The sequence below is a fragment of the Micromonospora sp. NPDC049836 genome, assembly GCF_044465125.1.
In the GTDB taxonomy this organism is placed as follows: Bacteria; Actinomycetota; Actinomycetes; order Mycobacteriales; family Micromonosporaceae; genus Micromonospora.
In genome coordinates this window covers 1-57,062 of the sequence record NZ_JBITLH010000004.1, presented here as the reverse complement: position 1 = coordinate 57,062, position 57,062 = coordinate 1, and the positions used below count along the sequence as shown (strand labels likewise).

Genomic DNA, 57,062 nt, shown 5'->3' with positions numbered 1-57,062 from the left:
GTGCCGGCGGCGAGCAGACTGGCCATGAGGGCGATCCCGACCGGATCGTTCGCCCCCGACTCGCCCTCCAGGATCGTGCCGCTGCGTCCCGTGACGGTGTGCCGTCCCAGCACCGAGAAGACGGCCGCCGGGTCGGTGGGCGACAGCGCGGTGCCGACCAGCAACGCGGCGAGCCAGTCGAATCCGAACACCCAACGCAGCACCAGGGCCAGCGCACCGGCGGTGAGCAGGGTGCCGGCCACTCCCACCACCGCGACCGGGCCGAGCGACGGCCGCAGACGCCGCCAGCCCATGCTCATCCCACCGCTGAACAGCACCAGCACGAGCGCGATCTCGACCAGGTGCCGGACCGCGTACAGGGACAGCTCGTTGAGCTTGGGATAGAGGTCGGAGACGATCGCCGCGGCGAACAGGAACAGCGCCGGCGCGGGCAACCGCAGTCGGTCGGCGAGCCGGTTGGACAGCACGGCGAGGACCGCTACCGCCCCCAGCGCGGCGACGTAGAGCGCGAACTCCCGCAACCGTCACCCCGTCCGTGTTCCTGTCGCCCCGGCGGGCGGCACGCCAGCTACCGCTACCCGCTCCCGGCGGCGTTAATCAGAGCGGCGAGCGGGTAGCGGAAGCGGCCGGAGACGCCGCCAGGGTGCTGCCAGGATGGATCCGGGCGGTAGGAAGGTTCGTGATGATCGGCGGACACGCGCGGACGGCGGCGTCCGGCAGCACGGGTGGTCGGGCGCGCCAGCGGTGGGCGCGCGGCCTACGGGAGTTCGCCGGGCTCCCGCTGCTCATTGTCGCCGCCTTCCTGCTGCTGGCGGTGGCGTCCATCGTCGCCGATCAGACCCACACCCCGGGCGTGGACCGGTTCCGCTCGCTACTCGGCCAGGTGATCGGCCGGGAGTCGGCAACGACCGCGCTGCAGGCGGTCGCGACCGGCCTGGTCACCGTCACCTCGATCACCTTCTCGGTCCTGCTGCTGGCCGTCCAGCAGACCGCCGCCAGCCTCTCCCCGGTGGTCTTCGACCAGTTCGTGCGCCGCCGGATCAACCAGGCGCTGCTCGGCTTCTTCGTCGGTCTCACCATGTACGCCTACGTGGTCGTCACCGCCGTGCCCGGTGACACCGCGCCGATCATCGGCGCGGCGCTCGCCACCGGGCTGACGGCACTCGCCCTGGTCGGTCTCCTGATGCTGGTCTACACCACGATCGACCAGATGCGCCCGGTCAATGTGCTGCGGCAGATCCGCGACCGGACGCTGGAGGCCCGGCACCGGGAACTGCCGCTGATCGTGCGCACCCGGCGAACCGGAGCATCTCCGCATCCGGTGGCGGCCACCTACCGCAGCACCGCCACCGGTTACGTCACCCACATCGACCTGGACCGCTTGGACCGGGCGCTGCGGCAACTGCCCGGGGCGGAGATCCACCTGCACGTCACGCTCGGCGGTCATCTGGCCTTCGGCGACGTCGTCGCGACCGTCCGGCACGACGACCCGGGCGACGCCGATCGGGTCGCGCACGAGGTGGGGCCGGCCGTCGTCATCGGCGCCACCCCCGACCTGGACAGCGACGCCACCACCGGCATCGAGGAACTGGCCAACATCGCCTGGACGAGCGGATCGACGGCGAAGCACAACCCGGAGACGGCCCGCCGGGCCATCCACGCCCTGCAGGACGTCGCGGCCCGGTGGATCGCGGCGGGCGCGCCCGAGGCGGAGGACCGGCGCTTCGCCGTGGTGTACCCGGACGGCGACCTGGACCGCGTGCTGGACGTGTTCTACTCGTTGCTGGTCGTGGCGCACGAGTCCCAGCAGCACATGACCGCGGTGCAGGTGCTGGAGGCGTACGGCAGCCTGCTCGGCCTGGCCGGCGACGCGCTGCGCGACCGGCTGCGGGAGGATCTCGGCATGGCCGGGCCCCTGCTGGACCAGATCCCCACCTCTCCGGCCCTGCGGCGGGCCCGGCAACGGCTGGACAGCGCGCTCGGCAGTGCCGGTCGGGAGCCCGGTGCCGGCGGCAGGTAGGACGATTGCGCGAACCCGCTCAGCGTTGCAGCGTCTGCGCCGCCAGACCGTACAGCGGAACGGCGCCCGCCGCGCCGAGCAGGGCGACGGCGGCCGTCACCGCCACCGTGACGCGCGGCCCGCGCTCCGCTCCGGGCCGGAGCCGGGGACCCGGCGGGCCGGGCGGCAGGGTCAGGGCGGGCACCAACCAGCGCAGGTAGTAGAAGAGACTGGCCACGGTGTTGGCGGCCGCGACCAGCACCAACCAGGCCAGCCCGCCGTCCCAGGCCGCGGTGAAGACGGTCAGCTTGCCGGCGAGGACCGCGGTGGGTGGCGTACCGACGAGCCCCAGCAGGCAGATGGCCAGCGCCGCGGCGAGCCACGGCCGGCGGCGGGCCAACCCGCGGTAGTCGTCGAGGGTGTCGTGCGGCTCGGCGGCCAGCACCGCGAACGCGCCCAGGTTCGTCACGGCGTACGCGGCGAGGTAGACCAGCAGGGCGGGCAGCGCGCGCTCCCCGCGGCCGGCGACCGCCACGGCCATCAGCAGGTAGCCCACCTGAGCGACGGCGGAGTACGCGAGCAGCCGGCGAGGATCCGCCTGGCCGAAGGCGGCGAGATTGCCCAGCGTCATGGTGACCGCCGAGAGCACCGCGACCAGCAACGGCCAGTGCACCCGCTCGGCGGGCACCGCCACGTCGAACAACCGGTACGCCGCCAGCAGGCCCCCGACCTTGGGCACGGTGGTCAGCAACGCGCCGGCCGGGATCGAGGCGCCCTGCACGGCGTCGGGTACCCAGAAGTGCCCCGGCACCGCGCCGATCTTGAACAGCAGCCCCGCCAGCACACCGACCACTCCGACCGCGACGGCGGTGGGCGGCGCCGCGGCGAGGCCGGTGGCCAGCCGGTCGTAGTCGCTCGCCCCGCCGGCGAGCGCGGTCAGCAGGGCCGCGCCGGCCAGCAGGCCGACCCCGGCGAGCGCACCCATCAGATAGACCTTGAGCGCCGCCTCCGCCCCGCGCCGGTCGCGTCCCCAGCCGGCCAGGCCGGACAGCGGCACCGACGACAGCAGGTACGCCACGGCCAGCAGAAGCAGGTCCGAGGCACCGGCGAGCAGCACCGCGCCGAGCACGGCGAGCAGGGTCAGGACGTAGAACTCGGTCTCCCGCCGGTTGCCGGCGACCCGGCCGGCGGCGATCCCGACGACGAGCAGCCCGGCCACCGGGATCAGCAGCCGGGCCGCCGTGGTCGCGGCGTCGAGGGCGTAGGTGTGGGCGTAGACGGTGCCACCGGCGTCCAGTGCGGCGAGGGCGGCCAGCACGGTGGCGAGCAGCGCGCCGAGGGCGACCAGCCGGGCCACCCACTGCCGGCCGCGGGGCAGGAACGCGCCGGTGAGCAGGGTGGTGACCGCCCCGGTCAGCAGCAGCAGCTCCGGCAGCAGGGCGAAGGGCTGCTCGTTCACCGGCTCACCAGGTCGGTCACGGCGCGGGCGGCCGGCTCCACCACGTCCAGCAGTAGCCGGGGGAAGACCCCGATGAGCAGCGCCAGCGCCAGCAGCGGCACGACCGCGGTCGTCTCGGCGACGGTCACGTCAGCGGTTTCGGACAGCCGGTGCCGGGCGGGGCCGAGGAAGATCCGGTGCAGTGCCCAGAGGAACAGCCCGGCGGTGACCAGGATGCCCGGCAGCGCCAGCGCCACCGCCACCGGCGCCGAACCCAGGCTGCCGGCGAAGATCTGGAACTCGGCGATGAACCCGGAGAAGCCGGGCAGGCCGAGGCTGGCGAAGGCGGCCACCGCGGTCAGCGCCGCGAACCGGGGAGTGTCGCCGGCCAACCCGCCGTAGGCGTCCATGCCGTAGGTGCCACCCCGGTGGTAGAGGACGCCGGCGAGCAGGAACAGCGCGGAGGTGATCAGTCCGTGGCTGACCATCTGGGTGACCGCCCCGGTCACGGCGACCGCGCGGGCCTGCGCGTCCGAGCCGGCGACCAGGCCGGCCGCGCCGACCGCCAGCACGATGTAGCCCATGTGGTTGACCGACGTGTACGCCACCATCCGCTTGAAGTTGGTCTGCGCCAGGGCCACCAGCGCCCCGTACAGCACGCTCACCACGCCGACCACGACGATCACCCAGGCGTACCGCCGCCAGGCCTCCGGCAGCAGCGGCATGGCGATCCGGACGAAGCCGTACGTGCCCATCTTCAGCAGGATCCCGGCGAGCACCGCCGACCCGGCGGCCGGCGCGTCGGTGTGCGCCGGGGGCAGCCAGGTGTGGAACGGGAACGTCGGGGTCTTGATCGCCAGCCCGAGCAGCACGGCCAGCAGGACCAGGCCACCCACGCTGCCGGCCACCGGCGGGTCGCGGGTCAGCGCCACGATGTCGAAGGTGTGCGGCCGGGCGGCGACGTAGAGACCGATGAACCCGAGCAGCAGCGCCAGCGAGCCGAGGAAGGTGTAGAGGAAGAACTTCAGCGCCGAGCGGCGGGCGTCCGGGCCGTGCCCCCAGCCGGCGATCACCGCGTACATGCCGACGATGGACAGGTCGAAGAAGACGAAGAACAGGATCAGGTCGAGCGAGACGAACAACCCGAGGCAGGTGGTCTGCAGGGCGAGGAAGAGCGCGGCGAACTGCCGGGGCCGGTGCTGGCGGCGCAGCGAGTAGACCGCGCAGGCGGCGAAGACGACCGCGGTGAGGGCGAGCAGCGGCAGGGACAGCCCGTCCACACCGACGTGGTAGCCGGCGCCGGCGCCGGGAATCCAGGGCCGGTTCACCTCGTACGCGAGCCCCCTCCCCGGGTACGCCCACCAGGCGCCGAGCACGGCAGCCACCTCTACGCCGCTGACCGCGATCCAGATCCAGGAGACCGCCCGGTCAGGCAGGTCCCGCCAGAGCAGCAGGACCACCGCCACCGCCAGCGGTGCGAAGACGAGCAGGGAGAGCATCGGTCACCTCGCCAGCAGCAGGATCAGCACGGCGGCGCCCAGGGCGACGACCAGCTGGACGTAGTACTGGTGCACCAGCCCGGTCTGCGGCCGCCGGGCCAGCGCGCCGAACCGCCGGGCCAGCCCGGCGAGCCGGCGCACCACGCCGTCCACGCCGTGGTCGTCGACGCGGGCCAGGACGGCGGCCAGCCGCCGGGTACCGGTCGGCACGCCGGTCACGCCCCGGTCCAGCGTGGCGTCGTCGAAGCGGGCGAGACCACCGGCGAGGGCGACGCCGGCGCGTGGCACGGCGTGCACCGCCCGGTCGAGCAGCTGGTCGTCGAAGCGGGCCAGCGCCCGCGCCAGCGCGAGGGTCGGTCGGAGCACCAGCAGCCGGGCCGCCGACTCCAGCCCGAGCCAGCGGACGGCCCAGGCCGGGGCGGGCAGCCGGTCGGGCGCGGCGACGGCCACCGCCAGCCCGGTCGCGGCGAGCAGGCCGGACAGGACCAGCTCGGCGGGGCGCGTCGGTGGGGCGGGGCCCAGCCCGACGGTCTGGGCCACCCGTTCGGCCAGCGGCGGCAGGGCCAGCACGCCGAGAATGGCCGCGCCGGCCGCCAGGGGCACCAGCGGCAGCCGCTGCCCCAGGACGATCTCGCGGGTGCCACGGCGCTCGGTGTCGTATCCGGACTCGACGCCCGGCGGCGCGGGGCGCAGCACCAGGGCGAGGGCGCGGCCGGCGTACAGGGCGGCGAGCAGGGCGCCGGCCAGGCCGAGGAGGTACAGCGGCAGGGAGCGCTCCCGCGCCCCGGCGAGTACCTCGTCCTTGGTGCTCCACAGGGCCAGCGGGGGCAGCCCGGCCAACGCCACGGCGCCCGCGGCGAAGGTCAGCCCGACCAGCGGATACCGGCGCCCGGCGCCGCGCAACGCGGACAGCCGGCGGGTGCCCAGCGCGGTCAGCCACGCCCCGGCGGCGAGGAAGAGCAGCGCCTTCGTGGCGGCGTGGGCGACCAGGTGGGCGGCGGCACCGGCCGGTGCCACCGCGGCGCCGAGCACCACGTACCCGAGTTGGGCGCTGGTGGAGGCGGCCAGGAGTTGCTTGAGGTCGGCCTGGGCGAGCGCGACCGCGCCGAGGGCGAACGCCGTCGACGCACCGCCCCAGGCGGCCACGTCCACCGCCCAGCCGGCGGCGGCGAGCAGCGGGTGCAGCCGGATGAGCAGGTAACCGCCCATCGCCACCATGGCGGCGGAGTGCAGCAGGGCGCTGACCGGGCTGGGGCCGAGCATCGCGCGGGACAGCCAGAACGAGAACGGCAGCTGGGCTGCCTTGCCGAAGCCGGCGGCCAGCACGCCGGCGGCGGCCAGGTCCCGCCAGCCGGCCGGCAGCGCGGAGAGCCCGGCCAGGTCGAGCGTGCCGGCACCGGCCAACGCGGCTCCGGCGGCGAGGTACAGGCCGAGGTCGCCGACCCGGGTGGTGAGGAACGCGGTGGCACCGGCGGTCACCGCGTCGGCGCGCCGCCAGTGGAAGGCGATCAGGGCGTACGACATGGCGCCCATGACCTCCCAGGCGAGCAGCAGCACGGGCAGGGTGGTGGCCGTGGCGGTGAGCAGGACGGCGGCAAGGAAGACGAGCATCAGGCCGTGGAACCGGGACCGGTCCCGGTGGATCTCGGCGGCGGCGTACGCGAGCACGAGCAGGGCCACCGCGGCGACCGCCGGTACGACGAGCGCGGCGAGCCCGTCCACGGCGAGGCCCCAGCGGGCACCGGCCAGGAACGGGGCGTCGGCGGCCGGGCGGGTCACCGCCACCACGCCGGCCAGCGCCGCCGCCAGCGCGGCGACGGCGAGCGCGGTGGGGGCGGCGATCCGGTCGGCCCGCCGCCCAGCCAGCAGCAGCACCCCGCCGGCCAGGGCCGGCAGGGCGACCAGGGCCCAGAGCGCGGTGGTCATCCCCGCAGTTCCCCGGCCATGTCGGTCATGTCGGCGTCACTGCTGCGGAACAGCAGGGTCACCACGGCGAAGCCCATGGCCATCTCCACGGTCATCGCGGTGATCACCACCAGGACCAGGACCTGCCCGTCGGGCTGCTGCGGGGCCAGGAACCACCAGAGCGCGGCGGCGGCCACGATCACCCCATTGATCATGAGTTCGAGGCCCATCATCACCATCACCACGGCCTGCTGGCTGAGCGCGCCGTAGAGGCCGACGCTGATCAGCGCGGAGGCGAGCAGCAGGAACATCGGCAGCGTCACGACGCCTCCTCCCCCTCGGGACGGGCCGGCGACTCCGGGCGGTCGTAGCGGCCGCGGGCGGTGGCGAGCACCAGCGCGGAGATCATGGTGGCGAAGAGGACCGCGGACACGGCCATCATGACCAGCATCTTCGACCCCATGATCGCCTCGCCCAGGGTGCGGGTCGGATCAGCGGATGGCCCGCCGGGACGGGTGGGCCAGGGCACGAGCAGCGACCCGGCGGCGAGGACGACGAAGGTGACCACCGCGATCACGCGGGCGCCCCGGCGGTTGTGCAGCATCGACATCGGCATCAGCCCGGCCGGGTTCATCATGAACATGATCATGAACACCGCCATGATCGCCATTTCCATGACCATCATCAGGACGGTCACCGCACCGAGGTAGCCCAGGTCGAGCAGGAGCAGTTCCCCGCCGACCGCGACGAACGACAGCGCCAGCGCGAACGTCGCCCGGGCCATCGAGTTCACCCGGAACACGGCGCCGCCGGAGGCCACCGCGACCAGCGCCAGCGCGACGAAAACCACGACGGTCATCTCAGTCCCCCCGCACGGCGAGCACGGCCACGACGAGCACCTGCAGCAGCGTGGCGGGCAGCACCACCAGCCAGGCCGCCCGCATCAGCCGGTCGGCGCGCAGCACCGGGATCCGGCCCCGCAACGCGACCAGGGCGGCCAGCACCGCGAGGGTCTTGACCAGGCTCCACAGCCAGCCGGGCAGCAGCGGGCCCGCTCCGCCGCCGAGGAAGAGCGCGACCGCCATCGCGGCGCCGGCGGCCAGCAGCGCGTACCGGCCGGCCAGCAGGACGAGGCGGTCCACCCCGGACGGCTCGGCCAGCACCCCGCCCGCGAGATCCCGCCCGTTCGGGTAGGCGAACGGCCCGTTGAGGCTGAAGGCGAGCACCGCGCCGAGGAAGACCAGGAAGGCCACCGGCATCGACACCACGAACCACCGCTCCCGCTGCGCCGCCACCACCTCGGCCACCCGCAGGCTGCCGGCCGTTACCGCCGGCGCCGTCAACGCGAACATCAGCGGCAGCTCGTAGCCGAGCGCCTGGGCGAGGAAGCGGTAGCCGCCGACCAGCCCGTAGGCGCTGTTCGCGCCCCAGCCGGCGAGCCACACCGCGGCCCAGAGCAGCACGTCCATGGCGTTGAACCAGACGACGCCGGCCGGCAGGTCCGCCACCACCCGGTCGCCGAGCGGAACCACCACGACCATCAGCAGGGCCACCACCAGCGGGCCGGCCAGTCCGAGCCGCCACAGCAGCAGATCGGCTGCCACGATCCGCCGCCGGCGCTGCCGCAGCAGCCGGCCCGCCTCCCACAGTGGCCGTCCGGCCCGCTGCGGGACCGGGCCGCCGGCCGGGTCGAGGACGCCGGCCAGCACCGCCGCGGCCAGCGCGACGCAGAGCAGCACGCCGGCGGCCACCGGCACGCTCCACCACGGACCGGCGGTCACCTCGGCACCCCCAGGGCCGCCAACTCGTCCGGGTCCGGATCGAAGGAGGCCAGCACCAGTCGGGCGGCGGCCAGGTCGAGTCCGACCATGAGGCGGGTCGCGGCGGCCAGCCGGGCCGGCTCGTCCCGCGCGGGTCCATCCCCGGGCGCGGTCCGGGCGGGCTCGGCGCCGGCCAGCAGCCGGTCGGTCGCGGTCAGCCAGCACCGCCAGCGCGCCGTGACGTCACCGCCCGCCGCCGCGCCGACGCCGGCCCGGTCGGCGTCCGCCGGGGCCAGCGCCCCGAGCCCGTCGGTGGCCCAGCGCAGGGCCCGGGAGCGGCGGGCCCGCCGATCGAGGCGACGGAAGCTCCGGTACGCCTCGGCGACGGGCACCCCGTCGATCAGGTCGTCGCGCAGCCGGCGGGCGCTCGCCGCCCCTGCCGGCCAACCGGCCACCGCCCACAGCCGGCCGAGCGAGTCCAGGTGGGCGGCGGCCCGGCGGCGCCGGCGCACCTCGGGGTCGTCCGCGTTCCAGTACGGGCGCGCCACCCCGGACGCGGGAGGAAGCACCCGAGCGCTGGCCTGCTGCACCACGTCGCCCTGCAGGGTCAGCTCGACCACCAGCCCGGCCGGCCAGTCCGCCAGCACGGGGCCGAGCGCGAGGTGCAGGACGTCCAGCTTCAGCCCGTCCCGGTCGTCCGCCCGGTCGGCCATCATCAACTGGCCCGGCATGGACATCCCGCCGTGCCCGCCGCCCTGCTGGTGGTGACCCTCGTGGCCCTGGCCGTCGTCCCCGTCGTGGTGCGCGGGACCGCCGCGGCCCTGGGCCCCGCCCCCGTCGCCATGGCGCGCGCGACCGCCGTGGCCCCGGGTCCCGCCCTCGTCGTCGCCCCGGTGCGTGGCTCCGCCGTCACCGCCCGGACCGGGGTCCGCCGGCTCCCGGCCCGCCGCGCCGAGCCGGTGCGCGGCCCCCCGCAGCGCGTCGCCGGCGCTGGCCGGGTCGACCACGTCGACCCGGGCGCGGGGTCCGGGAAGCTGAGCCCACACCCGCTCGATTGCCGCCGCCAGCTCGAGGCCCGGCTCGCCCGCCACCACCAGCAGGTCCGCGTCGGCCGGGGAGGCCGCCAGCGGCCATCCGTACCGGCGGGCCCGCGCCTCCACGGCGAGACGGGCGGCGGTGGCGCCGGGGACCGCGGCCAGCAGCAGGTGCGGCCGGCGGGCCGCCCAGGCGGCGAGGCGGTTACCGATCAGGCCCACCGCAGCGCCCCCTCCCGCCAGGCGTAGACCACGCCCGCCATCAGCAGGCCGAGGAAGACGAACATCTCCACCACGGCGGGCGTGCCGACCTGCGCGACGACCACCGCCCACGGGTACATGAACAGCATCTCCACGTCGAAGGCGAGGAAGAGCAGGCTGACCGCGTACCAGCGGGCGTGGAAGCGGGACACGGCGTGCTCGCGCGGCGGCAGCCCGGAGCGGAACGCCGACACCGTCGCCGCGTCCGGGGTCACGGCGGTGCGCAGCTGCACGAGGTAGAGCGTGCCGACCAGGGCCGCCGCCATCCCGAGCATGGTGAGCACCGGCAGGTACGCCGCCACCTGTCCCGCCCCCTTCACCGCGTCGGTCTCGTCGTCCTCACCCTGCCAGCCGGTCTCGCCGGCTGCCGGGCTTCGCGGCCGATCAACGCTGTCGCTGCCGGGGCAGCGCCGCCCGGGCCCGTTCCTGCCGCAGGTCGTACGCGGGCCGCTCGGAGCGGATCCGGGGCATCCGGTCGAAGTTGCGCAGCGGCGGCGGCGAGGACGTCACCCACTCCAGGGAGAGGCCGTGGCCCCACGGGTCGGCCTCGTGCACCACCGGCCCGAACCGGTACGAGCGCCACACGTTCCACAGGAACGGCAGCACCGAGGCGCCGAGCAGGAACGATCCGAGGCTGGAGATGGTGTTCAAGGTGGTGAACCCGTCCTGGGGCAGATAGTCGGCGTAGCGGCGGGGCATGCCCTCGGCACCGAGCCAGTGCTGCACGAGGAAGGTGACGTGGAAGCCGGTCATGGTCAGCCAGAAGTGAAGCCTGCCCAGCCGCTCGTCGAGCATCCGGCCGAACATCTTCGGGAACCAGAAGTAGATGCCGCCGAAGACGGCGAACACGATCGTGCCGAAGAGCACGTAGTGGAAGTGCGCCACCACGAAGTACGAGTCGTGTACGTGGAAGTCCAGCGGCGGGCTGGCCAGCAACACACCGGTCAGACCACCGAGCAGGAAGGCCACCAGGAAGCCGAGCGCGAAGAGCATCGGCGTCTCGAAGGTGATCTGCCCCCGCCACATGGTGCCGATCCAGTTGAAGAACTTGATCCCGGTCGGCACCGCGATCAGGTAGCTCAGGAAGCTGAAGAACGGCAACAGCACCTGGCCGGTGGCGAACATGTGGTGCGCCCAGACGCTCATCGACAGGGCGGCGATTCCGAGGGTGGCCCCGACCAGGCCCCGATACCCGAAGACGGGCTTGCGGGAGAAGACCGGGACGATCTCGGTGATGATGCCGAAGAACGGCAGCGCCACGATGTAGACCTCGGGGTGCCCGAAGAACCAGAACAGGTGCTGCCACAGCAGCGGGCCGCCGGTCGCCGGGTCGTAGACGTGCGTCCCCAGCTCGCGGTCGGCGAGCGCGGCGAGCAGCGCGGCGGCCAGCAACGGGAACACCAGGATCACCAGCACCGCCGTGACCAGGATGTTCCAGGTGAGGATCGGCATCCGGAACATGGTCATGCCGGGGGCCCGCAGGGTCAGCACGGTGGTGATCAGGTTGACCGCGCCGAGGATCGTGCCGAGACCGGACACGACCAGCCCGACCAGCCACAGGTTCGCCCCCACGCCCGGCGAGTGCGCCGCCCCGGCGAGCGGCTGGTACGCCGTCCAGCCGAAGTCGGCGGCGCCGCCCGGGGTGACGAACCCGCCCAGCACCAGCAGGCCGCCGAAGAGATAGAGCCAGTAGGCGAAGGCGTTGAGTCGGGGAAAGGCCACATCCGGGGCCCCGATCTGCAGTGGCACCAGGTAGTTCGCGAAGGCGAACACGATCGGGGTGGCGAACAGCAGCAGCATGATCGTGCCGTGCATGGTGAAGAGCTGGTTGTACTGCTCCGGGGAGAGCAGCTGCATGCCCGGGCGGGCCAGCTCGGCGCGCATCACCAGGGCCAGCACGCCACCGACCAGGAAGAAGCCGAATGCCGTGGTCAGGTACATGATGCCGATCTGCTTGGCGTCGGTGGTGCGCAGCAGCCGGCCCAGGGCCGAGCCGCGTAGCGGCCGGCGCACCGGCCCGACCAGGGTGACCGTCCCCGGCGCCGTCCACAGGTCCATTCGCCCTCCGTCGCCGCTGGAATGTCCGACGGGAGAAGCGGTGTCCGCTGTCAGCGGCCGCCAAACCCGGTAGGCCGCTCAACCGGCGGGACCGCCGTGCGGCCGCGCGGGATCCGTCAGGCGAGACCTGCCCGGCAGACGGGTCCCGCTCCCGGGGCGGCGTCAGTCTCCGGTGGACGGCGTCCCCTGTCCGGGGCTGAGGCCGAGGCCGACGAGCTGGCGGACCGCGATGATGGCGGCCGCGCTGAGCAGCTGGTCCAGGGACGGCGGCAGGGCCAGGCGAAGTAGACCGGCGGCGAGCCACAGGTCGAGCGCGACCCGGAGCGCCAGCCGGCCGTCGCGGGTGGTGGCGAGGGCGATCAGCCCCGCGAGCAGCCCGGCGGCGACGCAGGCCAGGGATGCGTAGCCGACCAGCGTGCTCACCTGGACCGCCCCACCGGGTCCGCCGGCTCCCGACCGGTGCGGGGGCGAGGCGTCGCCTCGTCCACGGGGTCCCGCGCCCGGTCCTCCCGGGCCAGCTCCGCGCGCTCCCGGCTGATCTCCCGGGCGAGGAAGAAGTTCAGCGCCGTCCGGATCGCGGCCACCGCCGCCAGCTCGGCGATCTCCCGCGGCGCAGGCTGGTTCAGCGGCCGGCCACCGCCCCCCGCACGCCGGTCACCCGCCCGGACCGGTCCACCACCGGTTCGGCGACGAGACGAACCGGCCGCGTCCGGCCGTGCCGACGCAGGGTGAACACCACGTCGACCGGTTCCGCCCGCTCGGTGAGGGCGTGCAGCGCCGCCCGCAGCGCCGGCGCGTCGGCCGCCGCCGCGCAGCGGTGCAGGGCACCGAGCGCCAGCGGCCCGTCCGCCCGGTCCCGCGCCAGAATCCGGTACGCCCGCGGCGACCACTCGATCCGGCCGGTGGCGAAGTCCCACTCGGTCCAGCCCACGTCGCCGGCGCGTTCCAGCCGGGCCACCCGGTCGGCCGTCCGGCGCTGCTCGTCGTGGTAGCCCCAACTGGCCAGCAGCCCGTCGCCGAACGGGACGGCGCGGAGGCTGAACAGCACCGGGATCGGGCGGGGATCGGCGGCCTGCCACACCGGTCCCGGACCCCACCGGAACGGGAGCCCGTCGCGCAGGGCCCGGGCGCAACCGGCCACGATGCCGTCGTCGGCCGCTGACGGGTGCACGTCGAGCAGATGCCGCCCGGTCAGCGCCGCGGCGTGCCGCCCCACCGCGTCTGTCGCCTCGGGACCGCACCGGTCGAAGCGCCAGTCGACGATCTCACCGCCCCGGTCCCGCACCGGGCACCAGAGCGCGACCGGACCGGGGAGCGCGTCGAGTACGGTCTCCACCCAGTGCACCGCCGGTGCCGGCGACAGCGCGGACAGGCGGCGACCGGCCACCTCCGCGACCGCGGCCACGTACCCCCGGGTCGCGACGTCGAGCTCGCGATGCTCGCTCCAGCTGATCGCGGCCACCCCGAACGTGTGGCCGGACCGGCGCAGCGGCAGGCAGGCCCGTACGGCGGCGCCGCCGATGAAGTCGTAGCCCTGGCGGCGGGCCTCGTCCCGGGTCAGCCACAACGGCCGCCCGTCCACGGCGGCACGCAGGAACGCCATGTTGATCGAGCCGGGCGCTCGCTGCCACCGGCTGGCCACGGATCGGGGCAGCCCGTACGACCCGGCCAGCCGGACCGCGCCGTCCGGTTCGAGCACGCCGAGCAGGGTCGAGGCCGCCCCCAGGTGACCGACCCCCTCCCGACAGAGCGCCTCGGCGAGCGCGTCGGGGTCGGTCGCGGCCGCCATGGCGGCGCGGGCCAGGTGGTATCGGGCGGCGGCCGCCCCGACCAGCGGCGGTCCGGTCAGCTCTCCGTCCGGTGCCGAGGGTGGCGGACGCTCCAGGTAACGGTCCGGCCGGAACGGTTCCGGCCTGGGCGTGGGCGCCGATGGCGGCGCGGCGACGCCCAGGAGGCCGGCCGCCACCTCCACGAGCCGGGTGTTGGCCTGCTGCGACATCCGGGTGAGCTGCGCGAAGGCCTCCTCCGGTGAGCAGTTCAACCGGGCGATCAGCAGGCCGGTGGCCTGCTCCACCACCGCGTGGGAGCGCTGCGCACGCCGCAGCCCGTCCAGTTCGCGGCGGAGCCGTTGCACCGTGCCCACCAGTGGTGCGGCCGGCGTCGCCGCCCGCCGCCGTCGCGTCACGTCCCCACCTCGCCGTCTGCCCGCCAGCACCCTCGCCCGACCCTATCGCCGCCCACGCGGGCCGGCACGGCGGCGCCGCGCGCCGGGAAGCCGCTGGGCGGCCCGCTCCGGTGTCACCTCGACCGGCCGTCGGGGCGGCCGCCGGCACGCAGGTCACCAGCCGGGTCAGCCCGGCCGCCCGGAACATCGCGAACACGTGCGAGGGCAGGTTGACCACGGTGAGGCGGGCCCGCACGTGCGCGCACGCCCGCCCGATGTCGACGACCGCCCTGGCCAGGCGGGGTGATCCGGTGGACACCCGGCGCAGGTCGACCACGAGCGCGCGCGGCCGCTCGACCACGGTCAGCCGGGTGAGCCGCTCGCGCACGAGGTCCGCGCCCTCCTCGTCGACGACGCCGCACACGGTCACCACGGTGGCGTCGCCCACCCGGCGCGCCGTCACGGTCGGCACGCTGCGGACATCGTTCGGCGCGGGCTCGTCCTCGGCGGACAGGTCGCGGCGCAGCAGCGCCAGCGCACCGCGCAGGATTCGCGACACCTGCATCTGCGAGACGCCCAGCAGGCCGCCGATCTGCTCCTGGGTCTGGTTGCCGTGAAAGTACTGGATCACCACACGGCGCTCCCGCTCCGGCAACCGGCGTAGCGCTGCCCGCAGGTCCAGCCGGTCGCCGACCCCGTCGACCCGGAGGTCCCGTTCGGCCAGCAACTCCTCCCGCACGGCGGACTCTTCGCCCGCTCCGCCGGGGCGGTGCAGTGACACGCTCCCGTACGCCTGGCCGGCCACGAGCGCCTCGACGACCACGTCGGGCGGGACCGCGAGGTAGTCCGCCACCTCGTCGACCTCCGGCCGGCGTTGCAGCCGGCAGGTCAGTTCGGTACGGGCGGCGGCCACGCACAGGTAGCGTTCCTGCAGTCCACGGGGCATCCGCACCCCCCACCCGTGGTCCCGGAAGTGTCGTTTCAGCTCCCCGAGGATGGTCGGAGTGGCGTAGCCCCCGAACGGCACCCCGCGCCCGGGGTCGTAGCCGTCGACGGCCTTGATGAGGCCGTAGCAGGCCACCTGGGTCAGGTCTTCGAGCGGCTCGCCGCGGTGGCTGAAGCGGCGGGCGAGGGCCGCGGCGAGCGGTTGATGCATCTCGACCAGGCGGTGCCGGGCCTGGCTGCGCTCGGCGGGCGGGCGGCCGGGGTCGTGCAGGACGGCGAACAGGTCCTCGGCGCGGGCAGCGGACGCGAGTCCCGGCGGGGCGGTGCACGCGGACATGGTCATGACGGCCTCCCGAACGGTGGCGGGGCAGGGGCGACGGCGCACGGATCCGCTACCGGCCGCTGGGCAGGCAGGCGGGAGCCCGGGCGGTGCGCGCTGAGCCGTCAGGTGGAGCAGGTCCTGGTGCCGTTCGTCGACACCGCGGCGTCGAAGCGCGGGCTGTGGTTGATCGCTTTCCTGAACGCGGCGGGTCAAACCCCGCGGCGGAGAGCCGTTATCGACGCGAGACCCGACGGGCCGGATCGTGGCCGCCGTCGGATGCCAGCCCGCCGGTGGCGTACCAGCGCCGGCCCGGCATCGCGGTCACGCCGTGCACCAGCGTGCTCAGGGCGACGACGAGGCTGCCCGCCGTCCACAGCAGCGGGTCCCGGGCACCCTCGTCGCGCGAAAAGGTCAGATAGAACAGGGCGGACACCCCGATCGGACCGAACCAGCCGAGGAAGAGCAGGTCCCGCCAGCCCAGCCCGAGCGGCACCTTGAGGGCGAGGACCACGGGCAACCGCCGCAGGAGCAGCACCGCAACGGCGAAGAGCGGCAGCCGCCATCCGGCGTCGATCCAGTCGCGCCACGGCAGTTCGACGCCGAGCAGGAAGAACAGCGGCAGCACCAGGTAACGCGTCAGCGAGTCGTCCAACGTCTGCTCGGCGACGCGCGCCCGGTCACCGATGGCCGCGTTGTAGGCCAGCCCGGTGCTGAAGGCGGCCAGGATGCCGTCCGTGTCAACCGCGCGCGCCACGCCGAGCGCGGCGACGCCCAGCAGAACAGCGAAGATCACCAAAGAGCCCTGGTCGAGGGTTTCCCGTCGGCTGGCCGCGCGGACCGCGTGTCCGGCGAGCCAACCGAGCACGCCACCGGTGATGACCGCCCCGGCCACGCCCCACGCGGCGGACCACACCTCGTCACCCCACGGCTGGGCGCCGACCCCGGCCAACCCGAGAACGACGAGCGGGAAGGCCAGACCGTCGTTGCCACCGGACTCGCCGCTGATCACCTGACGCAGCCGCGCCGGCAGCTGCCGTTCAGCCGGGCCTCCGGAGACGATGCTGGAGGCCAGGACCGGATCGGTCGGGGTCAGGCAACTGCCCAGCAGCACTGCGACGGCCAGCGGCACGCCGAGTAGCAGGCCGGACAGGCCGGCGGTCACCAGGGCCATCCCCACCATGCCGGCGGAGAGCAGCACCAGCACTGGTCGGAGCACGGCCCGGTAGTCCGCGATCGGGAAGCGGAGAGCGACCGCCATCAGGGAGACCGCGAGCAACGCCCGGCCGACCTCTCGCATCAGCTCCGCGCCCAGTTGGTCCGCCACGTCGATCAGGCCGAGCACCGGACCCGCCAGGACCCCCAGGCAGAGGGCGAGTAGAGGCTCGGTCAGCACCGTGCGGCGGATGGCACTCGACCAGAAGGCCAGCAGGACGGCGAGCACCCCGACCAGGGCATAGCTGAGCAGAAGCGGATCCACCGCGACGCGCTACCCGCTGCGGGGGCGGTCATGCTCCGGTCCGCGCCGAACCTGGCGCGGGCAGGCGCCGCACCCGGCGGCCTCAGGCCCGGGGCCAGGCCCGGGTGGGCTGGAGCACGGCCTCCCGGAGCGCCACCGTCCGCAGCGCGGTGACCTGCTGGTAGTCCGGGTCGGCCACCATCGCACAGAACGCCTGACGGGTCGGGTAACGGACCAGCAGGACGGCGTCCCAGGCCTGGCCGTCCTCGGCCACCAACGCCGGCAGGCCGTCGCCGGCGTAGAGCACCTCGCCACCGTAGCGGGGCAGGAAGGTCTCGTGCAGCGCCGCCGCGTAGCGGGCGTACGACTCCCGGCCGCCGTCGGCGAAGCGCAGCAGGTTGAGCATGACCACCGGGGCGTCGGGATCCGCGCGCAGGAAATCCCGCAGGTCGGGCCCGATCGGATCGACCGCCATCGCACCTCCTCGCCTCGACTGTTCCCGAAGCGTACCGGCGAGGATCCGTCCCGGTGGGCCGGCGATCCGGCCGCTCAGCCTCGGCGGGCCCGGGCGGTGGCGCGGGCGTTGGCCTTCTCGATGGCCTCGACCAGGTCGTCCTTGTTCAGGTTCTGTGGATCCGAGACACCGACCTTGCGCGCGACCTCGTCGAGGTGCCCCTTGCTGGCGTTGGCGTCCACACCCTGAGCGGTGGGCCGGTCCCGGTCGCGGGAGGCCGGGGTGCCCTGGGCCGCCTGGGGATCGGAGGGCCCCTTGTGCTCCTTGGGCTCCCAGTGGTCGCCGACCTTCTCGTGGGTGTGTTTCAGCGACGCGTAAGCCGTGCGGTGCGCCCGCTCCCCGTCGCCGTAGCTCTCCTCGGCCGACTCCAGCGTCTTCTTGTAGGTGCGGACCGCCTTGTCGTCCGAGCGCGCGATGGTCGACGGCACGTCGTCGCGCATCTCCTCGGCCTGCTCGTGCTTGTCCGGCATGACGTCCTCCCGTTCCTGTCGCGGTCACCGGTTCAGTTCGTCGCGTGCCGCGTCGGTGCCGGCGGGCACGACGCGCCCGGCGGTGGCGGAGACCACGTCCCGCACCTCGTCGGCGAGCCGGGCCGAGGTGCCGCCGGCGGCGCGCAACTGTGCCAGCCCGAGCCGGCCGAGGACGACGGCGGTGGCCAGGTAGCCGGCGGTGAGACCCGCCGCGGCCAGCCGGCGGGGCAGGAACGTCTCCAGCAGGCGCAGCACCGTCGTCGACGCCGCGCCGGCGCCGAGCACCAGGCAGCCCCCGGCGGTGGCCAGTAGGGCGACGCCCAGGCCGGCCGGGCGGGCGGCCTCCGTGACCTGACCGCGAACGGCCCTGACCTCCTCGCGGACGACGTCGGCGACGTCCCGCGCCAGCCGTTCCGTTGCGCTGGGTGTCGGCCCGTGCCACTGCCGCCCGGTCGCGTCGCTCATCTCTCCTCCAGCTGTGCCCTGGCGAACCCCTGACGTACCCGGGTCGTTCGGCGGCACACCCGCCACCGTCGCCGGTCCTTTCCACCCGTCACCGGGTCCCGGTGGCACGCTCCCGCTGGGGCACCACGGTGTATCTCGGATCCGCCGCGGAGGCGGCGCCGGCGTAGAAGAAGGCGAACTTGGTCAGCACGGACTCGGCGGCCAGCGCGAGCCCGCCGGCCACGTCCAGCGTCCGGCTGCGCCGCACCGCCGAGGTGGCCAGCAGCGCGATTCCCGCCCGGGCGCACCAGCGGGAAGCCTTCAGCAGCCGGCCCGGTCGGCCCTGGCGAAGCGGCTCGGCGACCAGACCAAGCCGGCGGTGCACGGCCCGGTCGACCACCTGCGCGGCGAGGGAACCGGCGACGCCGGCGAGGCGGGCCGGGGCCGACTCCCGGGCCGGGGAGGCGGCGGTAACCAGGCCGCCGGCCGCGGCGAGCGCGCTCGCGCCGAACAGGTATGGCAGCTCCCGGTGGGCATCGTGCCAGACCGGGACGGCGGTGTCGGCGATCAGCGTGCCGGTATAGGTGGTCACCGCGGGGGCGACGGCGACGGCCGCGAGGCCGCTCGGGCGGGCCAGGTAGCCGACCAGCTCCGCCCAGCGGCGCGGGAGCACGCCGGAGACCTCGTCGAGCGCCGCGACCGCCACCAGCGGGGCGAAGCCGCTGAGCAGCCAGGTGCCGATCGACATCGGCGAGGTCGGCTTGACCACCCGCAGCATGTGCACGAAGCGCTTCGGCCGGCCGAGGTCGGCGACCAGGACGGCGAGGGACAGCCCGGTGGCGCCGGCCGAGATGAGCCGGGCGGCCCGGCGCATGTCCGCCCGGCCGGTGAGGTCGGCGCCGGCGGCGAGCAGGGCGGTGCCGCCGGCCACGCCACCGAGGAAGAAGTAGCCGGCGATGTTGTGGGCCTTCCAGACCGGCGGCTTGACCACCGCCCGCCCGTAGTAGGACCGGAAATCGGCCGGCGGCACGACCTCACCGCCGCGACCGCCCCGCCGGCCGCCACGGGAGCCGACCAGGGCGTCGCGCCCCGGGGCGACGTGGTGCAGCCCGTCCCGGCGTACGTCGCTGCCGGTGCGCTCGCCGGCGGTCATCGCCGGCCTCCGGCGAACGCGAGGAGCACCGTGGCGGCCACGCCGACCGCCGCGATGGCGGTGTGCCGCCACATCGCCGGCAGGTCCCGCGTCGTCACGACCGGGTCGGGCGGGAACCCGTACACCTCGGGCTCGTCGAGCAGCAGGAAGAACGCCCCCGCGCCGCCCACCCCGTCGTCCGGGTCCGCGCCGTACAGGTGCGCCTCGGGCATTCCGGCGTCGTGCAGTTGGTCCACCCGACGAGCGGCCCGCTCCCGCAGCTCGTCGAGCGGCCCGTACTGGATCGAGTCGGTGGGGCACGCCTTCGCACAGGCCGGCTCCTGCCCGCCGGTCAACCGGTCGTAGCAGAGCGTGCACTTCCACACCCGGCCGTCGTCCTTACGCTGGTCGATCACCCCGTACGGGCAGGCCGGCACGCAGTAGCCGCAGCCGTTGCAGATGTCCTCCTGCACCACCACCGTGCCGAACTCGGTGCGGAACAGCGAACCGGTCGGGCAGACGTCCAGGCAGGCGGCGTGGGTGCAGTGCTTGCAGACGTCGCTGGCCATCAACCAGCGCAGCTCGGTACGCCCGTCCGGCGTGACGGGCGCCGGCGGGAGCCGGGACGGGTCGGGCTCGACCCGGGTGGCCCCCGTGTCGCTGCCCAGTCGCGCGCCGTGCCGGTCCCCCAGACCGGTCCCCACGAGTGCGTGGTTGTGCTCCGTCGCGGAGGGGCCGACCGGCATCAGGGCGACGGCGTTGTTCTGCCGCCCCAACGGACGGTCCTGCTCGATGAACGCCACATGCCGCCAGGTGTCGGCGCCCAGCATCCCGGTGTTGTCGTAGGACATGCCCAGCAGGGAAAAGCCGTCGTCGGGGATGAGGTTCCACTCCTTGCAAGCCACCTCGCAGGCCTTGCAGCCGATGCAGACCGAGGTGTCGGTGAAGAACCCCATCCGCGGTGGCGGCTGCGGATACCCCGAGGCCGGGGCGGGCCCCTCGCGCCCCGCGAACAGGTCGTCGCTCATCTCGGCTCCCCGTGTCGTTCCGTGCTGCGGTGCGCGGTGCCGGTCGCGGCGTCGATGCCCGCCCGCCGCAGGTACTCCTCCACCAGCCGCCGGCGGTCCGGCCCACGGGGCCGGCGGCCGGGCCGGATGTCGCAGGTGAGCGCCTTGACCTCCTGGATGTGCACGTCGGGGTCGAGCGCCATGTGGGTCAGGTCGTTGGCGGAGTCGCCGGTGGTGATGCCGTTGCGCCCCCAGTGGTACGGCAGGCCGACCTGGTGGACGATCCGGTCGTGCACCCGGACCGGCACCATCCGGTCGGTGACCAGTACCCGCGCCTCGACGGCGCTGCGGGCGGTGACGATGGTCGCCCAGCCGAGGTGCGCCAGGCCGACCGTGGCGGCCAGTTCCGGGGAGACCTCGCAGAACAGCTCCGGTTGCAGTTCCGACAGGTACGGCAGCCACCGGCTCATCCCGCCGGCGGTGTGGTGCTCGGTGAGGCGGTAGGTGGTCAGCACGTACGGGAAGACATCGCTGGAGCTGGGCTGGTACGGGTCGATGTCGCGGCGCCGGCTCAGCTGCCGGGCCGGGTTCTGCTGCTGGCCGTAGAGCAGGTTCGGCACCGGGGACTCCTGCGGCTCGTAGTGGGTGGGCAGCGGCCCGTCGGAGAGCCCCGCGGGCACGTACAGCCAGCCCTTCCCGTCGGCCTGCATGATGAACGGATCGACCCCGGACAGGGCGTCCTGCCGCTGCGCGCCCTCCGGCGGCCGGTGGTCGGGCGCCTTCGTCGGCTGGAAGTCCGGCACGTCGTGGCCGGTCCACCTGCCCTGGTCGGCGTCCCACCACACATACGCCTTGCGTTCGCTCCACGGCCGGCCCTGGGGGTCGGCGGAGGCGCGGTTGTAGAGCAGGCGGCGGTTCGCCGGCCACGCCCAGCCCCACTCGGCGGCCACCCAGTTCTGCTCCGTGTGCGGCTTACGCCGGGCGGTCTGGTTGACCCCGGCGGCGTAGCAGCCGCAGTAGATCCAGCAGCCGCAGGCGGTTGAGCCGTCGGCCTTCAGCTCCTCGTACGTCGACAGGCAGGACCCGTCCGCCTTCCGGCCGTTGATCTCCTGCAGCACCTCCTCCGCGCTGGGCTCCTCGTGCGGTCCGGAGGTGGAGTAGTTCCAGGTCAGGTCGAGGATCGGGCGGTCCCGGTCGGCGGTGGAGCCGGCCAGTTTCGCCCGGACGCGCCGGCCCAGGTGGAACCAGAACCACAGGTCGCTGCGGGCCTCGCCGGGCGACTCCACCGCCTTGTGGTGCCACTGCAGCATCCGCTGGGTGTTGGTGAAGCTGCCGTCCTTCTCGGTGTGCGCCGCCGCCGGCAGGAAGAACACCTCGGTGCCGATGTCTTCCGTGCGCAACTCCTCCGACTCGATCTCCGGCCCGTCCTGCCACCAGGTGGCGCTCTCGGTCAACGCGAAGTCGCGGACCACCAGCCAGTCGAGGTTGGCCATACCGAGCCGTTGGGCGCGGGCGTTGGCCGAGCCGACGGCGGGGTTCTGCCCGTTGAGGAAGTAGCCCTTGCAGGTGCCGTCGAGCTGCGCCTGGACCGTCTGGTAGCTGCTGTGGTCGCCGGTGATGCGGGGCAGGTAGTCGACGCAGAAGTCGTTGTCGGCGGTGGCGGCGTCGCCCCAGTACGCCTTGAGCAGGCTGACGGCGTAGGCGCGCATGTTGCCCCAGTAACCGGTGGGAGCGGAGTCGTCGGCGACGTAGGCGTCGAGGCTGCCGTGCGTGTCGGGGTGCGGCATCGGCAGGTAGCCGGGCAGCAGGTTGTACAGGGTGGGAATGTCGGTGCTGCCTTGAATGCTGGCGTGGCCGCGCAGGGCGAGAATGCCGCCGCCGGGGCGACCGATGTTGCCGAGCAGCAGTTGCAGCACCGCGGCGGCGCGGATGTACTGCACGCCCACCGTGTGCTGGGTCCACCCCACGGCGTACGCCCAGGCCGTGGTGTGGTCCCGCGTGGAGTTGCGGGTGATGGTCTCCGCCAGCTGCCGGAACAGCTCCTCGGGGATGCCGCAGATCTTCGCCACCAGCTCCGGCGTGTAGCGGCGGTAGTGCCGCTTCACCAGTTGGAAGACGCAGCGCGGATGCTCCAGGGTCTCATCGCGGCGCAGGTTGTGCAGATCCGCCAGCGCGCTGCCGTGACTGCCGTGCTCGTGGCCGCGGCCGGTCGCGTGGCGCTGGTGCGCCCGCTCGTCGCCGGTCTTCGCGGTGCCCTGCTCCCGCTTACCGGCGGAACTGGCCACCCGCACGCCCTCGTACTGCCAGCTGTCGGTGGAGTAACTGGCGGTGTCGTCCCGCCAGCCCGAGAAGAGCCCGTCCAGGTCCTCGGTGTCCCGGAAGTCCTCGTTGATGATGGTCGCCGCGTTCGTGTAGTGGACCACGTACTCCCGGAACTCGAGTCCGTTGCTGAGCACGTAGTTGATCAGGCCGCCGAGCAGCGCGATGTCGGTGCCGGCCCGGATCGGCACGTGCAGGTCCGCCAACGCCCCGGTACGGGTCAACCGCGGGTCGACGTGGATGAGCGTGGCGCCGCGCGCCTTGGCCTCCATCACCCACTGGAAACCGACCGGGTGGCACTCGGCCATGTTGGATCCCTGCAGGACGATGCAGTCGGAGTTCTGCAGGTCCTGCTGGAAGGTGGTGGCGCCGCCGCGACCGAACGACGTTCCCAGACCGGGAACCGTGGAGGAGTGTCAAATGCGGGCCTGATTCTCGATCTGCACCGCGCCCAACGCGGTGCCGAGCTTCTTGATGAGGTAGTTCTCCTCGTTGTCCAGCGTGGCGCCGCCCAGTGCCGCGATGCCCATGGTCCGGCGTACCCGCCGCCCCTGCTCGTCCTGGTCGGCCCAGGTCCGCGCCCGCGTCGCGATGACCCGGTCGGCGATCATGTCCATCGCCGTGTCCAGGTCGAGGTCCTCCCACTCGGTGCCGTGCGGCCGGCGGTACCGCACCCTCGTCTGGCGCAGCGGGTTGGTGACGAGCTGCTTGGTGGCCGCCCCCTTCGGGCAGAGCCGGCCACGGCTGACCGGCGACGCCGGGTCCCCCTCGATCTGGACGACCTGCTCGTCCCGGACGTACACGAGCTGCCCGCAGCCGACCGCGCAGTACGGGCAGACGCTGCGCGCCACCCGGTCGGCCGTGCCGGTCCGGGCGGTCAGCGCGTCCGTCTGCCGGGACCGGGCGGCGGCGCCCCGGCCCAGCCCGTCACCGCCGCTCACCGCCGCGAGGGCCTGCCGCAGCACCGGCCACGGCAGGAACGTCTCCCGAAGTCCCATGCTGCCCCCTGCCGTCGCCGTACCTCCCCTGTCTACCGGCAGGGCGACCCGGTACGTGCCGGATCCGGTCGCACCATCGCCGATCGGGCGAGGACCGGGTGACGCCGGGCGATCGGGTCCGGGGCCGGGTAGGGTGCGGCAGGGTGACCGGTGATCCCCGGCGGCAGGACCGGGTGGACGACGCCCGGCTGAACGGTCTCGCCCGGCGGCTGGACAAGCCGATGGGTGTCCTCGGCCTGCTCTTCCTGCTCCTGGTCCTGGCGCAGGCGTTCATCCACGACGAACCGCTGAGCACCGTCCTGACGGTGACCAGCTGGTCGTTGTGGGTGGTCTTCGTCGTCGAGTTCGCGCTCCGCGCCTGGCTGGCCCGGCACTGCGCCGGTGAGTTCTGGAAGCACCACTGGTGGCAACTGATCTTCCTGGCGGTGCCGTTCCTGCGGTTCCTGCGGGCGGCGAGCGCGCTACGGGCGGCGCGTGGCGGTGGTGTCATCGCCGCGGCGGTGCGCGGCTCCCGCTCGGCCGGGCGGTTGCTCACCGACCGGCTCGTGTGGCTGGCCGTGGTGACCGGGACCGTCATCCTCGCCGCAGGGCAACTGCTTCTGGTCACCGGCTCCTACCGGAGCTTCGGCCGGGCGCTGCACGACGCCGCCTTCGCGACGTTCACCGGGGAACCGCTGCGGGCGGACGACACCTTCGCCCAGGTCCTGGAGCTGATCCTGGCCGCGTACTCCGTCGCGGTGTTCGGCACCCTGGCCGGCGCGGCCGGCGCCTACTTCCTCAGTCGCGATCGTGCCGAGGACGAACGCCAGCAGCCGGACGAGTGACGGCGACTCCGCGTCCGTCCCACCCCGCGGCGGCCGACAAACGCCTCCCTCCTCGGGCCGGGGAACCGGGCGCGGCCGATGTCGCGGCCGGCAGCCCGCACCGGGGGCGGCGACCGGCGGAACGCGGCCTCACCCGCCGCGCACGTCGACCAGGGCGCTGCCGTCGCCGTACCCGTCGCGGCTGATCACGCTCAGGCTGCCGTCGGTCTCCAGGACCACCGCGGCGAGACGGCTGAGGTCCCCGTGGCCCTGGCTGCGGGCTCCCTGGCGGATCTCACTCTCGGTGATCCGGGACGCCCGCATCGCGTCGTGGCGCGGCTTGCCGTCCCGTAGCAGCAGCGTCGGCGTGGACTTGACGGCCCGTTGTGCCGGTGGCAACCGTACGGTCAGCAGGGCGACGGCGTACTGGAGACCCACCAGGAGCGCCAGCGCGAGCAGACCCTCGACCAGTGACACGTCGCGGGACAGCAGGATGGTCGCGAGCGTGGAGCCGAGGGCGACGGTGACGACGAGGTCGAAGGCGTTGAGCTTGGACAGCGTCCGTTTTCCGGAGATGCGCAGCAGCAGCACCAGGGCCGGGTACACCAGGAGCGCGATCACCGCGAGCCGCCACAGGTCCGCCGGACTCTTCAGGAACATGCGGTGCTTCTACCCGCGCGCGACGGCGGCACTCGGGTGTGGCCACGCCATCGGGGGGAACAGGGGCAGGATGGTCCGCCCGCGTACCCGCCGGTCCCGGCTCGCCGCCCTGCGGATGGCCTTCTGGCTGGTGCCGGCGGCGTTCTCCGCCGGCGCGGTGCTGGTGGCGATCGGGCTCTCGGTGCTCGAGCTGCGGTTGGCGCTGCCGTCCACCGGCATCCTGCCCAGCGGTCCCGCCGGCGCCCGCTCGCTGCTCTCGTCGATCATCACGGCGATGATCTCGTTCACCGCGCTCGTCTTCTCCATCACGGTGGTGGCGCTGCAACTGGCCAGCAGTCAGTACTCCCCCCGGGTTCTGCGTACCTTCCTGGAGGACCGGGTCACCCAGACCACGCTCGGGACCTTCGTCGCGACCTTCCTGTTCGCGATGGTGGTGCTCGCCACCCTGCCGGACCGGTCCACCGTACGGCTACCGGAGCTGTCCCTGGCCGTCGCGATGGCGCTCGTGCTGGCCAGCAGCGGCCTGTTCATCTACTACCTGCACCACATCACCAGCACCATGCGGGTGCCGCACATCATCGCGGCCATCGCGACGCAGACCCGGGGCACGATCAGCGAGCAGTACCCGGAGCACGCGAGCGGGCCGGCGCCGGTGTCCCTGCCGCCGCCGAACCAGACCGTCTGCGCGGATCTTCCGGGCTTCGTCGACGACATCGACCTGCGCCTGCTCGCCACTCTCGCGCGGCGGCACGACTGCGCGATGTCCGTGCTGTCCGCTCCGGGCGACTTCGTGATCGCCGGGCAACCGTTGGTGGCGGTGCACCCGTTGAGCGACAGCAGCACCCGGGTGGTGCCGGGGGAAGCGGCCCGCGTGGTGACCATCAACATCGAACGCACGCCCGGGCAGGACGTCGGCTTCGGGTTCCGACAGCTCGCCGACATCGCCGAACGGGCCCTTTCGCCCGGCATCAACGACACCACCACCGCCGTACGCGCGATGCACGAGATGCACGACCTGCTCCGCCGCCTGGTCGTGCGGCCGTTCCATCCCTGGGTGGTGCGGGACGGCGACGGTACGGTGCGGGCCAGAGCCGAGCGCCAGTCGTTCGACCAATTCCTCGCCATCGCCGTGGACGAACTGCGGCGGGCCGGCCGGGGCGACCCACGCGTCGACGCACTGCTGGACGCGACGCTGGCCGACCTGCGGGCCGTCGCCCTGCCGGAGCATCTGCCGGACATCCTCCGGCGCCTTCCCGGATGACCGCTCGACGGCCCGAGCCGCCACGGCTCCCGCGTGGTGCGGGCCGCGCCCGGCGTTTCCGGTGCCGGCTACCGGACCAGGGGCTCGGGTCGCCCGAGGGTGGGAGTGCCCGCAGGAGAGGGTGCACCGGCTGAGTCCGGCGGGGACGGCACGGCCACAACCCGCCGGTGGAGGCTAACCTGGGCCAGGCCCACCCACCCGGACCCCAACTCCGCAGATCCGAAGTGTTCTCCGGTGCTTGGCACGAGACTGGTGCCGTGAGTTCTCCAGTGCCCCTGCGCCACTCACGCTGGCTGGCGCCGGTCGTGCCAGGCACGCGGGTCACCCGCATCGAGCTGTTCTTCGACCTGATCTTCGTCTTCGCGTTCCTCAACGTGACCGGCCTGGTGTCGACAAGCCCCACCCCCGCCTCGGCGTTGTCCGGGCTGCTCGTGTTGGCGCTGCTCTGGTGGTGCTGGACCGTGCTCGCGGCGCTGGGCAACCTCGTACGCGCCGATCGGGGAATCGTGCCGCCCTTCGGCCTCGGTATCGCCGCGGCCACGTTCGTGCTGGCCATCGCGATTCCACAGGCATTTCGGAACCAGCCGGACGACCTGGCGGGGCCGGCGGTGTTCGCGACCGCCTACCTGGTCCTGCGTGGGCTCACCCTGGTGGTGTTCCTGTACGCCCTGACGGGTGCCGGTCGACCCCGACGGCCACTGCTTCTCATCTCCGTCCCGGCGGCGGTGGCCGCCGTGTTGATCATCCTTGCCGCCACCGCGGCCTGGTGGGCTCCCCCGGATCTGCGTGTCGGCGCCCGCCTCGGCCTGTGGTGCGCCGCCCTGGTGGCCGAATATTCGGTCGGCCTGATCCTTCCCTACGCGGGGTGGGCGGTGCCCTCGGCCGGGCACTGGGCCGAACGCCACTCACTGATCATCCTGATCGCGCTCGGCGAGGCGGTCATCTCGCTGGGGCTCGGACCGGGCCGCTTCGAACGTCTCGCGCTGTCCGCGGCGGTGATCTTCGGCTCCGTTCTCGGCATCCTGCTGCTCGCCGCCCTGTGGTGGCTGCACTTCGACACCTTGGCACCCAGCGTGGAGCAGGCGATGCACGGGACCCGGGACATCAGTCGGGTGCCGCTGGCCCGGGACGTCTTCACGTATCTCCATCTGGCGATCACCGTGAGCATCGTCGCGATCGCGCTCGGACTCAAGTTCGTCCTGGAAGCCGTCGCCGAGATCGCCGTCGAACCGCTCTCCTGGCCCGGAGTGGTCGCACTCTACGGCGGGGTCGCGCTGTACCTGTTGGCCGAGGTCGCCGCGGCCGCCCGGACCTTCCGCAGGGCACGAACGGCACGTCTGACGACTGCTCTCGTCGCGTGTCTGCTGAGCTGGCCAGCGGCACTCGTCACTCCCCTCGCGGCGCTGGGTGGGCTCGTGGTTCTGCTGGCCCTCCTCGTCGCGGTCGAGCGCAGCACAGGCGCGGCCGCTCGACAACGGATCAAGGCCGCTCTTCGGCAGGAGGAGGAGGTGTCCGAAAGGGCGGTCAGCCAGTGGCGGCAGGAGAACCTGTGAGCGCCGGCGCGTCCTCCCCTGCGCCGCCCGCACGCCCGTACCGGCCGGCGCTCACCGTCCGGCGCGGCGTTCCGCCGGGTGCGACGATGGCCCGTGCCCCGCGGGTTCGACCCCGACCGGAACACCTTCACCCAGTACTACGGCTCCGAGGGCCTGGACGCCGCCCTGCTCCTGATACCCCGGGGTGGGATTCCTGCCATGGACCGGCTCCAGGGTGATCGGCATCGTCGAAGCGGTCCAGCGGACCCGACCGTCGACGGATTCCTGCTGCGCTACCGGGCCGAGCACGACGACAACGTCGATGGTCTGCCCGGCGGCGAGGGTGCCTTCCTGGCCTGGACCTTCCGGCTCGTCGACGCCCTACACAACATCGGCCGGGTGGGAGAGGCCGAGCAGATCTTCCGCCGGCTGCTCGACCTGCGCAACGACGTCGGCCTGCTCAGCGAGGAGTACGACCCGATCGCCGGCCGGCGCCTCGGCGACCCGCTCGGAACAGCGCACTCCAGCCTGACGCGTTGACGGTCCACCACCCGCCGACGAGGACCGCCTTCCTGGGGCATGGCGAGCAACAGCGCGAGAGCATCCTCCGCTTTGTCACGCAACTGTCACGAACCCGCGGAACGACCTCCACGATGCGCACCGAGAGTGACCAGGGATGCCGCAACCAACACGACACGCGGAATGGAGAGATTCGTGATCGCGCCATCCGCCCCTACCAGAGCGTCGGGTGCCCCCGGTCGACATCGAGATCATCGAGGAACCCGACCTGCCCCTGCTGCCCGAGTCCGGCGCGGCCGGCGACCGGGTACGTCCCCGCAGCAACGGAAGGGTGATTGACTTGTCCGAGTGCCGGCATGTGGACGCCGCAGCGATCGGCCTGCTCCTGGCAGTCCAACGCCGCTTTACTCGTCGCGGCGACGTATTCACCGTGCGTGCGCCCCACGCGCAGATCCGGCGACTCCTCGGCACCGCCCACCCGGGCCGGCCCGCAGAGGTCGTCGCGTCACCCGCGCCGGCCGCGCAGCCCTCGCACGACAACACGGGGCTCGCGGTAGGACCTGCGCGCGGCAATGCGCCCGCCAGCCCGACCACGGGTAGGAGAGGGCGACGCCGGTGAGTGGCAGCAGCCTGCTCGGCGCCGTTGCGATCGGCACCACGATCGGCCTCGTAGGACGGCTCGTCCTGCCCGGTCCGAAGGCCGCTTCCGTGTGGCTGACGATTGCGCTCGGCGTGGCCGCCGCGCACCTGGGGACGATCGGCGTGGGTCTGATCGGCGTCGAGCCGGACGCGTGGGTAACGCGATCGGTGGCCCAGGTCTGCCTCGCTGTCCCCGTGGTGGTCCTCACCGTCGTCGCTGCCGGGCGCGTACTTCCGCAGGAGGGTGCGGCGAGAAAGGTCAACCGGGCGACAGGCGGCACTAGCCGGACCATGAGCAGGGAGTCTTAGCCACTTCGGTGTTCTCTGCGAGGTCAAACCAGACCGCTCGACCAGATCGCCGCAGGTCAGAGCCCTCGGCGCCGTCCGGTATCCGTGAGCACTGTTGTTCCAGACAGGGAAAGGCCAGGTCGGCCTGGACCACTACCAGGTCTCCGGCTGGACCGGCTGGTACCGCTTCATCACCCTGTCCATGCTCGCCCTGGCCGTCCTGACCCTCCTCGCCGCCCAGCAACCCGACTCCGATCCGGACATCATCGCGCTGACCGTCGCCGAAATCCGCCGACTCCTCAACGCCGAGGAGGTCGAACACCTCCTACCGGATGAGCGGGCAGACCGCCGGAGGTGCACGCGGGTCTACCGTCGCATTCCGCCAGCCCTGCCACCCGCGACGGCCGCTGAGAGCAGGACACAGACGGCCAGGGACACGACGCGTGCCCAACTCCCCCGTCTCACACCACCAGTGTGACCGGACGCAGCAGGTGGACCATCGGCTGACCAGCGGTATTCCGAGCGCCTCAACCTCGCGTCCGCTCACCGTCGGATGGCAAGCTCATCTCTCATGATCCGTGACTTCGCTAAGGACTATCTGCACCACCAGCACAGGTCGATACGTCAGGCGCTGATCTGGAAGCTCACTGTGGACGCCGTGAGAAATCCGGTTCGCGTGGAGGCTCGCCCGTGAGGGCGGTCATCGTCGCGGCCGCAGTCGCGTTCATCATCTCCCTGCTCGGCACGCCGGTGGCGATTCGCGTCTTCACCGCGCTCAAGGCAGGCCAGCCGATCCGATCCATCGGGCTCGCCAGCAACCAGGGCAAGCACGGCAGGCCCACGATGGGCGGCGTCGTCTTCATCGTGGCCACTATCTTCGCGTACGTTGCCGGGCACCTCGCCCTGATGACCCTGCCCGAGCGGCAGATCGCGCAGGAGGGGCCGACAATGACTGCCCTCGTCCTGCTCGGGCTCTTCGTCTTCTGCGGCGTGGTCGGCTTCTTCGACGACTTCCTCAAAGTGCGCCGGCGTAACTCCGACGGACTGTCCGCCAAAGGCAAGCTGCTCGGCCAGGCGATCGTCAGCGGCGGCTTCGGTACCGCCGCGCTCTACGTGCCGAGCACCAACGGCCAGACCGTGGCCAGCGAGCACATCTCGCTCATCCGCGACATCAGCTGGCTCGACGTCGGCAAAGTTGGCGCGGTCATGGTCATCGTCTTCGTGATCACGGCGATGTCGAACGGCGTGAACCTCACCGACGGCCTCGACGGCCTGGCCACCGGCGCGTCAATCCTGGTGCTCGGCGGGTACGCGCTGATCGGCTTCTGGCAGTACCGGCACTGGTGCGCCGACGAAGGGTACGCCCGGGTGAACGACTACTGCTACCAGGTACGCGATCCCCTGGAGATCGCCATAATCGCGGCGGCGGCCGCCGCCGCCTGCGTCGGCTTCCTGTGGTGGAACACGTCCCCGGCGCGGATCTTCATGGGTGATGTGGGCGCGCTCGGACTCGGCGGCCTGATCGGCGGGCTCGCGGTGGTAACCCGCACCACGCTGCTTTCGATCATGATCGGCGGGCTCTTCGTCATCATCACGACGACCTGGGTGATCCAGATCGTCTCATTCCGGACCACCGGTAGACGCGTCTTCCGGATGGTGCCTTTGCACCACCACTTCGAGCTGGCCGGATGGAGCGAGACCACTATCGTGGTCCGGTTCTGGATCGTGGCCGGCGTCGGCGTGGCAGCCGGCCTGGGCCTGTTCTACTCGGATTTCTTGGCGGTCGTTGGATGATCCGGGTGCCAGCTGATCGGCGAGCATGACCAAGCTGCACCTGGGCTGCGAGCAAGGCCAGAAACCTCTCGCGGTGGTGGTGACCGGTGGGCAGCGCGGTGACAGCCCGCAGTTCACCCGGGTCCTGGCTCGTATCCGGGTGCCGCGGGCCGGGGGTGGGCGTCCGCGGACCCGCCCGGACCGGGTCCTGGCCGACAAGGCGTACAGCTCGGCCGCCAACCGCGAGCACCTGCGAAAGCGCGGGATCAAGGCGACGATCCCGATCAAGGACGACCAGGCCGCCAACAGGCGCAAGAAGGGGTCGAAGGGCGGTCGCCCACCGTCCTTCGACCCTGAGATCTACAAGCAGCGCCACGCCGTCGAGTGCGGCATCAATCGGCTCGAGCGCCACCGCGGCCTGGCCACCCGGTACGACAAGCTCGCAGTCCGCTACCAGGCGACCATCCACGTCGCCGCGATCAATGAGTCGCTGTAGCACTGCGAGCCATACCCACCGATTGGAGATGTGCCCGTAACGCCAGCGTGAGTTCGCTCTTGTGCTCCTCGCCCACGCGCAGTTCGCGTGAGGGATCCAAGTACCCGAACACCCCACCGCCACGCCGATCGTCAGGAAGATCGGCCATCCGCGGGACGACATGGAAGTGGACGTGGCTGACGCCCTCCTTCTCAGCGAACTGCACCACGTAGGTCTTCATGCACCCAGTCACCGTCCCCAACGCACGAGACAGGCGCACCTGCCAGGCGCCGAGGTCCGCAGCTTCGGCATCGGTCAAGTCGGCGATGGACGTGACATGCCTGCGTGGGATGAGGACCAGCCATCCGGGCAGTGCAGTGTCGATCGCATGCGCCACCCGCCAGTACTCATCTGCAGCGATCCGCTCCCACTCCGGCAGCACGTCAAACCGGTCATTGTTGTCGCACACCCAACAGCTCATGATCGGCACAGTAGACAACAGCGGGTCGACGCAGAAGCTCGACGACTCCTGAAACGCGACCTAGTAGCCGGTAGCCGAAGCATGCCGACGAGACGCGATGGTCAGCCGTTGGGTAATCCGTGACGCGATACGTCCCTATGAGATCCTCGCGTAAAAGTTCGCGAATCGGTTCGGCGCAGCTGAGTCACCGCGCGGGGGCCGGGCCTGTGGTGGCGCGCAATGACACGGGTGGGGCGTGCAGGATGTGGCGCGGGTGCGCCTGCGGGTTGGCGAGGCGTTCCAGCAGGAGCTCGACGGCCTGAGCGCCCATGTCGTGCGTGGGAACGTCGACGGCGGTCATCGGCGGCCGGAAGTCCTCAGCCCAGTGCCGGGCGGCCACGCCGGCGACGGAGAAGTCGCGGGGCACTCGCAGGCCGGCGCGCTCCAGGCCGCGTTGGATTCCCGGCAGCGCGGCCTCGTTGACGGTGACCAGCGCGGTCACCTCACGATGGTCATCGCGCAACTGCTCCACGCAGGCCTCCCCGGCCGGTGCGTCGTCGGCGCAACATACGTCGACTCCGGTCACGTTCCGTTCAACGACGGCGTCGGTGAAGCCGGTGAGGGCGCGGTGGCCCGGGCCGTAGCCGGCGGCAACGAGCTCGGTGGAGCGGTTGACGAGGGCGATGGTCCGGTGGCCGAGGTCGACGAGGTGGTGCACGCACCGCGAGACGAGCGTCGCGTAGTCGATGTCGACACACCACATGTGCTCGGCATCGCGGGTGCGGCCGATGGTGACGAAGGGCAGGCCGACTTTCTGCAGCCGCGTGACTCGGTCGTCTTCGAGCCTTATCTCCATCAGGATGACGCCGTCGACGCGGCGACCGGTGACGACCCGCTCAAACGAGCGCTCGTGATCGCCGCCGGACGGGGACAACAACACGTCGAAATCCGCTCGGGCGGCCGCTTCTACGATGCTGGCGACGAACGCGAGCTGCATCTCGGTCAACCGCTGGCTCGCCGGGGGAATGACCAAACCGAGAGTTCGTGTCCGACCCTCTTTCAAGGCTCGGGCACTGGCGTTGGGCCGGTAGCCGAGTTCGTCGATGACCGCCTGGATGCGTCGGCGGGTCTCCTCGGACACGCGTCGCTTTCCGGTGAGCGTGTATGACACCGTGCTTCGGGACACACCCGCCCGGCGAGCGATCTCTCCGATGTTCATTCTTGCTCCCTCACCAACCGTCGGCCCGCCCTGCGGCAACGCAGCCCCGTATGGACCGTACCGGGTCCCTGGCCCACGATGTACGTCGGACCGAATCGGTTCGTCCAAAGGAAATCGGCCTGCTCCGATACCCAACGCCGCACCGGCCAACAACTCCCCAGCGTTGAACCGACTTGCGATCCGCCGGCCCCCACCACTTGACCCGACCCGAAGAACACGCCTATGTTCGGTCGAACCGATTCGCTCCGCCCCGTTCAACCGCCTTCGTCACCAAGCACATACCCGCCTGTGCTCGCGCGAACAGCCACACTCTGGTGCGCTGCGGTTGCTGCTCCACCGTCGAGCCCCACTGTCCCTTATGTCCGACTGGCACGACTGGCGACAGCCCGACATCCCTACCCCGCGGAGGGCCACCATGACCTTGCTCCGTACCGGGCGCCGCGTCCTCGGCGCCGCCTTGATCTCCCTTGCCGTCACCGCCGGCACGACCGCCTGCTCGTCGTCGGACGCTCCCGGGGATGGCTCCTCCGGCAGCAGCAGCTACACGGTCTGGGACCCGTATCCGCAGTACGACGACGGCTCTGCGTGGGTGCAACTGCTGAGCAAGTGCGGTACGGACGCCGGCGTAAGCATCAAGCGCACCGCCTACGACACCAGCGACCTGACCAACAAGGCGCTGCTGGCCGCGCAGCAGGGCAACTCCCCCGACGTGCTCATCGTTGACAATCCGGTCGTCTCCACGCTCGCCGAGGCCGGGGTGCTGACGACCACTCAGGAGAACAAGCTCGACGTCAGCGCCATCTCGCCGAACCTGATCGCGGCCGGAACGATCGGCGGCAAGTCGTACGGGGTGCCGATCGGCGCCAATACCCTGGCCCTGTACTACAACAAGGCGGTGCTGCGGGCGGCCGGCGTGGACATCGGCAGCGTCAAGGACTGGGCGTCGCTGACCGCGGCGCTGGGCGCGGTAAAGGCGGCTGGCAAGAAGGGCATCACCTTCTCCGGCATCGGTACGGAAGAGGGCAGCTTCCAGTTCCTGCCGTGGTTCTGGGGTTCCGGCGCGGACCTGCGCAAGCTCGACTCGCCGGAGGCGGTCGCGTCGCTGCAGTTGTGGACCGACTGGCTCAAGCAGGGCTACGCGCCCAACTCCGTCATCAACAACACTCAGACTACGAGCTGGCAGGAGTTCGCCACCGGCGGGTACGCGTTCGCCGAGAACGGCACCTGGCAGCTGGGGAACGCGGAAAAAGCCGGCTTCGAGTACGGCATCATCCCGATCCCGGGTCGTGATGGCGGCACCGCGGCGGCGCCGACCGGCGGCGAGTTCGTCAGCATTCCGGTGCAGAAGGAAACCGGCCGCTACGACACCAGCAAGAAGCTGGTGCAGTGCCTGACCAATACCGAGAACTCCTACGCCACCGTCAGCGCGCTCAACTATGTCGCGCCGACCTCAGCGGTGCAGGACAAGCAGCTGGCGGCCAACCCCGAGCTGAAGGTGTGGGTCGAGGCGGTGAAGGCTGCCAAGGGCCGCACCAGCGATGAGCTCGGCACGAAGTACCCGAAGATCTCCGAGCCGCTGTGGACCGCCGTTCAGGGCGCGCTGAGCGGGTCGAAGTCCCCGGCCGACGCGCTCGCCGCCGCGCAGGCGACGGCCGCGGCGGCGACGAAGTAGGCCCATCCGCCTCATGGACCGTACGACACAGCCCAGGAACGCACGGGTGGCGGTGCGTGCCGAGGATGGGACGGCCCGGGCGGTCCCGCCCTCGGCCCGGGCAAGGAGACGCACGGGCCGGGCACGCACGACGAGGTGGGTCGGATGGGCGTTCCTGGCACCGGTGGTCGGCTACCTCGCCGCCTTCTACGCCTACCCCCTGTACCGCAACGTCGACCTGAGCGTGCGGCACTACACCGTCCGCTCGTTCGTGCAGGGTGACGCGCCGTTCAGCGGCTTGGACAACTACCGCGAGGTGTTTGACGACCCGACCTTCGGACCGGCGTTGGGCCACACGGTCCTCTTCACCGTGGCATCACTGGTCTTCCAGTTCGCCGCCGGCCTGGCCTTGGCGGTGTTCTTCAACCGCCACTTCCGCCTGTCGGCGACGCTGCGCGCGCTCTTCCTGGTGCCGTGGCTGCTCCCGCTGATCGTGTCCGCCTCGACGTGGTCATGGATGCTCAACAGCGACTCCGGCATCGTCAACGCTGCGCTGTCGGTGTTCGGCGTCGGCCCCGTCAACTGGCTCACCTCGCCCGACTGGTCGCTCGTCTCGGTGATCATCGCGAATGTCTGGATCGGCATCCCGTTCAACCTCGTCGTGCTCTACAGCGGTCTGCAGGCCATCCCGGGTGAGCTGTACGAGGCCGCAGCGCTGGACGGTGCGACCGGCTGGCAGCAGTTCTGGCGGATGACCTTCCCACTGCTGCGTCCGGTGTCCGCCATCACGCTGCTGCTCGGCCTCGTGTACACGCTGAAGGTCTTCGACATTATCTGGATCATGACCAAGGGCGGGCCGGTGGACTCCTCGACCACATTCGCCACCTGGTCCTATCGCCTCGGCTTCGGCAACCTCCTGCCCCAGTTCGGCCCCGGCGCCGCGGTGGGCAACCTGCTCATCCTCCTGGCATTGGCCTTGAGCCTGCTCTACATCCGGACGCAACGGAATCAGAGGCGGCCATGAACCGTTGGACAAGCCGGTGGCGAACCCTGCTCGGGCTGCTGTTCACCGCTGTGATGCTCTTCCCCGTGTACTGGATGGTCAACGTGTCGTTGACCCGCGACCACGACATGCGCAGGCAGCCGCCGACGGTGTTCCCCGTCGACCCGACGTTCGACGGGTACCGGGTCGTGCTCAAGCAGCAGCTGCCCAACCTCGGCACCAGCCTCCTCATCGGCCTCGGCACCGTCGCCCTTACCATCGTGCTCGCCGCGCCGGCCGGCTACGCCCTGGCAAAGCTGCAGCCCCGCGGTGGCGGTTTTCTGGGCTTCGTGCTCGTGGCCGCGCAGATGATTCCGGGCATCATCATGGCAATGGGCTTCTACGCCATCTACCTCAACCTCGGCCTGCTCAACGCTTGGCCCGGCCTGATCCTCGCCGACTCCACCATCGCCGTGCCCTTCGCCGTGCTGGTCTTCACCGCCTTCATGTCCGGCATCCCGGACGACCTGCTACAGGCCGCATGCACCGACGGTGCTGGACCCCTGCGCACCTTCTGGTCCATCGTGCTCCCCATCAGCCGCAACGCCATCGTGACGGTCTCCCTGTTCGCGTTCCTGTGGGCCTGGTCGGACTTCGTCTTCGCCAGCACGCTCGACAGCGGCGGCCCGGTGCGGCCCATCACCCTGGGCATCTACCAGTACATCGGAAACAACAACCAGCAGTGGAACGCCATCATGGCCACGGCCGTCGTCGCGTCGATCCCGGCCGCCGTGATGCTCGTCGTCGCGCAGCGGTACGTCACCGCCGGAGTTACCACCGGCGCCATCAAGGACTGACCCGTCCCAGAGAGTGAGCCGCAGCATGAGCAGCCCGATGGGCCCCGTCTTCTCTGTGCAGCACATTCCGTTCAGCTACGCAGGTTCCTGGTTCGGCATCTCGCCGGTCATCGCCGAGGAGACCTATGCCGAACACCTGCACCTGGTTTCGCACCAGACGGGCCTGCACGCCGTCCTGATGCTCGTGCCGGTACGGGCCGGTGCCGAGGTGGAGACGACCGTGTCCGCATCGCCGTCCCTGCTGGCCTGGACCGATGACCGGGGCCGGGTCGAGCTCGCCTACGAGACGGTCGACACAGTCCGGCTGCGCGGCCATGGGCTTGGTATGACGATCCGCGCCGCTCAGGCGACGCTCACACCGTTCAGTGGCACGTACTTCTACCAGGACCCGGTCGACGGTGCACATGTGTTCACCGACTACGGCACTGGCCGCCGATATCGGGTCACCGTGCTCGTTGGCACCGCCACCGGCACTGGGGTGCAGATCCTGGGCACCGGCGAACGGGGCATCAATGTCGATGACGACGAGCCGTGGGAGGTCGTGATCGAGGAGTACGACACCGCGCGTCCGCCCTACCGAAGCCACCTCACGTTCGAGCAGGTCATCAAGGATGCCGAGGCGGAGTTCACCGGCTTCCTCGAGGCCATGGCTCCCTGGCGCGGCCCGCAAACGCCGGCGGCCGAGCTGGCAGCTTACGTCCTGTGGTCGGCAACCGTCCGTCCTGCCGGGTTCGTCACCCGTCCCGCGGTGCTCATGTCCAAGCACTGGATGGACAAGGTCTGGAGCTGGGACCACTGCTTCAACGCCCTCGCGCTCGCCGACGGCCTGCCCGAGCTCGCCTGGCACCAGTTCCGCGTCGCCTTCGACCACCAGGACCCCGCCGGCGCCTTGCCTGACTCGATCACCCATTCCGAGGTGCTCTACAACTTCGTCAAGCCACCCATCCACGGCTGGACCCTCCGGCAGTTACGCCGACGGCTACGGCACGTCGACGTCACGGAGCTGGCAGCCACCTACGAAGCTCTCGCCCGCTGGACCAGGTTCTGGCTCGACGCGCGCCGCGCTCCCGGCGAGCAACTTCCGCACTATCAGCACGGCAACGACAGCGGCTGGGACAACGCCACCACGTTCGAACCGGAGCGCGTCGTGCAGAGCGCCGACCTCGCGGCCTTCCTGGTCTTGCAGCTACGGGAACTCGCCGACCTCGCGGCGGCCCTCGGCCGTGACGGCGACGCGATTCGCTGGACGGCAACGGCCGAAGAGATCCGGGCCGCCATGCTCAACCGCCTCTGGCAAGGCGAACGGTTCGCGGCCCGCAGCCCCACGACCGGTCGCACCTGGACCAGCGAAAGCCTGCTCGATCTGATGGCCATCACGCTCGGTGACGACCTGCCGGCCACAATGCGCGAGGCCCTGGCAACGCGGATCCGGACCCACCTCACGGCCTTCGGAGCCGCGACCGAGCAACCCGCGTCCCCGCACTATGAGGCCGACGGTTACTGGCGCGGTCCGATCTGGGCGCCCTCCACCGTCCTGATCGAGGACGGCCTTCGCCGCGCCGGGTACACCGACCTCGCCGACGACATCAGTACTCGCTTTCGTAGGCTGTGCGAACGGTCCGGATTCGCCGAGAACTTCGACGCCCACACCGGCATCGGACTGCGCGACCGCGCCTACACCTGGACCGCCAGCGCCTACCTGATCCTCGCCGCGGCCCACATCAAGCGGAGCGCCGCAACAGCAGCATGACCACCTGGTGCGCCGTGGCCCCGTTCCCGGTCTGCGCCGGGAACGGGGCCACGGTTTCGTGGGAGACAACGTCGCGAACCGGGGGTCGCCTCAGTTGCGCAGGCTCCATTGCTGGTTGGAGCCGCCATTGCAGGCCCAGAGGATGAGTTTTGTGCCGTTGGCGGTGGCGGCGCCGGTGGCGTCGAGACAGAGTCCGGACTGCACGCCGGTGATCGTGCCGTTCGCGTTGACGTTCCATTGCTGGTTGCTCTGCCCGTTGCAGTCCCAGATGATCACCTGGGTTCCGTTGCTGGTGCCCTGGGCGTTGGCGTCGAGGCACTTGTTGCCGTACACCTGCAGTTGCCTGCCCGAGGTGTGGGTGAAGCGCTGGTTGGTCTGCCCGCTGCAGTCCCACAACTGCACCTGGGTGCCATTCGTCGTGCTGGAGTTCGGCACGTCCACGCAACGGCCGGACTGCCCGCCAACAATCTGCTGACCCTGACCGTCGCTGCTACCCGACGGCGGCAGCACCGTGATCGTGTACGTGTCCTCGATCGTGGTGTGCGACACGTTGACCGTGGCCGCGTTGCCCGACAGCGTCACGACGCTGTCCTGCACCGTCACCGGGCCCCCCACGGCCCCGCCCCCGTTGTAGGGGATGCGCTGCACAAGCACCCGAACCTGGTTGTTCTGCACGATGCCGCTGGTCGAGTCGAGCCGCTGCAGGTTGACCGCTACGTTGCCGGTCGTGCGACTGCCGCCGACGAGGACCTTCGCGGAGCCGGCCGTCTTGGTGGCAAACGCGTCGTACGACCCGCTCGGGGTGACCGATACAACCTGGCCGGTCTGCGAGGCGTAGAAGTTGTACACCCACCACTCACCCTTGGTCTGGTACTGCCCGGTTGCGTTGCGGGTGAGCAGGCTGGCCAGGTCGTTGTGCAGGTTCTGACCGCCGGCCCAGTTCGCGCGAAGGCCGTCGGCGCCCGCACGCTCGAGGCGAGCGATGTACCACGCTCCGCCGCCCGGGTTCTGCTCGTTCGATGCGCCGTACTCGTTGATCTGGTACGGCCGCTGGTGTGCGATGCCGCGTGAGTCCAGCGTCTGGTTGGCCGTGGCGACGTTCGACACCGGATCGCCGGGCAGCGAGTGCCAGCTGATGATGTCCGGCACGACGTTGTTTGCCTTGACGTAGTCCAGGTACTGCGTCCACCAGCCGCCGGTCGACGGCACGCCGGCGAAGCTGGGCCCCACGATCAGCATGGTGGGGAAGGTGGCACGGATTCGCTGGTAGGTGCGCTTCCACAGCTCGAAGTACTGCGACTGGGGCCGGTTCCAGAAGAGCGTGATGTTCGGCTCGTTCCAGATGTCCCACTCGACCGTGAGCCCGGCCGCCTTCACGTCGTTGAACAGACGATTCAGGAACCTGTCGTAGTCGGTCCAGTCCCCGTTGTCGCCGGGGAACCGGCTGATCGATGCACCGTCGGCACCCCAGAGGTCGTGGTTGAGCAGAACGAACTTTCCGCCGAGCGCCGCCGTACGCTGCGCTTGCGCGCGCGTGGCGTTCCACCGCCGGTCGTAGCCGCCGCCGACCCAGCCGCCACCGGGCAACTGCGCTCCGCCGGCCCGCATGGCCTGAAACTTGACATCACGGAAGAAGTTGTCCGGCGGGTTCACGCCGTCCTCGGTCATGCCGTAGATCCAGCCGGATGCCCGATAGGTCGGCGTACCGGTCGTCGTTGCGAAGTTGACGCTGATGGATTCGTTGGCGGCAAGGGCCGGGCGGGCGAGTGACACCGTGAACCCGGAAGTGAGGACAAGCACCGCGGCGAGAACGCCGCGTCTGAACGCTCCTTGCATTCGTGGCACGCGCACCTGACGTCTCCTCTGTGTGTCGACTCGCGGGGACTGTCCGCTAAGCACGGTGAAGGGGGATGGAAAGACGTGTGGCTGTGGAGAAAGTCGGCGCGACCTTCCCCCGCTCGATGCGGCCAGGGACCGGCCACGGGTTCCCAGAGGTGAGCGTGGAGCCACCGTCCGCGACCGCGAGTTGGCACGACACGACAACGGGTCGAGCGCACCCCGCCGGTGAGCAGAGCAACTGCGGTTCACGGCGGATCTACTTCATCGAATCGATTCGTTGGAACGGTATGGCAGACGATAGGACGTGTCAACTGCGGTCTATGTCGACCCCGGTCCGGTACGTCGAAGCTGGCCGAGCCGCAAGCCCCGCGGCTCACTACGGACGGCCCAGGCGAAGAACCGTTTCGTGTGGCAGGGGTGGCCGCCGGTTGTCCAGCCAGTGAGGTTCCCTCGTTCGCCGGAGGGTTGGTTACCTGGCGCCGGTGGGCTCAGGCTGAACGATAGCGGTCTCGTCCTGTCGAGCTTGGTGGGTGTGCCAGGCGGCTTCGTACTCGTCTGGGGATCGCCAGCCGAGGTCTTTCTGAATGCGGCGGGTGCTGTACCAACCGTCGATGTAGCCGAAGATCGCGTTCTCTGCCTCGTTGCGGGTCCGCCAGGAGTTGCGGTAGACCAGTTCGATCTTCAGCGTCGACCAGAAGTTCTCCATCGAGGCGTTGTCGAACGAGTCGCCGACCGATCCATGGAAGGCAGGATGCCGTTGTCGGCCAGGCGTTGGGCGAAGCGGAACGACGTGTAGTTCGACCCGCGGTCGCTGTGGTGGATCAGTTGGCCGTCGCGGACGTCACGCGACCAGATGCCGTATTCGAGGGCGTCGAGGATCAGGTCGGTGTCGCAGCGGTCGGAGCACCGCCAGCCCACGATGCGGTTGGAGAAAACGTCCCGCACCGCAGCCAGCCAGAACACGCCTTCGCCGCAAGGGATGCGGGTGGCGTCGGCGACCCACAGCCGGTTCGGCGCCGCCGCAGTGAACTGCCGGTTGACCAGGTCCGGAGCCGGTGTCGCCTTCGGATTCGACCGGGTGGACGGGATGCGCCACCCCTTGCGCAGGAACGCCCCCTGCAGGCCGGCGTCGCGCATCAACCGCTCCACCCGCTTGCGGCCGACGTGCTGCCCGTACTGTTGACGCTGCTGCCTGGCCCCAGGACCGGCATGCGGGAGCTGATCGGCCGCGCTATGTGGCACGGCGCCGCCCTCGGCAGCACCGGCGACCGCGACGCCGCGAAGCTACTCGCCCGCGACATCGACAACCCGGTTCTGGACACTCTGCTGCATGCGGACTCCGGCCGGCCGGGACGAGGTGCAGGACGGCGCCGATGAGCCCGGCCACTTCGCTCACGGCGCGGACGGCTTCGATCCAGTCGGTCATGTCCCCAGCGTCGACCCGGCGCGGGCACCACGGCCGTGTCCCGCTGTCCCGCCCGGTGGCCGCGGCATCGTGAGCAGCGCGTTACTGGCGGGAAGAGAGGACAATCAGGAGACAGTCAGAGGACGGTGCGCGGAGGTCGTTCATCCGGATGGCGGCGACGGGGCGAGGGCAGCCGATCAACAGGTCCGCGTGGCCGGACTCCGGACCGGTCCGACCGTGGCTCGAGCACTGTGACCACCTGCATCACCACAACGGATTGCCGAGTCTGCGGGCCATCGCCGCCGCGATGATTGGGCTCTCCGCGCCGACCCGGGTCGGCGCCATGCTGCGCGGTCTGTCGCTGCCGACCGACGAAGGCCAGGCACGATCCCTGCTCACCGCGCTGGGCGGGGTCGGCAACGAGATCGAGCGCGGCGTGCGCCTCTACCGCAAGGCGCGCACCGGCGCCTTGCGCACCGATGATCCGGTACGCGGACCGGGCCGGATTGTCAGCGAGCTCGACGAGACCGACGCGCTACGGCTGGAGGTGCACCCGGCCATCGTGGTCGGCGCCGAGCGGACGGTGCTGCCCCCGTATCTGCCGCGCGCCCATGACACCCGGCTTCGCGAGGCCGTGACGGCGGCCCGGACGAGCAGTGCGGCGGTGATGCTGGTCGGCGGGTCATCGACGGGCAAGACGCGGGCCTGCTGGGAAGCGGTCCGCGAGGTGCTGCCGGACTGGCGCCTCTGGCATCCGCTGACGCCGGAGCGGCCGGACGCGGTGGTGGCCGCCCTCGCCGGGGGACGCGTCCAGCCGCGTACCGTGATCTGGCTGAACGAGGCGCAGATGTACCTGGCTCCGTCCGGCAACGGCCCGCGGGTCGCCGCCGCCCTGCAGGATTTGCTGTCCCGAGACGAACCGGGCCCGGTGCTGGTGCTCGGATCGATGTGGCCGGAACACTGGAACGGGCTGACCGAGCGGGACGCCGGCCGCGACCATCCGGCCCGGACGTTCCTCGGCCTGTGCCGGGCCATCGCCGTGCCGGCCGGCTTCGAGCCGGACGAGCTCGACCGGCAGTCCGCCACCATCGGCTCCGATCCCCGGCTCCGGATCGCCGCGGCACAGGGCGGCCGGCGCCTCACCCAGCACCTGGCTGGCGCCCCCGAGTTGGTGCGCCGATTCGAGCACGCCGGTGAACCGGCCCGGGCGCTGGTCCAGGCGGCGATGGACGCGCGCCGGCTCGGTGGGCAGCTGTACCTGTCACCGGAGTTCCTCCGCCACGCCGCCTCGGGTTACCTGGACCGGCAGGTCTGGGACCAGCTCCCCGACGGTGACTCCTGGTTCACCGAGGCAATGGCGTACCTGATGCGTCCCTGTCATGGCGCCCCCGGGCCCTTCACCCGGCGCAAGCCGCTTCCCGGCGAGACCGCACCCGCCGCCGGCTTCCGCCTCGCCGACTTCCTCGAACAGGTCGGCCGGGCCGACCGGGCCGCCGTCTTCCCGCCGGCCTCGTTCTGGGACGCCGTGGAGTCCACCGTCGTCGATCCCGGCATCCTGCGCGAGTTCGCACTCCAGGCACAGAACCGGGGCCGGCTCCAGCGCGCCGTGCGGCTGTACGAGACGGCTGTGGGCCGGGGCGACAAGGACGCTCTGCATCGAGCTGTCTTCCTGCGCCATCGGCACGGTGACGAAGCCGGTGCGGAGACGCTGGCGATGCGCGCGCTCGACTGCGGCGACACCAGCGGTGTCGTGGCGCTCGCCGGCTGGCGGGAGTCGGCGAACTGGCCGTCGGCCGAGGCGCTCTACCGGCTGGCCGCGGACCGGGGCAACCCGCGGGCCGTTGCCGCGCTGGCGGAGTCCTGGCGGCGGATCCACCCGCACGACTTCGCCGCCGGGAAAGCCCTGGCGGTGCGGGCGGCCGAGGGCGGAGTCACGCGCGGGCTGAGGGGACTCGCCGAGTGGTGCGACCAGCGCGGTGCCGCCGGCGAGGCGGAAGCCCTGGCCCAGCTCGCCGCTGACCACGGCGACCCGGGTGTCCTCGTGACGCTCGCCGACGCCCGGCGGTCGGCCGGGTTGCGTTCGCTCGCCCTGCGGGCCGAGGACAGCGGAAACCGGCGCCGCTTTCTGGCCCTGGCCCGGCTCTACCTGGCGACCCGATCGAAGTCGGCCCGAGTCAGAGACCTGGAGAGGGCATGGAAGGCTGCCGAGCAGGGCGACGTCACCGCCTTGATCGCAATCCTGCGGCGCGACCTCCACCACGGCGATCTGGACGACGCCGAGCGGCTGTACCGGCAGGCCGCGGCCGCAGGCAGCACCAAGGCGCTGTGTGCGGTGGCCACGCTCCGGACGCTGGGCGGTGATCCAGAAGGCGCCGAGCAGGCGACACGCGCCGCCGCCGACCGGGGCGACCACACGGCGCTCGTCGGCTTGGCCGATGCCCGGCTGCGAGCCGGCGACCGGGACGGTGCCCTGACCCTGTACGAGAAGGCCTACGCCCACGAGGTGCCGTTCGCACTAGCGCGGCTGACGAGACTCCGCGTGACGCGGGACCCGGAACGTGCGCTGGTTCTCGCGACCGGCTCCGCCGACCGGGGCGACACCATGCCCCTGATCGCGCTCGCCCTGCACCGCGAGCACTCCGGCGACACCGCTGGAGCCGAGGCGCTCTACCGGCAGGTCCTGGACCGGGGCGACCGACGTGCCGCGTCTCGCCTGATCAATCTTCGGGAGGGTGCCGGCGACCACGACGGCGCTACGGCGATCGCGGTCCGGGCCGCGATGATGGGCTGGGTCAAACCGCTGGCCGACCTCGCCGAGTCGCGGGACAAGGCCGGTGATCATGCCGGTGCCGAGGTGCTCGCCGCACGCGCCGCCGCCCACGGCGAACCGTCGGCGCTGCGAAACCTGGCCTGGCGCCGGGCCCAGGCCGGTGACCAGGACGGGGCGCGACGCCTCCGCCGGCAGGCCGCCGGGCACGGGGACACCAGCGCGATGCTCGCCCTGGCCGACGAACTCCGGACGGCGGGCGACCCGCTCACCGCAGAGAAGATCCTCATCGAAGCCGTCAACCGGGGTGCCGCCTACAGCGCCTTCACCGGCCTGGCGCGACTGCGCTCGGACGCCGGCGACAGCGCTGCGGCCCGGCTCATCCACCGCTACGGTCTGTCCGACGACGGGACACCGGCCCGCTCCCTGCCGCCACCGGCGTAGGGCCGCCACCGGGGTAGGGCCGCCACCGGGGTAGGGCCGCCACCGGGGTAGGGCCGCCACCGGGGTAGGGCCGCCACCGGGGTAGGGCCGCCAGCGGCCGTGAGGCCGCCGCCAGCCGTCGGGTTGGGATGACCAGGCGCGTCAGCCCGGCGGTCGCCGGACGGCCGGGAGTGGGTCCGTTTACGGCTACGGCTACCGGTCGAGCCGATGCGCGCGGTCACGGTCGCCGACCTGCCGACGGCGGCCGGCTCTGTCTGCTACGCGCCGCCCCTTCCGATTTGACAGCGTCATGGATAGCGGTTATCTATAGTCGATCTACGGAGGGTGTGCCGGGTGCAGGATGTGGTGCTGGCCATGCTGGCGAAGGAGCCGGCGTACGGCTACGAGCTGCGCAGCCGGTTGCGTGGCGCGCTCGGCCCGCTCGGCGAGGCGATGAACGCCGGGCAGATCTACGTGACGCTGGCCCGGCTGGCGAAGGCAGGGCTGGTGACGTCGGAGCGGGCCGAGGGTCTGCCGGACCGGCCCGACCGCCGGGTCTATTCGCTGACCCCGGCGGGGCAGCAGCGGGTCGCCGCGTGGCTGGCCGAGGTGAATTGGCCGAAGCCGGACCTCAGCGAGTTTCATCTCAAGCTGGTGGCCGCTGCTGCTGCCCGGCTGGCCGATCCGGTGGCCTTGGTCGATGCGCAGCGGCGCGAGCTGCTGCGCCGGTTGCGGGATGCCCAGCGGGCTGCGTTGGAGCGGTCGGTGGATCCGGTCGTCGGGTTGTTGTTGGAAGGGGTCGTGCTGCGGCTGCGGGCCGACCTGGACTGGTTGGAGGCGTGCGAACGCATGTGGACCGAGCGTGATCGGGCCGGACGGAAGGCGGAGGCGTGACCGGATCGACGGTGCTGCAGGCGCGCGGACTGACCAAACAGTACGGCTGGAGCAACTCGTTGGTGCGCGCGGTCGACGAGGTCGACCTGGACGTGCCCGCCGGGCAGGTGCTGGCGGTGATGGGGCCCAGCGGCTGCGGCAAGTCCACCTTGCTGCAGCTGCTCGGCGGGCTGCAACGCCCGACCGACGGGCAGGTGTGGCTGGCCGACCGCCGGATCGACACGATGAGCGAACGGGCCCTGGCCCGGCTGCGACGCAACAACGTCGGGTTCGTCTTCCAGTCCTTCCACCTCATGGAGGAACTCACCGCCGTCGAGAACGTCGAACTGGCCGCGCTGATGGCCGGACAGTCACCCCGCAAGGCCCGACAACGCGCCATGCACCTACTGGACCAGGTCGGACTCGCCGACCGCGCCAAGCACCTGCCGTCGGCGCTGTCCGGCGGCCAACGCCAGCGGGTCGCCATCGCCCGCGCGCTGAGCAACGAGCCGCTGGTGGTGCTGGCCGACGAACCCACCGGGAACCTGGACAGCGCCGCCACCCTGGAGGTGCTGCGGTTGTTTGAGGAGTTGCGTACGGCCGGGCAGACCCTGGTGGTGGTCACCCACGACGCCCGTATCGCAGCGGTCGCCGACCGGGTGATCGACATGCGTGACGGGGCGTTCGCCGACGACACCCAGCTTTCCAGCGCCGCCACCGGCACCGTCCACGGGGGGTGGCGCTGACATGGCCGGCCGCCTGCTGCTCGTGTGCCGGCTGCTGGTGCGGGACCTGCGCCGGCGTCGAACGGAGACGGTGCTGCTGCTGGTCGCCATCGCCGCCGCCAGCGCGACGCTGACCCTCGGCCTCACCCTCAACGAAATCGCCGACCGGCCGTACCAGCAGACCCGGACCGCCACCGCCGGCCCGGACGTGATCGTGACACCCCGGGCCACCGGCCAGGCCGCGTTGGACGAGCTCGCATCGCTGACCACCGCGGCCGGCGTCACCGATCACAGCGGCCCCTTCCCGATCGCATACCTGACGATGACGGCCCGCGGCAAGTCCGCGCACACCGTCGTCGAGGGCCGGGACACGACACCCGTATCGACCGACCGGCCCGCCGTGACCGACGGCACCTGGGTACGCCCCGGCGGCGTGGTCGTCGAGCGCTTCTTCGCCGACGCCCTCGGCATCCGCACCGGCGACACGGTCAACATCGACGGCCATCCGCTGCGCGTGACCGGGACCGCGGTCACCGCCGCGAGAGCGACATATCCGTACGCCGGGTGGCACTACGCCGGCAGCATCTTGGTCGAGCGCGGCGGCCTGGTCTGGGTCGACCACAGCGACATCGCCACGCTCGCGGGCAACCAGCCGCTGTCCTACACCCTGAACCTCAAACTCGCCGACCCGGCGGCCAGCACCACGTACACCGTCAGCGAACAACTCACCACCTGGCAGGAGATCAGCTACGTCAACCGTCGGCTGTACAGCGACGCTCGAACAGTGCTGCTCGTCGGTAGCTGGCTGCTCACCGGCCTTGCGCTGGCCGGCGTCGCCGGCATCGTCGCGGGCCGGATCATCGGCCAGCGCCGCCGGGTGGGGCTGCTCAAGGCCGTCGGCGCCGGACCAGCCATGATCGCCGCCGTCCACCTCGCCGAATACCTCGTCATCGGGCTCGCCGCCGCCGCCACGGGCCTGGCCGCCGGCTGGTTCGCCGCACCCGTGCTGATCCGCCCCAGCGCCGGACTCATCGGCTCCGTCAACACCCAACCACCCGCGCTGCGCATAGTGATCGCCGTCACGGCCCTCGCCCTCACGATCGCTGTGGCGGCGACTCTGACACCGGTGGTGCGCGCCGCCACCACCAGCACCGTCCACGCACTGGCCGACGCCGCCACGCCACCCCGGCGCCGACGGTGGCGCATCTGGCTGTCGCGCCGGCTGCCGACCGCCCTGCTGATCGGAGTGCGCATCAACGCGCGCCGGCCACGCCGCGCCCGACTCGTCATGGTGAACACCCTGATCACCACGACCACGCTCGTCGCCATACTCATGGAAAACACCCGTGTAGTGCGCTTCGACCTCGGCTACACGCAACTCGCCAGTCCCCGGTGGGAACGGGGCGAGCAGGCCATGCTCCTGCTCACCGTCGTGCTGTGCGTCCTTGCGCTCATCAACGCCGTCGTGAGCACGTGGACCGCGGTACTCGACGCCCGGCAGCCGCTGGCCGTCGCGCGGACGCTCGGGGCCACACCCGCGCAGGCCGGCGTGGGCCTGGCGGCAGCGCAACTGCTTCCGGCCATACCCGGCGTCGCCATGGGGATCCCGACCGGCATCGGGCTTGTTGAGTCCCTCAGCACCGACGAGGTCCCGTACCCACCCGGTTCCTGGCTGCTCGCCACCGCACTCGGAGTCCTGCTCGCCGTCGCCGCGCTCACCGCCCTCCCCGCGTTGACCGCCGCAGGCCACCCGGTCGCGGACACCCTCCAGTCCGCACCGACCTGACGGCCGCCGACGCCACGCAGCCGCTCCCGGCGAACCGAGCGGAACCACCGAAGATTACGCAGGGATGAGTAGGCTCCCCTCTGTGTCAAGACACCGCCGGGAGGAGAGCTCTATCCTGGGTCTCGACGGGTCCGGGAAGTGACTTCTGCGAAGAGCCGCTTGGGGATGAGAGCCGGTCACGCTGGAGCCAGTTGCCGTTCCCCGTTGTCCTCCGGGCCCGCCCCCGTGGCCACCGCGTCGTTGATCATGTCGGGTAGACGATGTCGGACAGGCGTCGTTTCAGGGCGCGCATCGCTTCCATTGATGTCTTGCCGGAGGCCTTTTCCGGTCGAAGTAGGCGCGTCCTTCGCTGGGGTTGCGTAGCTGGACGGTGGCCATGATGTGCAGCACGCGGTTGATCTGTCTGTTCCCTGCGCGGGAGAGTCGGTGGCGTACCTGGTCGCCGGAGGATGCGTCGATGGGGGCGGTGCCGTTCCAGGAGGCGAAGTGGGCTCGGTTGGGGAACCGGGTGATGTCACCGACGTCGACCAGCAGCCGGGCGGCGCCGGAGGGCCCGATGCCGTGCCGGCCATTCCTCGACGCCGTGTCCCGGCTGCTTCACGACCACGGCTACACCCTCAACCCGAAAGGCATTGCCGACGCCTGCGCCCGCCGCCCCGACGAGGTGTGCGCGCTGCTCACCGCGGCCGGAACCGTCGCCGCCACCTGCGCGCAGGTCACCATCCTGACCGGCGCCGCTGACGCGCTCGCCGGCGCCCACACCACGGGCGGCCCCGACCTACCGCTGCGGGCACAGCTCGACCGCGTCGCGGACGCGCTCACCGCCGCCCTCGCGCGCCACGACAAGGCCACCGCAGCACTACACCGCGGCGGCAAATCGTTGATCCATGCCGGCAGTGATCTGGTGTCGACTCCGGATCACACCACCGATCCGATTGGCCTGACCGACCGCGACCCGAGGCACTGAGCGTGCCCGTCCCAGCGGTGTAGCCCGCTCAGCGATTCGTTCCGTAATCACCTTGCCGAGACGCCTGTTCATGAATCTTGCCCGCCTGGCCAAATCTTGTCAGTTATCCGCCACTGCTGATCAGTGAAGGACCTTCTGTGAAAATGTCAGGTGGCCGTCTCGATCCTTCTTCGTTGGGAGATGCACATGCAGCCGGTACGATACCGCCCATCCGTCGCCGCCCTCAACCTGTTGCTAATGATCTCCGGATATCTTCGCGATCTCGGAGAGAACGATTCGGACAGTTTCCTGAACCCGGGGATTAAGAACGTTCAGGTCCCTCGGAACGTCGAAACGATCGTCGTGAAGGGTCGGCGAGCGATCGCCCTCGAAGCGCAGAAGGACACCGAACTGAGGCTCACCCTTCGGTACCAGGCGGCGTGGCGGATATTTGAGCAATTGCAAGAACTGGCGTTGACGGACCCGACGTGCACCGTGCTCCTCAGCGAGGAGCGGGATTACAAGTTCAGCGAGGTGCCCGGTCTCGGCTGGCACACCGTCACCCTCGAAAGGATGCTCCGGATGCTGACCGAGAGTGACTGGTTGGGGAACGCGCCCTGCATGAACTTCCTGGCCGGCCAGCTTCAGGACTACATCTCCGAACTGTGGGACCTGCCGAAGTCCCCGGCGAAATAGCCGGAAGGCCACATCGTCCATCGAATCCGCGGCCCGTGGCTGCGGACCGGTTGTTCATGGTGGGCAGCATGAATGACTCGGCACCTTGAGCTGCCGCATGCTGTCCTCCGCGGCAACGTCCTCTTCTCGGCACGACCGGATGCCGACAACGCGCGACCAGCGGCCGATCCGTGCACTTCACCTTGGCTGACGTGCGTCAGCCGGGCGCGAGCGTTTGGTCGGCTGGCTGCCGGTAGGGCAGCGGGGCCAGGCCCAGCGCGAGGGTCAGCATGAGGCAGGCGAGCAGGAACGGCAGCGACATGGCGGGCTGGCCGAGCCATTCCCACAGTGGATGCCAGCGGAAATGCGGCTCGCTCAGATGGTGCGAAAGCATCTGCGGCGCGCTCAGCAGGATCGGTGCCCACCACAGGAACATCGCGAAGCCGTACAGGAACTTCGCCAGTCCTTGGGCCAGCGGGTGGTCCCCTTCCGTGCGTCGGCTGGTCCAGCCAAATAGGCACCAGCCGCTCAGCGTGCCCAACACGAAGGCGACAACGCCGGCGGGATACGCGCTCCAGGGTGTCGACCGGGTCATGGCGAAGTCCATCTTCGGGGTCGTGTTGTCGTCGTTGATGTGTACTTCAAGGATGTTGTCGCCACGTTGCGCAGACAGGGTGATGTTGGAGGGTATTGAGGCAGGGTCGCATCGCGGGTCGTCGGGAATGCAGTCGTATGCGTTGGAGTAGGTCGGTTCGGTGTAGTCCCATCCGGCGGCCTGGAGCCGTTGCCGGAGTTCGGCGAGGACGAGCGGACGGCTGTCGGCCGGCAGTTGTTCGAAGGACGCGCCAAGCCCGGCGAGCGAGTATTCGCCGCCGTCACCCAACAGCAGATCGGAAACGGAGCTCCAGCTCAGCGGGCTGCCATAGATGATGAACACGGAGGGCGGGTCGTCCTTGTCGATGTGGCTCACCTGCTTGTCCGGATAGAGCTGGCTGACCGCTGCGGCAAGCTCGTTGTGGTCGAGCGGGCGGGAGCCGAGCCAGGTCAGCCAGGTGCCGAAGGATGCGGCGAACAGACCGCAGGCCACCGTGAAGATCGATGCCCAGACGACCACGGTGCGGCTCGCTGGCCGCCCAAGGCGGGCGCGCAGACCGTGGCGTACGAGATTCGCCGCCATACGCGGACCCCGGCTGGTCGGCGCGATGTCGTGCACCGTCTCGAGGATTTCAGCCCCGCGCTTGTGGCGGTAGTCGGGCGGGTAGGACAGCAGCAGCCAGCGGTGCATCGATTCTCCCAGGACGCTGCGACAGTCGGGTCAGGCAAAGTTAGGCCGTAGGGCGCGCAGCCGGGATTCGGCGGCGGACGCCAGCTGGCGCAGCCGCTCCGTCTGGCGCGCGAGCTCGGCGCGGCCGTCGGCGCGCAGCCGGTAGTAGCGGCGCAGCCGGCCGTCAACGACCTGCTCGTGGCTGAGCTCGACCAAGCCCTGCGCGACCAGCCGGTCCAGGGCGGCGTAGAGGGTTCCCGGCAGCAGGGTGACGCGGCCGCCGGACAGGACGGCGACATCCTGGATGATCCCGTAACCATGGCGCGGCTCGTCGGCTAGCGCAGTCAGGATCAGAAAGGTGGCCTCGCGCATCTCAGTCACCGGGGCAACATATATTGTTGATCAATTCGTCGTCAACGCTTTGGCCCCGGGAAAGGCCGTCGGCCGCAACGCCCCCGCCCGCCCGCGCGGTCGCCGTGTTCACCCGGCTGTCCGGCGCCGACGCTGCTCGGCTACCTCGCCGCCGTAGCGAGGGCCGCACAACGGGACACCGACCTCGACGACCTCGCCGCTCCGGCCGCCTTCGATGTGGATGCCGCCTGGCCGCCGCGCTCCCGACCCACGGATGAGGTAACGAGCCAGCCAGTCATGCCCGGCGCTCTCATCGGCACGACCGGATGCCGACAACGCGCGACCAGCGGCAGATGTGCGCACGTGATCTTGGCTGACCGGCGCGTTCAGGGGCTGGAGCGGTGCGGTCCGCTTCGACTTGCGCGGGAGCAGTGACCTTTGGCGACCCGAGGCATCGCCGCGTCGGCAGGGCGTGTGTCCATACGCACCAGCGGGAGACTCCGACGGACGTACGGACGGTGAGGAAGGTGCCAGCGGCGCAGCCCGCTCGGCTATGAGCGGGCGTCGGTGGAAGGCGCGCATGAGCACGGTTCGATCACTGCTGACCGGCTTCCTCGCCGGTCACCCTCCTCGGAGCCGACGGACGGGGCCGTGCCGTCGCGGAGGTCGTGGGCGGCGCCGGGCACGGCGAACTCCAGCAGCCGGGCGCCTTCGGCCTCGATCTCGGCGCGCTCGATGGCGGTCAGCGGCCGGAACGGGTCGATCTCCAGAGTCGCTGACGCCTTGCCTGGATGGAGCTTCCAGGCGCCCGTCACCTGCCCGTCCACGAGGAAGGTGGCGCGCATCCCGTTGCGCGTCATGACCCGTTTGCGGGCCTCCTCTGAGATCACGCGGGTGCGGTCGGTATGGGAGGCCAGGAGGTTGTCGTATTCGGGCAGGAAGCGAGCCGGCGCGCGGGCGTCGGCGTCGGGGCGTGGCGCATCCGGGAGGTCGAACAGCTCCACCCCGTGCTCGTCGCGGAAGACCGCCAGCCGTGGCCGCAGCCTCTCCAGGACGGGCCGCAGCCGGGTTCGGCCGGCCCACGTCTGCACGTCGGCGACCGACGCCGGGCCGAACGCGGCGAGGTAGCGCAGCACGATGTGTTCGGAGTCGGCGGCGGAGGCGGGCTCGGCTCCGGTCCAGCAGGCCGCCGTCGCGTACCGGGTGGTGCCGCCGACGCCCCACACGGCGCGTGGCGGCACCTGCACCAGCGGTACCAGGTTCCGCACCACGGTGGCGAGTGCGCGGGGCTCGCGATCGGGCCACCGCTCGTGCAGCGCCGCGCCGAGTTCCTTGGGGGTGAGGTGTCGTGCGCCGAGCAGTGCCCGGCCCGACTCCGCCACGGCCGCACGGTCCAGACCGGTCAGGATCGTCTTGAACGCGGTGTCCAGCTCACGGTCGAGCGCGGGCTGCGCCCATGGCCGCAACGAGCGGTAGTCCGCCGTGGTGACCAGGTGGACGGTGCTGCGCATCAGCGCGACCCGCACCAGGCGGCGCTTGGTCAGCGCGTCCGTCAGGTCGGCAGTGTCGAACTTCCGCAATCTGCTCCAGAGCCCGAAGTAGGGCGCGTAGGGCGCCTGCGCCTGCATGCCGACCAGCCGGGTGACCGCCTCCTCGGCGGTCGCGTCGGCCCGTTCCAGCAGCATCTGACGGGCCAGCAGGGCTCGCCCCAGTTCCCGTCGCCGCAGCACCTGTGCCACCGTGCCGTCCTTTCCATCGGATGGCAGGGGCGCCGGATGCCGCCCCTGCCTCGTCGATCAGCCGCCGAAGTCGGCCCGGTGATCCGCGGCCCACCGAGCGTAGGTACGCGCGGGGTGCCCGGTGATCTGCTCGATGACGTCGTTGACCGGCGCGGGCCTGCCGACCGCCTGCGCCATGAGACCGAACAGCGCCGCCAGGAACTCGGGGTCCATGAACTGGCTCATCTGCTCCAGCACGGGCTCCGGGTCGAGGTCCTCGACGGTGAGCGGGCGCCCCAACGTCTCGCCGAGGATGCGGACCTGCTGCGCCTGGGTCAGCGACTCGGGGCCGGTCAGGTCGTAGGCCCGCCCCGCTTGCCCGCCGCCGGTCAGGATCCGCGCGGCCACCTCGGCGACGTCCCTCTCGTGCGCGGCGCTGAACGCGGCTTCGGCGTACGGCGCGCGAATGACGTCACCGCCCTGGAGCTGCATCGCGAACGTCAACGAGTTGATGGCGGGGAAGAGTAGCCGCAGGAACGTCCACTCGATCCCAGATGCCTCGATGGCCTGCTCGACGTCGCGGTGGTACTGGGCGATTACGTCGGGCTGCCGCTCGGCGCCCGGGACGATCGCCCCCGAGGACAGGAACACCAGCCGCCGCACCCCGGCCCGCCCCGCGGCCGCCAGTAGCGGAGCGACATCCATCCCGTACTGCAGAACCAGGAAGGCGGCTTCGACGCCGGCCAGCGCCGCTGGCAGCGTCTCGGGCTTGGTCAGATCGCCCTGGACGACGTCGACTTCCGCCGGGAGCCCGGCCTGTTCCGGGGTACGGGTCAGCGCCCGTACCGGCGCACCCGCGGCGACCAGCTCTTCTACTGCCTGACGTCCGAACTGAGCCGTGGCACCAATGACGAGATACATGAGGGTTTCCCTTCGTGTGAAGACTGGGGGGTCTGATGGGGTCCGCCTACAACCGGCGGCGGATCAGCGAACCTTGCGGAAGAACTGCTGGATGTCGTGGACGAGCAGATCGGGCGCGTCGTGGGCGGCGAAGTGGCTGCCCCGGTCGTAGACGTTCCAGGAGACGATGTTTTCGTGGTCGCGGTCGGCGAACGTCCGGATCGACTGGTAGTCCCAGGCGAAGTTGGCCAGGCCGAGCGGCACGGTGGTCGGTTTCGGCACGGTGGTGCCCCGGCCGTTCGACTTCTGCTGTACGGGGGCCGCCGCCGCGTCCTCGTAGTAGAACCGGGCGGCTGAGGCGGCTGTGTTGGTCAGCCAGTAGATCATCACGTTCGTGAGCACGTAATCCGGGTCGAGCGAAGCGCCGAGCAGCTGCGCGTTCCAGCCCAGCAGGCCGGCCGGGGAGTCGGCTAGAGCGTGCGCCAGATTCTGCGGCTCGGTGGACTGGAGCTTGTCGTACGCGCCCCGGTTCTGGGTGAACCACTCGGCGAACGCGAGCTTGCCGCGCTCCTCCTCGGAGAGGCCGGCCAGTTCGGCGGGGTCGCCCGACGGGAACGAGAAGACCTGTGTCACGTGCACGCCGCAGACGTGCTCAGGATCGACCCGGCCCACCTCGGGCGAGATCAGCGATCCGCCGTCGTTGCCGGCCGCACCGTACCGGTCGTAGCCGAGCCGCTGCATCAGCTCGGCCCAGGCCCGGGCCACCCGGTACCGGTCCCAGCCGCGCTCCCGGGTCGACCCGGAGAAGCCGAAACCCGGCACCGACGGAATGACCAGGTGGAACGCGTCCGCCGGGTCGCCGCCGTGCGTTCGTGGCTCGGTGAGCGGGCCGATCACATCCAGCCACTCGACCACCGAGGTCGGCCAACCGTGGGTCAGTATCAGCGGCGTCGCGTCCGGCTCCGGCGACCGCACGTGCAGGAAGTGGATGTTCTGGCCGTCGATCTCGGTGGTCAACTGCGGGTACGCGTTCAGCCTCGCCTCCCAGGCCCGCCAGTCGTACCCGGTGCGCCACCGCTCGACCAGCTGCCTCACGTAGCCCACCGGGACGCCGTACTCCCAACCGGGCGGCACCGGACCAGCCGGCGCCGACTCGTCCGCGGGCAGTTCCTCCGCCCACCGAGTGCGGGCCAGCCGCTGCTGGAGATCGTCGAGCTCGGCCTGGGGGATGTCGATCCGGAACGGTGCGATCGTGCTGTCGTTCGCCATGGTCATCAGCGTAGGAGGAAATTAGGCAAGACCCGTTCCTAATAACTGGCATACTGCGAAGAATGTTGGAAACCGCGGCGCGGCTGCTGCGCCTGCTCTCGCTACTCCAGACACCCCGCGAGTGGACCGGCGCCGAGCTGGCCGAACGGCTGTCGGTCAGCACCCGGACCGTTCGCAACGACGTGGACCGCCTGCGGAACCTCGGCTATCCGGTGCACGGCAGCCGGGGCGCGGTGGGCGGCTACCGACTCGGCGCCGGGGCCACGCTGCCGCCGCTGCTGCTCGACGACGAGGAAGCGGTCGCGGTGGCGATCGGGCTGCGCACTGCCGCCGGGGGCACGATCACCGGGGTCGAGGAGACCTCGTTGCGCGCGCTGGCCAAGCTGGAGCAGGTGCTACCGGCGCGACTCCAGCGTCGCGTTGACGCCCTCAAGCGGTACGCCGTCGTGGTGCCGCGGGACGACCTGGGCCCGCGGGTGGACGCGGACAGGCTGAGTGTCCTCGCCGCAGCCTGCCGGGACCACGAGCGCCTGCGATTCGGCTACCGAAGCCACGACGGCTCCGAGAGCCGGCGCGAGGTGGAACCGTACCGGCTGGTCAACTGGGGACGACGGTGGTATCTCGTCGGGTTCGACGTCGAGCGGGCCGACTGGCGAACGTTCCGGGTGGACCGGCTCCACCCACGTACCCCGACGGGCCCCCGATTCATCCCCCGCGATCTCCCCGAGGAAGCCGTCGACCAGGTACGCCGCGGCGTGTCGTCGGCCGCATGGCGGTACCGGGCCCAGGTCGTCGTACACGCACCGGCCGAACAGCTCATCGAGCAAATCAACGCCGCCATCGGCACCATCACCCCGGTCGACGACACCCACTGTCTGCTGGACACCGGCGCGGACAGCATCGAGGCGCTCGCCGTCCACCTCGGCCTGCTCGGCGTCGACTTCACCGTGACGGAATCCGCGGAACTCGTCGAACTCGTGCGTACGCTCGCCGGCCGCTACCACCGCGCCACCACCGAACCGCGTCCGCAGGACACCTAGGCCAGGGCCGCCTCGGACCGCCCGGCACGACCCATCTTCACCATCAAGGTCGCACGGATTACCGCAGACCGACAGGACGATCCGCACACCCGAGGCATGCACTCTTCTCGGCTACTTGTTTCATTGACCTGCGACCGTGGCCCGGCCAGGCTCGGTCGAGGCGCCCGGGCTGTCGCTCTCATTTCGGCTGCCCACGCTGGTCGTGTGGCTCTCATTTGGCCTGCGCGGCCCGGGCGTCGCCCCAGGGCGGGGAGAGGCTCAAGAGGGGTTTGCTCTGCTCGAAGTAGCGTTGCCCTCCCGGCTCGACAATCCAGGTGGATCGAGCATCGGAGGACGCGGTGAGTGGCACGTCGGATCGTGTGGTCATCGGGATGGACCCGCACAAGCGCTCTGCCACGATCGAGGTCATGGCCCGCGATGAGAGCGTTGTCGGCGGCGGCCGGTTCGACACCGACCGCGACGGCTACACGGCGATGAGGAAGTACGC

At 71.4% G+C, this 57,062-nt stretch carries 52 protein-coding genes and 3 pseudogenes (1 of these 55 running past the window's edge); 22 read left to right on the top strand and 33 right to left on the bottom strand.

All coding sequences use genetic code 11. The features are described 5' to 3' along the window. Positions 1–521: the beginning of a cation:proton antiporter gene (locus ACIBPB_RS11880; protein WP_396839565.1), read on the bottom strand. The gene continues 934 nt to the left of window position 1, outside the view; 521 of the gene's 1,455 nt are visible here — the first part of the coding sequence; its start codon is at positions 519–521; its stop codon lies off the left edge, out of view. A 161-nt stretch (positions 522–682) separates the two neighbouring features. On the opposite strand from ACIBPB_RS11880, the gene ACIBPB_RS11875 reads away from it, so the two are divergent. Continuing rightward, complete coding sequence (locus ACIBPB_RS11875) at positions 683–2,020, top strand: DUF2254 family protein (RefSeq protein WP_396839564.1); 1,338 nt, start codon at positions 683–685, stop codon at positions 2,018–2,020. A gap of 19 nt (positions 2,021–2,039) precedes the next feature. Here ACIBPB_RS11875 and ACIBPB_RS11870 read toward each other — a convergent pair whose 3' ends face one another. The 20 genes and pseudogenes from ACIBPB_RS11870 to fdh all read right to left on the bottom strand — a co-directional run bounded on the left by ACIBPB_RS11870 (position 2,040) and on the right by fdh (position 23,725). Continuing rightward, positions 2,040–3,458: an NADH-quinone oxidoreductase subunit N gene (locus ACIBPB_RS11870; protein ID WP_396839563.1), complete on the bottom strand. Its 1,419-nt coding sequence runs from the start codon at positions 3,456–3,458 to the stop codon at positions 2,040–2,042. After that, entirely contained in the window at positions 3,455–4,936 is a 1,482-nt protein-coding gene (locus ACIBPB_RS11865) for a NuoM family protein (protein WP_396839561.1), read from the bottom strand. The genes ACIBPB_RS11870 and ACIBPB_RS11865 overlap by 4 nt, the downstream gene beginning before the upstream one ends. A 3-nt stretch (positions 4,937–4,939) precedes the next feature. Next, entirely contained in the window at positions 4,940–6,862 is a 1,923-nt protein-coding gene (locus tag ACIBPB_RS11860) for a proton-conducting transporter membrane subunit (RefSeq protein ID WP_396839560.1), read from the bottom strand. Then, positions 6,859–7,152 (bottom strand): NADH-quinone oxidoreductase subunit NuoK, encoded by a 294-nt coding sequence (locus ACIBPB_RS11855; RefSeq protein WP_396840088.1) that lies wholly within the window; start codon positions 7,150–7,152, stop codon positions 6,859–6,861. Before ACIBPB_RS11855 ends, ACIBPB_RS11860 begins: the two co-directional genes overlap by 4 nt. 8 nt (positions 7,153–7,160) lie before the next feature. Next, positions 7,161–7,700, bottom strand: coding sequence for an NADH-quinone oxidoreductase subunit J (locus ACIBPB_RS11850; RefSeq protein ID WP_396839559.1), 540 nt, complete (start codon positions 7,698–7,700; stop codon positions 7,161–7,163). 1 nt (position 7,701) lies between these two features. After that, positions 7,702–8,622 carry an NADH-quinone oxidoreductase subunit H gene (locus ACIBPB_RS11845; protein ID WP_396839557.1) on the bottom strand — a complete coding sequence of 307 codons (921 nt, stop codon included), beginning with the start codon at positions 8,620–8,622 and terminating at the stop codon, positions 7,702–7,704. Further along, positions 8,619–9,857, bottom strand: a complete 1,239-nt coding sequence (locus ACIBPB_RS11840; RefSeq protein ID WP_396839556.1) for a hypothetical protein — start codon at positions 9,855–9,857, stop codon at positions 8,619–8,621. Before ACIBPB_RS11840 ends, ACIBPB_RS11845 begins: the two co-directional genes overlap by 4 nt. Further along, positions 9,848–10,171, bottom strand: coding sequence for an NADH-quinone oxidoreductase subunit A (locus ACIBPB_RS11835; RefSeq protein ID WP_396840087.1), 324 nt, complete (start codon positions 10,169–10,171; stop codon positions 9,848–9,850). Before ACIBPB_RS11835 ends, ACIBPB_RS11840 begins: the two co-directional genes overlap by 10 nt. A gap of 109 nt (positions 10,172–10,280) precedes the next feature. Next, positions 10,281–11,954 (bottom strand): cytochrome c oxidase subunit I, encoded by a 1,674-nt coding sequence (gene ctaD, locus ACIBPB_RS11830; RefSeq protein WP_396839555.1) that lies wholly within the window; start codon positions 11,952–11,954, stop codon positions 10,281–10,283. Between the two features lie 162 nt (positions 11,955–12,116). Next, complete coding sequence (locus tag ACIBPB_RS11825; protein WP_396839554.1) at positions 12,117–12,377, bottom strand: hypothetical protein; 261 nt, start codon at positions 12,375–12,377, stop codon at positions 12,117–12,119. Next, positions 12,374–12,571, bottom strand: a pseudogene (locus ACIBPB_RS11820) (DUF1622 domain-containing protein); the annotation flags it as partial. The pseudogene ACIBPB_RS11820 and the gene ACIBPB_RS11825, both read right to left, overlap by 4 nt. Positions 12,572–12,576: 5 nt before the next feature. Next, positions 12,577–14,139 (bottom strand): ANTAR domain-containing protein, encoded by a 1,563-nt coding sequence (locus tag ACIBPB_RS11815; protein WP_396839553.1) that lies wholly within the window; start codon positions 14,137–14,139, stop codon positions 12,577–12,579. A gap of 160 nt (positions 14,140–14,299) precedes the next feature. Next, a pseudogene (locus ACIBPB_RS11810) lies at positions 14,300–15,400 on the bottom strand (SigB/SigF/SigG family RNA polymerase sigma factor); the annotation flags it as partial. Positions 15,401–15,617: 217 nt separating this feature from the next. Continuing rightward, positions 15,618–16,862 (bottom strand): cation:proton antiporter, encoded by a 1,245-nt coding sequence (locus tag ACIBPB_RS11805; protein WP_396839552.1) that lies wholly within the window; start codon positions 16,860–16,862, stop codon positions 15,618–15,620. Between the two features lie 82 nt (positions 16,863–16,944). Beyond that, positions 16,945–17,316: a DUF1330 domain-containing protein gene (locus ACIBPB_RS11800; protein ID WP_396839551.1), complete on the bottom strand. Its 372-nt coding sequence runs from the start codon at positions 17,314–17,316 to the stop codon at positions 16,945–16,947. A 74-nt stretch (positions 17,317–17,390) separates the two neighbouring features. Then, positions 17,391–17,825, bottom strand: a complete 435-nt coding sequence (locus tag ACIBPB_RS11795) for a ChaB family protein (RefSeq protein ID WP_396839549.1) — start codon at positions 17,823–17,825, stop codon at positions 17,391–17,393. A gap of 24 nt (positions 17,826–17,849) precedes the next feature. Continuing rightward, the gene (locus tag ACIBPB_RS11790) at positions 17,850–18,290 is read right to left on the bottom strand and encodes a phage holin family protein (protein WP_396839548.1); all 441 of its coding nucleotides are present in this window, start codon (positions 18,288–18,290) and stop codon (positions 17,850–17,852) included. 88 nt (positions 18,291–18,378) lie between these two features. After that, positions 18,379–19,422: an NrfD/PsrC family molybdoenzyme membrane anchor subunit gene (gene nrfD, locus ACIBPB_RS11785; RefSeq protein ID WP_396839547.1), complete on the bottom strand. Its 1,044-nt coding sequence runs from the start codon at positions 19,420–19,422 to the stop codon at positions 18,379–18,381. Continuing rightward, complete coding sequence (locus tag ACIBPB_RS11780; RefSeq protein ID WP_396839546.1) at positions 19,419–20,429, bottom strand: 4Fe-4S dicluster domain-containing protein; 1,011 nt, start codon at positions 20,427–20,429, stop codon at positions 19,419–19,421. Before ACIBPB_RS11780 ends, nrfD begins: the two co-directional genes overlap by 4 nt. Further along, positions 20,426–23,725 carry a formate dehydrogenase gene (gene fdh / locus ACIBPB_RS11775; protein ID WP_396839544.1) on the bottom strand — a complete coding sequence of 1,100 codons (3,300 nt, stop codon included), beginning with the start codon at positions 23,723–23,725 and terminating at the stop codon, positions 20,426–20,428. The genes ACIBPB_RS11780 and fdh overlap by 4 nt, the downstream gene beginning before the upstream one ends. 143 nt (positions 23,726–23,868) lie before the next feature. On the opposite strand from fdh, the gene ACIBPB_RS11770 reads away from it, so the two are divergent. Then, entirely contained in the window at positions 23,869–24,549 is a 681-nt protein-coding gene (locus ACIBPB_RS11770) for a hypothetical protein (RefSeq protein ID WP_396839543.1), read from the top strand. Between the two features lie 129 nt (positions 24,550–24,678). Here the strand turns inward: ACIBPB_RS11770 and ACIBPB_RS11765 are convergent, their stop codons facing one another. Continuing rightward, positions 24,679–25,188 carry a DUF421 domain-containing protein gene (locus ACIBPB_RS11765; protein ID WP_396839542.1) on the bottom strand — a complete coding sequence of 170 codons (510 nt, stop codon included), beginning with the start codon at positions 25,186–25,188 and terminating at the stop codon, positions 24,679–24,681. Between the two features lie 70 nt (positions 25,189–25,258). On the opposite strand from ACIBPB_RS11765, the gene ACIBPB_RS11760 reads away from it, so the two are divergent. The 8 genes and pseudogenes from ACIBPB_RS11760 to ACIBPB_RS11725 form a co-directional block, all read left to right on the top strand. After that, positions 25,259–26,449, top strand: a complete 1,191-nt coding sequence (locus ACIBPB_RS11760) for a DUF2254 domain-containing protein (RefSeq protein WP_396839540.1) — start codon at positions 25,259–25,261, stop codon at positions 26,447–26,449. Between the two features lie 257 nt (positions 26,450–26,706). Next, on the top strand, positions 26,707–28,002 hold the full coding sequence (locus tag ACIBPB_RS11755; RefSeq protein WP_396839539.1) for a low temperature requirement protein A: 1,296 nt from the start codon (positions 26,707–26,709) through the stop codon (positions 28,000–28,002). A 93-nt stretch (positions 28,003–28,095) separates the two neighbouring features. Then, the gene (locus ACIBPB_RS11750; protein ID WP_396839538.1) at positions 28,096–28,521 is read left to right on the top strand and encodes a hypothetical protein; all 426 of its coding nucleotides are present in this window, start codon (positions 28,096–28,098) and stop codon (positions 28,519–28,521) included. A gap of 208 nt (positions 28,522–28,729) precedes the next feature. Then, entirely contained in the window at positions 28,730–29,119 is a 390-nt protein-coding gene (locus ACIBPB_RS11745) for an STAS domain-containing protein (RefSeq protein WP_396839537.1), read from the top strand. Beyond that, positions 29,116–29,448, top strand: a complete 333-nt coding sequence (locus ACIBPB_RS11740) for a hypothetical protein (RefSeq protein WP_396839536.1) — start codon at positions 29,116–29,118, stop codon at positions 29,446–29,448. Before ACIBPB_RS11745 ends, ACIBPB_RS11740 begins: the two co-directional genes overlap by 4 nt. Positions 29,449–29,542: 94 nt before the next feature. Beyond that, complete coding sequence (locus ACIBPB_RS11735) at positions 29,543–29,905, top strand: hypothetical protein (RefSeq protein WP_396839534.1); 363 nt, start codon at positions 29,543–29,545, stop codon at positions 29,903–29,905. 212 nt (positions 29,906–30,117) lie between these two features. After that, positions 30,118–31,221 carry a phospho-N-acetylmuramoyl-pentapeptide-transferase gene (gene mraY / locus ACIBPB_RS11730; RefSeq protein ID WP_396839533.1) on the top strand — a complete coding sequence of 368 codons (1,104 nt, stop codon included), beginning with the start codon at positions 30,118–30,120 and terminating at the stop codon, positions 31,219–31,221. Positions 31,222–31,249: 28 nt separating this feature from the next. Beyond that, a pseudogene (locus ACIBPB_RS11725) lies at positions 31,250–31,696 on the top strand (IS5 family transposase); the annotation flags it as partial. Here the strand turns inward: ACIBPB_RS11725 and ACIBPB_RS11720 are convergent. Both ACIBPB_RS11720 and ACIBPB_RS11715 read right to left on the bottom strand, forming a co-directional pair. Then, positions 31,680–32,156, bottom strand: coding sequence for an HIT family protein (locus ACIBPB_RS11720; protein WP_396839532.1), 477 nt, complete (start codon positions 32,154–32,156; stop codon positions 31,680–31,682). The pseudogene ACIBPB_RS11725 and the gene ACIBPB_RS11720 overlap by 17 nt on opposite strands. Positions 32,157–32,340: 184 nt before the next feature. Continuing rightward, complete coding sequence (locus ACIBPB_RS11715; RefSeq protein ID WP_396839530.1) at positions 32,341–33,354, bottom strand: LacI family DNA-binding transcriptional regulator; 1,014 nt, start codon at positions 33,352–33,354, stop codon at positions 32,341–32,343. Positions 33,355–33,769: 415 nt separating this feature from the next. On the opposite strand from ACIBPB_RS11715, the gene ACIBPB_RS11710 reads away from it, so the two are divergent. The 4 genes from ACIBPB_RS11710 to ACIBPB_RS11695 all read left to right on the top strand — a co-directional run bounded on the left by ACIBPB_RS11710 (position 33,770) and on the right by ACIBPB_RS11695 (position 38,594). Then, entirely contained in the window at positions 33,770–35,026 is a 1,257-nt protein-coding gene (locus ACIBPB_RS11710) for an extracellular solute-binding protein (protein ID WP_396839528.1), read from the top strand. Positions 35,027–35,189: 163 nt separating this feature from the next. Beyond that, entirely contained in the window at positions 35,190–36,029 is an 840-nt protein-coding gene (locus ACIBPB_RS11705; protein WP_396839527.1) for a carbohydrate ABC transporter permease, read from the top strand. Beyond that, positions 36,026–36,844, top strand: coding sequence for a carbohydrate ABC transporter permease (locus ACIBPB_RS11700; RefSeq protein WP_396839526.1), 819 nt, complete (start codon positions 36,026–36,028; stop codon positions 36,842–36,844). Before ACIBPB_RS11705 ends, ACIBPB_RS11700 begins: the two co-directional genes overlap by 4 nt. Positions 36,845–36,869: 25 nt before the next feature. Continuing rightward, a complete protein-coding gene (locus ACIBPB_RS11695; RefSeq protein WP_396839525.1) occupies positions 36,870–38,594 on the top strand; it encodes an amylo-alpha-1,6-glucosidase in 1,725 nt (574 codons plus the stop codon). A 90-nt stretch (positions 38,595–38,684) separates the two neighbouring features. Here ACIBPB_RS11695 and ACIBPB_RS11690 read toward each other — a convergent pair whose 3' ends face one another. From ACIBPB_RS11690 to ACIBPB_RS11680, 3 genes are all read right to left on the bottom strand, one after another. Beyond that, positions 38,685–40,430 (bottom strand): RICIN domain-containing protein, encoded by a 1,746-nt coding sequence (locus ACIBPB_RS11690; protein ID WP_396840086.1) that lies wholly within the window; start codon positions 40,428–40,430, stop codon positions 38,685–38,687. 472 nt (positions 40,431–40,902) lie between these two features. Continuing rightward, positions 40,903–41,139, bottom strand: a complete 237-nt coding sequence (locus ACIBPB_RS11685; RefSeq protein ID WP_396839524.1) for an IS3 family transposase — start codon at positions 41,137–41,139, stop codon at positions 40,903–40,905. After that, positions 41,115–41,570: a transposase gene (locus ACIBPB_RS11680; protein ID WP_396839523.1), complete on the bottom strand. Its 456-nt coding sequence runs from the start codon at positions 41,568–41,570 to the stop codon at positions 41,115–41,117. The genes ACIBPB_RS11685 and ACIBPB_RS11680 overlap by 25 nt, the downstream gene beginning before the upstream one ends. 72 nt (positions 41,571–41,642) lie before the next feature. Here ACIBPB_RS11680 and ACIBPB_RS11675 point away from each other — a divergent pair, with 72 nt between their 5' ends. From ACIBPB_RS11675 to ACIBPB_RS11655, 5 genes are all read left to right on the top strand, one after another. Beyond that, positions 41,643–41,810, top strand: a complete 168-nt coding sequence (locus ACIBPB_RS11675) for a hypothetical protein (RefSeq protein ID WP_396839522.1) — start codon at positions 41,643–41,645, stop codon at positions 41,808–41,810. A 305-nt stretch (positions 41,811–42,115) separates the two neighbouring features. Next, positions 42,116–45,049 (top strand): hypothetical protein, encoded by a 2,934-nt coding sequence (locus ACIBPB_RS11670; protein ID WP_396839521.1) that lies wholly within the window; start codon positions 42,116–42,118, stop codon positions 45,047–45,049. Positions 45,050–45,382: 333 nt separating this feature from the next. Further along, a complete protein-coding gene (locus tag ACIBPB_RS11665) occupies positions 45,383–45,922 on the top strand; it encodes a PadR family transcriptional regulator (RefSeq protein WP_396839520.1) in 540 nt (179 codons plus the stop codon). Continuing rightward, entirely contained in the window at positions 45,919–46,647 is a 729-nt protein-coding gene (locus tag ACIBPB_RS11660) for an ABC transporter ATP-binding protein (protein WP_396839519.1), read from the top strand. The genes ACIBPB_RS11665 and ACIBPB_RS11660 overlap by 4 nt, the downstream gene beginning before the upstream one ends. Position 46,648: 1 nt before the next feature. After that, positions 46,649–48,412 (top strand): ABC transporter permease, encoded by a 1,764-nt coding sequence (locus ACIBPB_RS11655; protein WP_396839518.1) that lies wholly within the window; start codon positions 46,649–46,651, stop codon positions 48,410–48,412. A 279-nt stretch (positions 48,413–48,691) separates the two neighbouring features. On the opposite strand, the gene ACIBPB_RS11650 is transcribed toward ACIBPB_RS11655, so the two are convergent. After that, positions 48,692–48,925, bottom strand: a complete 234-nt coding sequence (locus ACIBPB_RS11650; protein WP_396840085.1) for a transposase — start codon at positions 48,923–48,925, stop codon at positions 48,692–48,694. Here ACIBPB_RS11650 and ACIBPB_RS11645 point away from each other — a divergent pair. Together ACIBPB_RS11645 and ACIBPB_RS11640 are read left to right on the top strand one after the other, a co-directional pair. Continuing rightward, positions 48,870–49,379, top strand: coding sequence for a hypothetical protein (locus tag ACIBPB_RS11645; protein WP_396839517.1), 510 nt, complete (start codon positions 48,870–48,872; stop codon positions 49,377–49,379). The genes ACIBPB_RS11650 and ACIBPB_RS11645 overlap by 56 nt on opposite strands. A 150-nt stretch (positions 49,380–49,529) precedes the next feature. After that, positions 49,530–50,054, top strand: coding sequence for a hypothetical protein (locus tag ACIBPB_RS11640; protein ID WP_396839516.1), 525 nt, complete (start codon positions 49,530–49,532; stop codon positions 50,052–50,054). A gap of 196 nt (positions 50,055–50,250) precedes the next feature. Here ACIBPB_RS11640 and ACIBPB_RS11635 read toward each other — a convergent pair whose 3' ends face one another. The 5 genes from ACIBPB_RS11635 to ACIBPB_RS11615 form a co-directional block, all read right to left on the bottom strand. Further along, the gene (locus ACIBPB_RS11635; RefSeq protein ID WP_396839515.1) at positions 50,251–51,318 is read right to left on the bottom strand and encodes a hypothetical protein; all 1,068 of its coding nucleotides are present in this window, start codon (positions 51,316–51,318) and stop codon (positions 50,251–50,253) included. Positions 51,319–51,348: 30 nt separating this feature from the next. Next, complete coding sequence (locus ACIBPB_RS11630; RefSeq protein WP_357327744.1) at positions 51,349–51,669, bottom strand: PadR family transcriptional regulator; 321 nt, start codon at positions 51,667–51,669, stop codon at positions 51,349–51,351. A 530-nt stretch (positions 51,670–52,199) separates the two neighbouring features. Beyond that, a complete protein-coding gene (locus tag ACIBPB_RS11625; protein WP_396839514.1) occupies positions 52,200–53,387 on the bottom strand; it encodes a winged helix DNA-binding domain-containing protein in 1,188 nt (395 codons plus the stop codon). 57 nt (positions 53,388–53,444) lie between these two features. Beyond that, positions 53,445–54,287 (bottom strand): NAD(P)H-binding protein, encoded by an 843-nt coding sequence (locus ACIBPB_RS11620; protein WP_210890729.1) that lies wholly within the window; start codon positions 54,285–54,287, stop codon positions 53,445–53,447. 63 nt (positions 54,288–54,350) lie between these two features. Beyond that, a complete protein-coding gene (locus tag ACIBPB_RS11615) occupies positions 54,351–55,535 on the bottom strand; it encodes an epoxide hydrolase family protein (protein WP_396839513.1) in 1,185 nt (394 codons plus the stop codon). A gap of 62 nt (positions 55,536–55,597) precedes the next feature. Between ACIBPB_RS11615 and ACIBPB_RS11610 the strand changes: the two genes are divergently transcribed. After that, a complete protein-coding gene (locus tag ACIBPB_RS11610; protein ID WP_396839512.1) occupies positions 55,598–56,575 on the top strand; it encodes a helix-turn-helix transcriptional regulator in 978 nt (325 codons plus the stop codon). The last annotated feature ends 487 nt before the right edge of the window (positions 56,576–57,062 follow it).

Bases quoted from the DNA above. Each gene is read 5' to 3' on its own strand.
- ACIBPB_RS11645 (WP_396839517.1), top strand. From the start codon at position 48,870: ATGGGGGCGGTGCCGTTCCAGGAGGCGAAGTGGGCTCGGTTGGGGAAC.
- ACIBPB_RS11795 (WP_396839549.1), bottom strand. From the start codon at position 17,825: ATGCCGGACAAGCACGAGCAGGCCGAGGAGATGCGCGACGACGTGCCG.
- ACIBPB_RS11615 (WP_396839513.1), bottom strand. From the start codon at position 55,535: ATGGCGAACGACAGCACGATCGCACCGTTCCGGATCGACATCCCCCAG.
- ACIBPB_RS11630 (WP_357327744.1), bottom strand. From the start codon at position 51,669: ATGCGCGAGGCCACCTTTCTGATCCTGACTGCGCTAGCCGACGAGCCG.
- ACIBPB_RS11780 (WP_396839546.1), bottom strand. From the start codon at position 20,429: ATGAGCGACGACCTGTTCGCGGGGCGCGAGGGGCCCGCCCCGGCCTCG.
- ACIBPB_RS11655 (WP_396839518.1), top strand. From the start codon at position 46,649: ATGGCCGGCCGCCTGCTGCTCGTGTGCCGGCTGCTGGTGCGGGACCTG.
- ACIBPB_RS11690 (WP_396840086.1), bottom strand. From the start codon at position 40,430: ATGCAAGGAGCGTTCAGACGCGGCGTTCTCGCCGCGGTGCTTGTCCTC.
- ACIBPB_RS11610 (WP_396839512.1), top strand. From the start codon at position 55,598: ATGTTGGAAACCGCGGCGCGGCTGCTGCGCCTGCTCTCGCTACTCCAG.
- ACIBPB_RS11720 (WP_396839532.1), bottom strand. From the start codon at position 32,156: ATGAGCTGTTGGGTGTGCGACAACAATGACCGGTTTGACGTGCTGCCG.
- ACIBPB_RS11685 (WP_396839524.1), bottom strand. From the start codon at position 41,139: ATGGAGAACTTCTGGTCGACGCTGAAGATCGAACTGGTCTACCGCAAC.
- ACIBPB_RS11875 (WP_396839564.1), top strand. From the start codon at position 683: ATGATCGGCGGACACGCGCGGACGGCGGCGTCCGGCAGCACGGGTGGT.
- ACIBPB_RS11700 (WP_396839526.1), top strand. From the start codon at position 36,026: ATGAACCGTTGGACAAGCCGGTGGCGAACCCTGCTCGGGCTGCTGTTC.
- ACIBPB_RS11855 (WP_396840088.1), bottom strand. From the start codon at position 7,152: ATGTTCCTGCTGCTCGCCTCCGCGCTGATCAGCGTCGGCCTCTACGGC.
- ctaD (WP_396839555.1), bottom strand. From the start codon at position 11,954: ATGGACCTGTGGACGGCGCCGGGGACGGTCACCCTGGTCGGGCCGGTG.
- ACIBPB_RS11765 (WP_396839542.1), bottom strand. From the start codon at position 25,188: ATGTTCCTGAAGAGTCCGGCGGACCTGTGGCGGCTCGCGGTGATCGCG.
- ACIBPB_RS11835 (WP_396840087.1), bottom strand. From the start codon at position 10,171: ATGCTCGGGATGGCGGCGGCCCTGGTCGGCACGCTCTACCTCGTGCAG.
- ACIBPB_RS11865 (WP_396839561.1), bottom strand. From the start codon at position 4,936: ATGCTCTCCCTGCTCGTCTTCGCACCGCTGGCGGTGGCGGTGGTCCTG.
- ACIBPB_RS11695 (WP_396839525.1), top strand. From the start codon at position 36,870: ATGAGCAGCCCGATGGGCCCCGTCTTCTCTGTGCAGCACATTCCGTTC.
- ACIBPB_RS11680 (WP_396839523.1), bottom strand. From the start codon at position 41,570: ATGCGCGACGCCGGCCTGCAGGGGGCGTTCCTGCGCAAGGGGTGGCGC.
- ACIBPB_RS11675 (WP_396839522.1), top strand. From the start codon at position 41,643: ATGCGGGAGCTGATCGGCCGCGCTATGTGGCACGGCGCCGCCCTCGGC.
- ACIBPB_RS11620 (WP_210890729.1), bottom strand. From the start codon at position 54,287: ATGTATCTCGTCATTGGTGCCACGGCTCAGTTCGGACGTCAGGCAGTA.
- ACIBPB_RS11710 (WP_396839528.1), top strand. From the start codon at position 33,770: ATGACCTTGCTCCGTACCGGGCGCCGCGTCCTCGGCGCCGCCTTGATC.
- nrfD (WP_396839547.1), bottom strand. From the start codon at position 19,422: ATGACCGCCGGCGAGCGCACCGGCAGCGACGTACGCCGGGACGGGCTG.
- ACIBPB_RS11860 (WP_396839560.1), bottom strand. From the start codon at position 6,862: ATGACCACCGCGCTCTGGGCCCTGGTCGCCCTGCCGGCCCTGGCCGGC.
- ACIBPB_RS11635 (WP_396839515.1), bottom strand. From the start codon at position 51,318: ATGCACCGCTGGCTGCTGCTGTCCTACCCGCCCGACTACCGCCACAAG.
- ACIBPB_RS11800 (WP_396839551.1), bottom strand. From the start codon at position 17,316: ATGGCGGTCGATCCGATCGGGCCCGACCTGCGGGATTTCCTGCGCGCG.
- ACIBPB_RS11790 (WP_396839548.1), bottom strand. From the start codon at position 18,290: ATGAGCGACGCGACCGGGCGGCAGTGGCACGGGCCGACACCCAGCGCA.
- ACIBPB_RS11760 (WP_396839540.1), top strand. From the start codon at position 25,259: ATGGTCCGCCCGCGTACCCGCCGGTCCCGGCTCGCCGCCCTGCGGATG.
- ACIBPB_RS11715 (WP_396839530.1), bottom strand. From the start codon at position 33,354: ATGAACATCGGAGAGATCGCTCGCCGGGCGGGTGTGTCCCGAAGCACG.
- ACIBPB_RS11850 (WP_396839559.1), bottom strand. From the start codon at position 7,700: ATGACCGTCGTGGTTTTCGTCGCGCTGGCGCTGGTCGCGGTGGCCTCC.